The organism is Amycolatopsis rhizosphaerae (assembly GCF_007713715.1).
In the GTDB taxonomy this organism is placed as follows: Bacteria; Actinomycetota; Actinomycetes; order Mycobacteriales; family Pseudonocardiaceae; genus Amycolatopsis_E; species Amycolatopsis_E rhizosphaerae.
Window position 1 is genome coordinate 1 of record NZ_VJWX01000004.1, and the last position, 53,158, is coordinate 53,158.

Annotated in this window: 41 protein-coding genes, 1 tRNA gene and 1 pseudogene; 25 read left to right on the top strand and 18 right to left on the bottom strand. The window is 70.2% G+C overall.

What is annotated here, in order from left to right; genetic code table 11:
- The coding region (locus tag FNH05_RS00865) for a sodium:calcium antiporter (RefSeq protein ID WP_246127400.1) at positions 1-955 on the bottom strand (955 nt) is incomplete at its 3' end.
- Between the two features lie 620 nt (positions 956-1,575).
- Between FNH05_RS00865 and FNH05_RS00870 the strand changes: the two genes are divergently transcribed.
- The 3 genes from FNH05_RS00870 to FNH05_RS37715 all read left to right on the top strand — a co-directional run bounded on the left by FNH05_RS00870 (position 1,576) and on the right by FNH05_RS37715 (position 2,775).
- Complete coding sequence (locus tag FNH05_RS00870; protein WP_144584870.1) at positions 1,576-1,980, top strand: hypothetical protein; 405 nt, start codon at positions 1,576-1,578, stop codon at positions 1,978-1,980.
- Positions 1,948-2,080, top strand: a tRNA-OTHER gene (locus FNH05_RS37710). The genes FNH05_RS00870 and FNH05_RS37710 overlap by 33 nt, the downstream gene beginning before the upstream one ends.
- 188 nt (positions 2,081-2,268) lie before the next feature.
- The gene (locus FNH05_RS37715) at positions 2,269-2,775 is read left to right on the top strand and encodes an MFS transporter (protein WP_186382302.1); all 507 of its coding nucleotides are present in this window, start codon (positions 2,269-2,271) and stop codon (positions 2,773-2,775) included.
- Positions 2,776-2,792: 17 nt separating this feature from the next.
- On the opposite strand, the gene FNH05_RS00880 is transcribed toward FNH05_RS37715, so the two are convergent.
- The 5 genes from FNH05_RS00880 to FNH05_RS00900 all read right to left on the bottom strand — a co-directional run bounded on the left by FNH05_RS00880 (position 2,793) and on the right by FNH05_RS00900 (position 6,440).
- Entirely contained in the window at positions 2,793-3,272 is a 480-nt protein-coding gene (locus tag FNH05_RS00880) for a hypothetical protein (protein WP_144584872.1), read from the bottom strand.
- Between the two features lie 5 nt (positions 3,273-3,277).
- The gene (arsB, locus tag FNH05_RS00885; RefSeq protein WP_281287585.1) at positions 3,278-4,477 is read right to left on the bottom strand and encodes an ACR3 family arsenite efflux transporter; all 1,200 of its coding nucleotides are present in this window, start codon (positions 4,475-4,477) and stop codon (positions 3,278-3,280) included.
- Positions 4,478-4,507: 30 nt separating this feature from the next.
- Positions 4,508-5,161 carry an arsenate reductase ArsC gene (locus FNH05_RS00890; RefSeq protein ID WP_222426472.1) on the bottom strand — a complete coding sequence of 218 codons (654 nt, stop codon included), beginning with the start codon at positions 5,159-5,161 and terminating at the stop codon, positions 4,508-4,510.
- A complete protein-coding gene (locus FNH05_RS00895; protein ID WP_144584874.1) occupies positions 5,158-5,850 on the bottom strand; it encodes an arsenate reductase/protein-tyrosine-phosphatase family protein in 693 nt (230 codons plus the stop codon). The genes FNH05_RS00890 and FNH05_RS00895 overlap by 4 nt, the downstream gene beginning before the upstream one ends.
- 80 nt (positions 5,851-5,930) lie before the next feature.
- Positions 5,931-6,440 (bottom strand): ArsA-related P-loop ATPase, encoded by a 510-nt coding sequence (locus FNH05_RS00900; protein WP_222426473.1) that lies wholly within the window; start codon positions 6,438-6,440, stop codon positions 5,931-5,933.
- On the opposite strand from FNH05_RS00900, the gene FNH05_RS38745 reads away from it, so the two are divergent.
- A complete protein-coding gene (locus tag FNH05_RS38745) occupies positions 6,370-7,008 on the top strand; it encodes a hypothetical protein (RefSeq protein WP_222426476.1) in 639 nt (212 codons plus the stop codon). The genes FNH05_RS00900 and FNH05_RS38745 overlap by 71 nt on opposite strands.
- A 257-nt stretch (positions 7,009-7,265) precedes the next feature.
- Positions 7,266-7,613, top strand: coding sequence for an MFS transporter (locus FNH05_RS00915; RefSeq protein WP_246127402.1), 348 nt, complete (start codon positions 7,266-7,268; stop codon positions 7,611-7,613).
- Between the two features lie 230 nt (positions 7,614-7,843).
- Here FNH05_RS00915 and FNH05_RS00920 read toward each other — a convergent pair whose 3' ends face one another.
- From FNH05_RS00920 to FNH05_RS00930, 3 genes are all read right to left on the bottom strand, one after another.
- Positions 7,844-8,284, bottom strand: coding sequence for a helix-turn-helix domain-containing protein (locus FNH05_RS00920; RefSeq protein WP_144584880.1), 441 nt, complete (start codon positions 8,282-8,284; stop codon positions 7,844-7,846).
- A gap of 254 nt (positions 8,285-8,538) precedes the next feature.
- Positions 8,539-9,402 carry a class I SAM-dependent methyltransferase gene (locus tag FNH05_RS00925; RefSeq protein ID WP_144584882.1) on the bottom strand — a complete coding sequence of 288 codons (864 nt, stop codon included), beginning with the start codon at positions 9,400-9,402 and terminating at the stop codon, positions 8,539-8,541.
- A 97-nt stretch (positions 9,403-9,499) separates the two neighbouring features.
- Entirely contained in the window at positions 9,500-10,081 is a 582-nt protein-coding gene (locus FNH05_RS00930) for an XRE family transcriptional regulator (protein ID WP_144584884.1), read from the bottom strand.
- A gap of 99 nt (positions 10,082-10,180) precedes the next feature.
- On the opposite strand from FNH05_RS00930, the gene FNH05_RS00935 reads away from it, so the two are divergent.
- Together FNH05_RS00935 and FNH05_RS00940 are read left to right on the top strand one after the other, a co-directional pair.
- Complete coding sequence (locus FNH05_RS00935) at positions 10,181-11,182, top strand: NAD(P)/FAD-dependent oxidoreductase (protein ID WP_144584886.1); 1,002 nt, start codon at positions 10,181-10,183, stop codon at positions 11,180-11,182.
- A gap of 78 nt (positions 11,183-11,260) precedes the next feature.
- A complete protein-coding gene (locus FNH05_RS00940; protein WP_144584888.1) occupies positions 11,261-12,850 on the top strand; it encodes an MFS transporter in 1,590 nt (529 codons plus the stop codon).
- A 119-nt stretch (positions 12,851-12,969) separates the two neighbouring features.
- Here the strand turns inward: FNH05_RS00940 and FNH05_RS00945 are convergent, their stop codons facing one another.
- The 3 genes from FNH05_RS00945 to FNH05_RS00955 all read right to left on the bottom strand — a co-directional run bounded on the left by FNH05_RS00945 (position 12,970) and on the right by FNH05_RS00955 (position 16,087).
- Entirely contained in the window at positions 12,970-13,734 is a 765-nt protein-coding gene (locus FNH05_RS00945) for a 2-phosphosulfolactate phosphatase (protein WP_144584890.1), read from the bottom strand.
- A 521-nt stretch (positions 13,735-14,255) separates the two neighbouring features.
- On the bottom strand, positions 14,256-15,065 hold the full coding sequence (locus FNH05_RS39015) for a pentapeptide repeat-containing protein (protein ID WP_186382303.1): 810 nt from the start codon (positions 15,063-15,065) through the stop codon (positions 14,256-14,258).
- A 353-nt stretch (positions 15,066-15,418) separates the two neighbouring features.
- Complete coding sequence (locus FNH05_RS00955; RefSeq protein ID WP_144584894.1) at positions 15,419-16,087, bottom strand: TetR/AcrR family transcriptional regulator; 669 nt, start codon at positions 16,085-16,087, stop codon at positions 15,419-15,421.
- Between the two features lie 71 nt (positions 16,088-16,158).
- Between FNH05_RS00955 and FNH05_RS00960 the strand changes: the two genes are divergently transcribed.
- Positions 16,159-17,019, top strand: a complete 861-nt coding sequence (locus tag FNH05_RS00960) for a haloalkane dehalogenase (protein WP_144584896.1) — start codon at positions 16,159-16,161, stop codon at positions 17,017-17,019.
- Positions 17,020-17,031: 12 nt separating this feature from the next.
- On the opposite strand, the gene FNH05_RS00965 is transcribed toward FNH05_RS00960, so the two are convergent.
- The gene (locus FNH05_RS00965) at positions 17,032-17,406 is read right to left on the bottom strand and encodes a winged helix-turn-helix transcriptional regulator (RefSeq protein ID WP_144584898.1); all 375 of its coding nucleotides are present in this window, start codon (positions 17,404-17,406) and stop codon (positions 17,032-17,034) included.
- Positions 17,407-17,488: 82 nt separating this feature from the next.
- Here FNH05_RS00965 and FNH05_RS00970 point away from each other — a divergent pair, with 82 nt between their 5' ends.
- From FNH05_RS00970 to FNH05_RS00980, 3 genes are all read left to right on the top strand, one after another.
- Complete coding sequence (locus FNH05_RS00970; RefSeq protein WP_144584900.1) at positions 17,489-17,899, top strand: RidA family protein; 411 nt, start codon at positions 17,489-17,491, stop codon at positions 17,897-17,899.
- A 224-nt stretch (positions 17,900-18,123) separates the two neighbouring features.
- Positions 18,124-18,495, top strand: coding sequence for a hypothetical protein (locus tag FNH05_RS00975; RefSeq protein WP_144584902.1), 372 nt, complete (start codon positions 18,124-18,126; stop codon positions 18,493-18,495).
- A 76-nt stretch (positions 18,496-18,571) separates the two neighbouring features.
- Complete coding sequence (locus FNH05_RS00980) at positions 18,572-19,534, top strand: TAXI family TRAP transporter solute-binding subunit (protein WP_144584904.1); 963 nt, start codon at positions 18,572-18,574, stop codon at positions 19,532-19,534.
- On the opposite strand, the gene FNH05_RS00985 is transcribed toward FNH05_RS00980, so the two are convergent.
- From FNH05_RS00985 to FNH05_RS00995, 3 genes are all read right to left on the bottom strand, one after another.
- The gene (locus FNH05_RS00985; RefSeq protein ID WP_144584906.1) at positions 19,519-20,928 is read right to left on the bottom strand and encodes a sensor histidine kinase; all 1,410 of its coding nucleotides are present in this window, start codon (positions 20,926-20,928) and stop codon (positions 19,519-19,521) included. The two genes, FNH05_RS00980 and FNH05_RS00985, sit on opposite strands and share 16 nt — an antisense overlap.
- A gap of 7 nt (positions 20,929-20,935) precedes the next feature.
- Positions 20,936-21,622, bottom strand: a complete 687-nt coding sequence (locus FNH05_RS00990) for a response regulator transcription factor (RefSeq protein ID WP_144584908.1) — start codon at positions 21,620-21,622, stop codon at positions 20,936-20,938.
- Positions 21,623-21,719: 97 nt separating this feature from the next.
- On the bottom strand, positions 21,720-26,474 hold the full coding sequence (locus FNH05_RS00995) for an NAD-glutamate dehydrogenase (RefSeq protein WP_144584910.1): 4,755 nt from the start codon (positions 26,472-26,474) through the stop codon (positions 21,720-21,722).
- Between the two features lie 257 nt (positions 26,475-26,731).
- On the opposite strand from FNH05_RS00995, the gene FNH05_RS01000 reads away from it, so the two are divergent.
- On the top strand, positions 26,732-28,219 hold the full coding sequence (locus FNH05_RS01000; protein ID WP_144584912.1) for an amino acid permease: 1,488 nt from the start codon (positions 26,732-26,734) through the stop codon (positions 28,217-28,219).
- Between the two features lie 166 nt (positions 28,220-28,385).
- Entirely contained in the window at positions 28,386-29,009 is a 624-nt protein-coding gene (locus FNH05_RS01005) for a helix-turn-helix transcriptional regulator (RefSeq protein ID WP_144584914.1), read from the top strand.
- Positions 29,010-29,107: 98 nt separating this feature from the next.
- On the opposite strand, the gene FNH05_RS01010 is transcribed toward FNH05_RS01005, so the two are convergent.
- On the bottom strand, positions 29,108-29,674 hold the full coding sequence (locus FNH05_RS01010; RefSeq protein WP_246127403.1) for a helix-turn-helix transcriptional regulator: 567 nt from the start codon (positions 29,672-29,674) through the stop codon (positions 29,108-29,110).
- 167 nt (positions 29,675-29,841) lie between these two features.
- On the opposite strand from FNH05_RS01010, the gene FNH05_RS01015 reads away from it, so the two are divergent.
- The 5 genes from FNH05_RS01015 to mycP all read left to right on the top strand — a co-directional run bounded on the left by FNH05_RS01015 (position 29,842) and on the right by mycP (position 41,349).
- Positions 29,842-32,118, top strand: a complete 2,277-nt coding sequence (locus FNH05_RS01015; RefSeq protein WP_144584918.1) for an ATP-binding protein — start codon at positions 29,842-29,844, stop codon at positions 32,116-32,118.
- 316 nt (positions 32,119-32,434) lie between these two features.
- Positions 32,435-35,092 (top strand): helix-turn-helix transcriptional regulator, encoded by a 2,658-nt coding sequence (locus FNH05_RS39020; RefSeq protein WP_246127404.1) that lies wholly within the window; start codon positions 32,435-32,437, stop codon positions 35,090-35,092.
- Between the two features lie 40 nt (positions 35,093-35,132).
- Positions 35,133-37,523, top strand: coding sequence for a right-handed parallel beta-helix repeat-containing protein (locus FNH05_RS01025; protein WP_144584920.1), 2,391 nt, complete (start codon positions 35,133-35,135; stop codon positions 37,521-37,523).
- A 47-nt stretch (positions 37,524-37,570) separates the two neighbouring features.
- Positions 37,571-40,105, top strand: a complete 2,535-nt coding sequence (locus tag FNH05_RS01030) for a hypothetical protein (protein WP_144584922.1) — start codon at positions 37,571-37,573, stop codon at positions 40,103-40,105.
- A complete protein-coding gene (gene mycP / locus FNH05_RS01035) occupies positions 40,102-41,349 on the top strand; it encodes a type VII secretion-associated serine protease mycosin (protein WP_144584924.1) in 1,248 nt (415 codons plus the stop codon). The genes FNH05_RS01030 and mycP overlap by 4 nt, the downstream gene beginning before the upstream one ends.
- Positions 41,350-41,525: 176 nt before the next feature.
- Here mycP and eccCa read toward each other — a convergent pair whose 3' ends face one another.
- Complete coding sequence (gene eccCa / locus FNH05_RS01040; protein WP_144584926.1) at positions 41,526-45,518, bottom strand: type VII secretion protein EccCa; 3,993 nt, start codon at positions 45,516-45,518, stop codon at positions 41,526-41,528.
- Positions 45,519-45,702: 184 nt separating this feature from the next.
- Here eccCa and eccD point away from each other — a divergent pair, with 184 nt between their 5' ends.
- From eccD to FNH05_RS01075, 7 genes and pseudogenes are all read left to right on the top strand, one after another.
- Positions 45,703-47,049 carry a type VII secretion integral membrane protein EccD gene (gene eccD, locus FNH05_RS01045; RefSeq protein WP_246127406.1) on the top strand — a complete coding sequence of 449 codons (1,347 nt, stop codon included), beginning with the start codon at positions 45,703-45,705 and terminating at the stop codon, positions 47,047-47,049.
- The gene (eccB, locus tag FNH05_RS01050) at positions 47,049-48,479 is read left to right on the top strand and encodes a type VII secretion protein EccB (RefSeq protein ID WP_144584930.1); all 1,431 of its coding nucleotides are present in this window, start codon (positions 47,049-47,051) and stop codon (positions 48,477-48,479) included. The genes eccD and eccB overlap by 1 nt, the downstream gene beginning before the upstream one ends.
- Positions 48,480-48,644: 165 nt before the next feature.
- Entirely contained in the window at positions 48,645-48,977 is a 333-nt protein-coding gene (locus FNH05_RS01055; RefSeq protein WP_144584932.1) for a hypothetical protein, read from the top strand.
- A gap of 53 nt (positions 48,978-49,030) precedes the next feature.
- Positions 49,031-49,324, top strand: a complete 294-nt coding sequence (locus FNH05_RS01060) for a WXG100 family type VII secretion target (protein WP_144584934.1) — start codon at positions 49,031-49,033, stop codon at positions 49,322-49,324.
- A 91-nt stretch (positions 49,325-49,415) separates the two neighbouring features.
- Positions 49,416-49,844: a hypothetical protein gene (locus tag FNH05_RS01065; protein ID WP_144584936.1), complete on the top strand. Its 429-nt coding sequence runs from the start codon at positions 49,416-49,418 to the stop codon at positions 49,842-49,844.
- Between the two features lie 58 nt (positions 49,845-49,902).
- The gene (locus FNH05_RS37720; RefSeq protein ID WP_186382304.1) at positions 49,903-52,938 is read left to right on the top strand and encodes a hypothetical protein; all 3,036 of its coding nucleotides are present in this window, start codon (positions 49,903-49,905) and stop codon (positions 52,936-52,938) included.
- Between the two features lie 3 nt (positions 52,939-52,941).
- Positions 52,942-53,158: pseudogene (locus FNH05_RS01075) on the top strand (hypothetical protein); the annotation flags it as partial.

A 53,158-nucleotide genomic window follows, 5' to 3' on the forward strand; every position in this document is an offset into this window, starting at 1 on the left:
GTTTGTGGGCGCGCATGGTGGCCAGCAGGTAGGTGATGGCGATCATGGTGACGATCCCGGCCCAGAGCAGGGCGCTGTCGAAGCGCCACGGGGTGAACAGCAGGCCGAGTCCGCTGGGCACGGTGGCCTGGATCATCATGGCGCCGGAGATGTTGGCCAGCGCGAGGCTGGTTTTGCCCTGGCGGACCCAGATGATCGCGTTCATGATCTCGGGCAGTTCGGTGGCGATCGGGGAGAGCAGCAGCGCGGTCACTGCGCCGGCCAGGCCCAGCATCGGGCCGATCGCGTCGAGTTGGTGCACGAACAGTTGCGAGGCCAGGAAGATCACTGCCAGGGTGGCCAGCGTCTGGGCCACCACGGCCCAGGTCGCCGGCGATGTGCGGTGGGGCTGGATCTTCAACGGTGCCAGCCACTCGTTCTCGCTCTGCTCACCGGCGCCGCTGCGGATCTCGCGCCAGAAGTAGACGGCGTAGGTGGCGAAGAACAGCAGCCCCAGCCACGGTTTGATGGTGAACGCGACCAGACCGAGCCCGATCTTGACCGTGAACACCGCGAGAAACCAGCGCTGGTCTTTCACCAGCCTGTGCGTATCTTCGGGCCCGGTTACCTCGGTTTGCCGCGGGGCCTCCGGTTGCGGGTTGCTGCCGCCTGCGGTGATCAGGGCCTGTGCCGCGATCTTGGGGCGTCGGGCCAGCAGCGCGAAACCGGTGATGCCGTAGGCGATCGTGGCCAGCGCGAGGGGGCCGCCGAGGGCGGCGCCTACTCCGATGTCGCGGGACTGCGTTGTGCCGCCGGTGGTGACCGCGACCAGTGTGACCACCGATTCGGGAAGGGCGGTGCCGAACGCGGCCAGCACGGTGCCGACGGCCATCCGGCCGACGTTCAGCCGCTGGCCCAGCCACTCCACTGCGTTGACGAACCACTCACAGGAAAAGTAGATCGCCGCTGCACACACGACCAGTAACACGAAATGCCACACGGCAACCCGTCCTCGTCCCATACCGCAGTCGGCGCGGGACCAAGGAGGGAACCTCGATCCCGCGCGACGGCGACCCTTTGCGTCAACAGAGCCATCGATTCGGGACCGAAGGTCTCGCCCACCCGCCTTCAGGCGGGCCCCGCGACCGGCACCCCCAGCGGGTGTTCAGCATGTCGATCAGCGGGCCGCGTGGGGCTACTCCCCTCCGGAACGTCCCCACTCCAGCACCGCGAAGCGTGTTACCGCAACCGGCGCCCGAGATCACGAAGGCGCGAAAACCCCTGTGCAGCATGGGAAACATCAGACTTGGCCGTCCCGAAACCACGCAACGGCCGGGCCGTAAGAGCGGCCGCGGCCAGCGCGACATCCGTGCGTGAGCTCGTCTTCCGGTACGCCAACAGACGAGTGAGAGCCGGAAATCCGCCCATGCCTGGGGCAACTTGCCATGGTGAGGATCACGAGACCTGGCAGAAGTCGGGAGAGGACCGGGCGCCGGTGATCGATGGTGTCGCGGCGAAGGTCGGTTCCCCAGACATCTCCACTTCCTATGGGGAGTCCTCGTACGGCGACTCCTGCGGGCGTGTTCTCGTTGACGAGTGCGTTTTGGCGGCAGCCTGACCCCGGGCGGGTGTGTCGTACCTGCACGTCGATACCTCGGACTGCGGGTCGGCGACGTCAACAGCCCCGACTACAACACTCATCAACGATGCGCTCGCGGCACGTGCCCGTTTAACGAGCAGGCGTCGGAGAACCTGTGGAATACGGGCGCCGTATATGACTATGCGCTGGTCATTGGCGTGAACACGCGGCGCGTGCCCGGTGCCGGCAGCGTCTTCTTCCTGCATGTCAGCGACGGTGCTTCGACCGCGGGATGTGTGGCCATCCGGGCCAGCACCCTCGTATCAATCCTGCGCTGGGTCCAGGCCGGAACATTGATCGCGGTCTCATCCCGTCAGGAAATGGTCGCTGGGGCTGCACAGTCCCTGAACGGCAACGTTTGACCGGCGGATTCTCTGCCTGCTACCGCTGACCTGGAGACAGAGAGTCACGTTCTCCTCATTGACAGTGAGGGAGTCAGGGGTTCGAGTCCCTTTAGCTCCACCGAGGATTCGATTTTTGTACGCTGACCTGTGTCTTTGTGCGCGTAGTGGCCCCTCGACCTCAATGCGAGTGAGGGGTTTTCGGTTGTCAGAAACGGTTTTCGGATTTTAATCCCGTAAGGTGTTCGGGCTTGTTGACGCTGGTGATGTTCAGGTCGGGAGTGTCGTCGGCCGGAGCCGTGGTCTGCAGTGTCGTCCGTTTTCGGTCTCTGCCTGCCATCAGGACATCTTGCTCGCCGAGCCAGCGAAAGTGGAGGTAAGGGCGACCACGATGCCCGTGATCAAGGTTGGGGTGGTGGTCGCGGCGGTGCGCTGCGGCATGACACGACCGCACCACCCCGCAGCAACGCCCTCGGGCTGGGATTCTTCGCCCTCGGCTACCTCGGCCTCGCCTTCGCGCACACGCTCCCGATCGCAATCACCGTGCTGGTGCTCTACGGCGGCTTCAACGCCTGCACCGAAGGCGTCGGCAAAGCCTGGATCTCCACCCTCGTCCCCGCCGAAAGCCAGGGCAGCGGCCAAGGCATCTACCAAGGCGCCACCGGCGCTGCCATCCTCCTCGCCGGCATCTGGGCCGGTCTGGCCTGGGGCAGCGACGGCACACTCCCGCTGCTCATCTCCGGCAGCATCGCCGCAGTGGTGGCAGCGCTGATGGTCGTGTCCCGGACCAGACCCCTACGACCAGGACGGTCGTAGTCGCGCGCAGGCACAGCTCAGATGACGGTCACGGTCACCTGCCACTGTTGTTGTGCGACCTCGCATGGCGGGGTGGCGTGCCTGCAGGCGATATCCGTGCCGGCCGTCAGAGTGGCGGCGCCGGGCCGGGTGGCCAGGAAAGTCGCTTGCGCGGGACCACCGGCCGGGTAACCGCCCGAGGTACTCACGCGGGTGACCGCGTCGCCGGTCACGGTCGGGAGCTGCCATGACGAGTCACCCGGGCTCCCCAGGCTCACCGTGAATGACTGGCCCACCCGCACTTCGACGACGACGCCCCGGTCGGACACCGTCAGCGCCCGCGGGTTGTGCACGATCTTGGGTGTGGTCGCGGTCGGCGACGGACCGCCGGGGAAGGTGACCACGACGCCGGGTGGCTCCGTGCCGGTCTGTGGAGTCAGCGAACCGGCCGGGGCTGATCGGGTCCCGCAGGCGGCCGTTGCAGCGGTCAACAACAGCCCGACGAAAGCCGCCATCATGGTCTTCACGCTGTACGGACGAGCGGTACGCACTGATGGGTTGCCTGCGGCGGAGTCCTGGTCTGCTTGGGCGGATGCCGATCCACCACGTGCCCGGCCGGCCGTGGATCAGTGATGTGCGCGTCGCTGTGGCTCCATCGTTTACGCAGCCAGAGGCTGACGTAGACCAGGGCGACCAGCACCGGCACTTCGATCAGCGGCCCGACGACGCCGGCCAGTGCCTGGCCGGAGGTCACGCCGAATACGCCGATGGCGACGGCGATGGCGAGTTCGAAGTTGTTGCCTGCCGCGGTGAACGCCAGGGTGGTGGTGCGGGCGTAGCGCAGGCCGATCGCTTTGCCGAGCGCGTACGAGCCTGCCCACATGATCGTGAAGTAGGCCAGCAGCGGCAGGGCGATGCGGGCGACGTCCCAGGGCTTCGCGGTGATCGTGTGGCCCTGCAGGGCGAAGAGCACGACGATGGTGAACAGCAGACCGTACAGCGCGACGGGACCGACCTTGGGCAGGTACTTCGACTCGTACCACTGCCGCCCCTTGGCCTTTTCCCCGAGACGGCGGGACAGGTAGCCGGCGAGCAGCGGGATGCCGAGGAAGACCAGCACGCTCTTGGCGATGCTCCAGACGTTGACGTCCAGCGCGGCGGTGTCCAGACCGAGCCAGCCGGGCAGCACCTGGAGGTAGAACCAGCCCAGCACACCGAACATAACGACCTGGAACACCGAGTTCAGCGCCACGAGCACCGCGGCGGCTTCCCGGTCGCCGCGGGCGAGGTCGTTCCAGATGATCACCATGGCGATGCACCGGGCCAGCCCCACGATGATCAGGCCGGTGCGGTACTCCGGAAGGTCCGGCAGCAGCAGCCAGGCCAGGGCGAACATCAGCGCCGGGCCGATCAGCCAGTTGAGCACGAGCGAGGAGATCACCATCCGCTTGTCGCGGGTGACGGTGTCCAGTTTGTCGTAGCGGACCTTGGCCAGCACCGGGTACATCATCAGCAGCAGGCCCAGTGCGATGGGCAGCGACACGTCGCCCACCTTCACCGCGTCCAGCACTCGCTGCAGGCCCGGCACGAACCGGCCCAGCAGGACCCCGGCGACCATCGCGGCACCGATCCACACCGGCAGGAACCGGTCCAGCGTGGACAGCCGCTTCAGCACGGCGGCGTCGGGGGCTGCCGCGCCCTTGGTGTCGGTCGACTGCTTCAACAGGCTCTCCTTGCGTTGACGTTCGGGTGCTCAGCCGCGGGCCGGAACGCCGAGTTCGGTGAGCAGTGCGCGGACGCGATGTTCGATCTCGTCGCGGATGGGCCGGATGTCGGCGGGGTCCTTGCCTGCCGGGTCTTCGAGTTCCCAGTTGAGGTACCGCTTACCGGGGAAGACGGGGCAGGCGTCGCCGCAGCCCATGGTGATGACCACGTCGGCGGCTCGCACGATTTCCTCGGTCCAGGGCTTGGGGAATTCCTTGGAGATGTCGATGCCGCGTTCTGCCATCACCGCGATCGCGGCCGCGTTGACCTCCCGGCCGGGCTCGGAGCCACCGGACCAGGCCACCGCGTGATCACCGGCGAGGTATTCGAAGAAGCCCATCGCCATCTGGCTGCGTCCGGCGTTGTGCACGCACAGGAACAGCACGGTCGGCCTGCCGTCATGCGCGTTACCTTCCACTTTGGACAATGCGCGCAGGCGCTGCCGGGCGAACCGCTCGGCCAGCAGGGGCAGGAAGTTCGGAACGGTGCTGTGCGCGGCGAACTGGTCGTAGCTGGCGTGCAGGAACCGTTCGATCGTGTCGGTGTTGAACGTCCCGCCGAACTCGCGGCCGAGGTTGGCGGCAGCGGAACTCAAGGCATGCCGTTGGGCGCCGGACAGGTCGTCTCGGTGGGAAGTGGTCACGGTGTTTCTCCTGAAGAGTGGACTGCGGAGGCCAGGCGGGTTACCCGGTCGGTGAGTTCGTGCAGGGTGTGGTCGAAGGCGTCATCGGTATCGGCGCGAACCGGATCCGGCACCGACCAGTGCAGCCGGTCGGGCAGGGTGGCGCCGAGCTGCTCGTGTGCGTTGTCGCACACGGCAACCACCAGATCCCGGGGTCGCATCACGTCGTCGACGTGCTTGGTGCGGGCTCGGGGCAAGGACAGGCCGTGTGAGCGAGCAGCCGCGATGGCGCGCGGGTGCACGTGCGGAGCGGGATCGGTCCCCGCCGAGGTCGCAGGAACACGGCTGTGGCGCTTCCACAATGCCGCGGCCAGCTGTGAACGCGCCGAATTCTGGGTGCACACGAACACCACGCGGGGCGCGGTGCGCACCTCTGCCGGAGCAAGGTCGGCCAGTGCGGCGGGCTTCAACCGCAGGTAGGTGCGCCGGTGATCGCCCTCGGAGCGGGACCGTTCGATCACCCCGGCCTGCTCCAGCAGCTTGAGGTGATGCGCCAGCAGGTTGCTGGACAGCCCCAGCTCACGCCCGAGTTCACCGGGTGAGACGTCCCCGAGCACCAGGCGATCCACGATCGCCAGCCGCGCGGGCTCCCCCAGCGCCGCGTGCACCCGGGCTCGGGCCACCACCGATGAAGACCAGTCAGTGTTCATTGAGTCAATGATGACTGAGCTAATTCAGTGGTGTCAACCCGGGTCCTCCAGCGGCGCCGCCGGGGGTGCGGCTGAGGCGTCTATCCGAGCGGCGCTGCGGTGGCGCTCGCATGGTTCGGCTCGGCGCAGAGCCGCGTGAGTGCGTCCACTCCGGTAGGGGGCTCGGCCTGCCACGGCACGACAGCCAGTGTGTTGTGGTGGTTGCCGACCTCCGCGATCCAGCGAGTCTCCTGCCGCGATCGTCCCGCCAGCACAGGGTCGCGGGTCATGGTGGCTGCGAGGCTCTGATTGACGATCCATGCGGTCGGCTGGATGCCGGCACGCTGGAGGTCGGCTTGCAGTTGAGCCGCTTCGTGTACCGGGGTGGGTTCGGGCAAGGTGACCAACAGCAGGGTGGTGAATGCAGGGTCGCGCAGGCGGTCCAGCAGTTGCGGTACCCCGTCGCTGTCCCCGTCGCTGTGCCGGGCGACGTCGCGTTGGTAGCTCTGGGCGGCGTCGAGCAGCAGCAGGGTGTGTCCGGTGGGCGCGGTGTCGAGCACCACGATTCCTTCGGCCGCCGAGGCGACGGTACCGGCGAAGGCCCGGAACACCGCGATCTCTGATGTGGTCGTAACCCGCGGTCGCTTCCGGATCGCCCAGCAACGCGGTGAATTCGTCGAACGCGGCGATCTCGACCGTGCACGCACCGGAGAGCTGCTCCTCGATACCGGCCACCGTGTTCGCCGGGAGCAGGTCACGGTAGGGGCCGACGACGCGCTCACGGTACGCGGTGCACTGGCTGACGACCCGGCTCGCCGGCGTCGAATCGCGGTGGGCGGTTATGCCGCCACTGCCGGGTTGGCCGCGTCGACCGGTGCGGCGGCGAGCGTCTGGCAGGTCGGGCTGCGTGCCGGGGCTTGGGCCGCGCGGGGCTTGCGTGTCCCGGCGCGCAACGCGCTGCTCGCCGATGTCGTCCCGGCCGGCTCTTATGGTCGCCGAGATGACGGTCGCGGCCAGGTTGTAGCCGGTGTAGAGCAGCAACGCCAGGGTGGTCGCGGTGGCGATGCCGTGAAGGGGGGCCAGCAGGTCGGTGGCGCGCAGGATGAGCAGGGTGGCCGCGACATTCCCGACCTCGAACGCGGCGGTGGCCACCAGCAGCCTGCCGAGCCGTCCGCGTAGCACCGGCCGCACCCGCAGCCGGATCGGCACCCGCTCGCGTCGCTCCACCTTGGGGGCGTGGCGGATGGCGTAGACGATCGCCGCGGCGGCCAGCAGACCAGGGATGACCGACAAACCGATCGCCCACCGAGTGCCCACCGCGGCCACGAGACCGAGTGCCAGAAGCGGGCCGATGATCGCGCCAAGGTTGTCCATCCCCCGCTCGAACCCCCGCCGGGCGGCTGGCCGACCGGCTCGGCACCCGTGGCCCGGTCGCCGTGCTGGCCGCTGGGGTCGGGGCGTTCGCGTTGGCCTACGCCGGGTTCGCGGTCACCACCTCCGCCCTGATCGTGCTGGCGCTGCCGTTCGTGGCCGCGGGCATCGGCATCGGCGCGGCCGAAACCGCCGAACACGCCGCGGTCGCCGCCCTGGCGCCCGCCGACCTCAGGGGCTCGGCGTTCGGGCTGCTGGCCGCCGTCCAAGCTGTCGGCAACCTCGCCGCATCAGCCGCCGCAGGTCTACTGTGGACACTCGCCTCACCTGCCGCCGCGTTCGGCTACCTCACCGGCTGGATGCTCCTGGCCCTCGCCGGGCTGCTCACCCTCACCCGCACGAGCAACGTCTGACAGACACGGCAGTACGAGGAAGACGTGACTTTCAGATGGCCCAGAGTGACTTCAGGCCCTCTTCTGCCCCGCCCTGCCGCAGCGAAGCGGGTCGGTGACGTGTCGATCCTCCGCTCCTGGCACAGCCCGAAACCAAGTGACTGCGCGCACTCTGGCACAACGAGCCCGACTTTCTCGTAGCTGGGGGACTATCGAAATCGTCGCTGGGTTTCGGGAGGCGAATGGCGTACTCACGATCGTGGTCGTCCCTGAGAGTCGCGGGTAGGAACGCCGCGTTCCCGGAGTCTGGTCAGCACGGTGGTGTGGTTGACGCCCAGATGCCGGCCGACCCGGGCGAGGGACCAGCCGAGGTTGTAGAGGTGGATGGCGTCGTCGACCTGCTCAGGTGAGAGGCCGCGGCGGCGCATCGGCACTTCGCGCCGGTGGAGGATGTTGCTGACCGTGCGCCGCTCGATGCCGAACTGCTCGCCCAGGTCGTACACGGTCGCGCCGGACCGGTAGGCGGCGATCAACTGCTGGATCTGTTCGTCGGTGAGTTGGCGGACACGCCGTGGCCGGTCCCGCTTGGTCGAGGGCGGCTCGGGCGCATTGATGCGCGGAAGCTTCTCGCGGAGCTGTTCCAGGGCCCTGACCTGGTCTTTCGGGTTGTAATAAGCTCCCCCAGGGTCCACAGCAGGTCAGAGGCCCGGCTCGCGGATTTCGAGGCTGTTTTCCAGTCGTTTCAGAGCGTTCATTCCTTGTGTGACTTCGCAGGTGCGGATCAAGGAGCTTTTCGAGTTGATCGATGAGTTTCTGGCGTTCCGGGACACGAGTGCCGTGAAGGCTATGGCTGCCGATGGGTATCTCGCAGTGTCAAATGCAACAAGACTGGCAGACGACGAGAGTCGAGTGTTGGCGATGGAGGCTTCACGAGCGGCCTTCCTTCTCAGGCGCGGCGTGCGGCCCAGACGGAACGCTTGGTGCGGACCACGAGGTCGTCACGCCGCAGGAGGCTGTGCGGGCTGTCGGCGTCGAGCAGCCGGTCGAGCGCGACGAGGTCCTCGGTGTCGAGCTCGGCTGCGACCGAGCCGCGAACGCGTTGCAGCGCACCGAGGGCGTACTGGCCGATCGCCGCGTTGCCGGCGCCCCTGACGTCCACATCGACGATGAGTTCGCCCTCCACCGCGAATCCGGCGGCGGTGAGCATCGGTCCCCAGTCGGCGCCGCGGTGGGGGAGGTGCTGGCCGTGGAGCCGGTTGCTCACGGCGTGGACGCGGTCTTCCAGGCCGGGCCGGTCGGCGGGTGCGGTTCTGGGCAGGAAGCGGGGAAGGCCCGCCATCTCGATCACGACGAACAGGCCTCCTGGTGCGAGCAGGTCGTGGACGGAGCGCAGGGCGTGGCCGGGATCAGCCATGTGGTGCAGGGAGCCCGAGGCCCACACGAGGTCCGGGGTGCCGAGGTCGGGCCAGGTGGCATCGTCGAGGTTGGCGAGCACCGTGCGCACGTGCCCGTCCACCCCGCGGGCGCACGCGTTCTCGTTGAGCCGCCGCAGGTGGCCGGGCGAGGTGTCCACGGCTGTGACATGCGCCTCGGGGAACTGGTCGAGAAGGGCGAACGCGCCCGCTCCGGTTCCCGAGCCGAGGTCGACGAGCTGGTGCGGGTCGCCGTGCAGGGGCAGCCACCTGATGATCTCGGTGGTGTGCTCGGCGAGGACTTCCGCGTCCAGCTCGAGGATCTCCGCCTGTGCGCTGTCCGCGTCGTGGTGATGGTGGCCGTCGCCGTGATTGTGCTGGGCATGCGCGTGCGTCATGCTGCCACGATAGAAGCACTATGCCTGTTCTGCATATTGCCTTGCGTATTGCGCAAGGAGATGGGCTCGCGCAATGCCGTCGGCGCAAGTGGTGTCGTTATGAGTCGGTGTCTTCGGTGTCGTCGTTCTCGCGATGCCCGCGGCGGGCGTCCCGGTCGAAGATGAACATGACGTCGCACGGGCGACCTTCCGCGCCGATGGCGTGCGGCATCATGGTCGGGAACTCGGCGGCACGATTGGTCTCGACGCGGAAGCGGCGGTCGCCGAGCAACAGGGTCGCGGTGCCGGACAGCACGACGAGCCACTCCCTGCCCGGATGGGCTCGCATCTTGGCGGGATTGTCCGGCGGTGGCTCGGTAAACCGCCGGCGCATGACGCTCATGGCCGGGTCGCCCTTCATCGGCCAGCTCAGGCCGTTGGCGCCGTGGTTCATCGGATTGATGACAACATCATCCGCCGCGTTCTCGACCAACTGGTCGAGGGTGGTGTCCAAGGCGCGGGCCAGCGCGACGAGCTGGTCCAGCGCCAGGCGGCGCTGGCCGTTCTCGATGCGGCTCAGCGAGGACTGTCCCAGGTGGACTCGCTGGGCCAGTTCCTCCAGGGACAGGCCCTGTGCGACCCGCAGTGCCCGGATCCGTTTGCGCACGAGGCCGTCCAGCGTGCCTTCTTCTTGCGTCATAGGCAAGATGGTATGCCAAGTCTGCAAATCCTGCTTAGCATCGTGGCAGATGGCCCCGGAACGACTCGGGCCACGCACGAGGAGAAAGGGCGCGCAGAGATGTCCGCACAGACTTCCGCGTACGCGAGCGACGCACTGACCGGCGAGACCGTGGACGTTGTGGTGATCGGCGGGGGAGCCGCCGGCCTGAACGGTGCGCTGATGCTCGCCCGCTCTCGCCGCTCCGTCGTCGTGGTCGACAGCGGCAATCCCCGCAACGCACCGGCCGAGGCCATGCACGGCTTCATCGTGCTGGACGGTACGCCGCCCGCCGAGATCCTGGAGCGTGGCCGCGAGCAGGTGCGCCACTACGGCGGCAAGGTCGTCTTCGGCGAGGTGACCGCGGCGGAACCCGCCGAGGCGTCGGACGACGGCGACCTGCGCTTCACCGTCACCCTGTCCGACGACAGGACCATCACGGCACGCCGGGTACTGGTGGCCACCGGTCTGCGGGACGTGCTGCCCGACGTGCCGGGGCTCGCCGAGCACTGGGGCCACGGTGTCGTGCACTGCCCGTACTGCCACGGCTGGGAAGTGCGGGACGAGGCCATCGGCGTCCTCGCCACCGGCCCCGCGTCCGTCCACCACGCCCTGCTGTTCCGGCAGTTGAGCGACGACCTCGTCTACTTCACCCGCGACAGCGAGCTCGACGAGAACACCCGCGAACGCTTTGCCGCCAGGGGTATTCGCATCGTCGACATCCCGGTGGAAGAGGTCTTGGCGGCCGACGACGGCAGCGTCGCCGGCCTGCGCCTGGCCGACGGTTCGGTCATCGCCAGGAGCATTCTCGCGGTCTCCACCCGGATGCAGGCCCGCACCGACGGACTGGACGGGCTGAAGCTGCCGATGGAGGACCTGCCCGACGACATGGGCCGCCGCTTCGTCGCCGGGCCGGCCGGGACGACCGACGTGCCCGGCGTGTGGGTGGCCGGCAACGCCACCGACCCGGCCGCCCAGGTCGGAGCCTCCGGCGCGGCCGGTGCCCTGGCCGCCGCGCATATCAACTCACTGCTCGTCACGGCCGACACCGACGCGGCGCTGAACCGCGTCACCACCGGCTGACCTTCACTTCCCCCAACCACTTCCGGCGCCGGGCACCGCCCGGCGCCGTGATTTCCCATGCCCTTCTGAGAGGAACCGATGAGCACCAACCAGCCCGCACAGGGGACGGCCACACCGGACGCGCGTCAGCTGCGCACCATCCTCATCTCCGTGTCCATCTCGTTGATGGCCGTCGTCGCCTCGGTCTCGGGCCTCAACGTCGCGCAGACCCAGATGGCCGTCGAGTTCGGGGCCTCGCTGGGCACGGTTCTCTGGATCATCAACATCTACACCCTGACCCTGGCCGCGCTGCTGCTGCCGCTCGGCGCGATCGGTGACCGCCTGGGCCGCAAGCCCATGCTGACCGCCGGGCTGACGTTGTTCGGCATCGCGAACGTGGTGGCGGCACTGTCCCCGACCGCCGGGGTCATGATCGCGGCGCGCGCGATCGGCGGTGCCGGCGCCGCGATCATCATGCCGATCACCCTGGCCGTGATCACCTCCACCTTCCCTGAGGAACGGCGCGGCAAAGCCATCGGCGTGTGGACGGGCGTCGCGGGAGGTGGCGGCATCCTGGGCATGTTCCTCTCCGCGGTCCTGGTCGACATCGCCGACTGGCGCTGGCTGTTCGCGCTCCCGACCGCGCTGATCGTCGTGGCGCTCGTGACGACGGTGAAGTCGGTGCCCAACTCCCGCGAGCGCTCGGCTCACCCCTTCGACACCGTCGGCGCGCTGCTCTCCGCCGTTGCCGTCGTCGGCCTCATCTTCGTGCTGCAGGAGGGACCCGAACGCGGCTGGACCGCCCCCGAGACGTTGATCAGCCTCGTCGTCGGCATCGTCGCCGGCATCGGCTTCGTGGTCTGGGAGTTGCGCCGCCGTGACGCCTCCCTGCTGGACGTGCGCCTGTTCCGGGAACGCGGCCTGGCGGGCGGCTCGCTCACGTTGCTCGTGGTCTTCGGCGTCCAGGCGGGCATCGGCGTGGTGCTGTTCCCGTTCTTCCAGGCCGTGCTCGGGTGGTCGGGACTGGTGTCGACGGTGGCCCTGATGCCCATGGCGATCTCGATGATGCTGGCCTCCGGCCTCGCGGCCAAGCTGGCCGAGCGCATCGGCTCCCGCGCGACCATGACCACCGGCGTCGCGCTGGCCGGCGTGGGACTGGTGTTCATGGGACTGTTCGTCTCGGTTGAGGGCGGCTACTTGTCGATCCTGCCGGGGCTGGTCGCCATGGGCCTCGGCATGGGCCTGTCGATGACGCCGTCCACCGAGGCCATCACCGGCTCGTTGCCGCGAGACAAGCAGGGTGTCGCCTCCGCGCTCAACGACATCACCCGCGAGTTCGGCACCGCCCTGGGTGTCGCACTGCTGGGCGCGCTCCTGTCCGGCGGCTACCGCGCCTCGATCGACGGCAAGCTGTCCGGTGCCCCCCAGGAGGCCGCGGACGTCGCCAGGGAAGGCGTCGCCAACGCCGTCGAGGTCGCGGGCAGCACCGGCTCGTACGCGACACAGATCCTCCATGCCGCCCGTGAGTCCTTTGTGGATGGATGGCGGCAGGCCATGTGGGCGGGAGCGGCCGTCATGGTGGTGTTGTCCGTCTACGTCGCGGTGCGAGGCCCGAAGAACCGGGTGCGCTCCGCGGCGGACGACGCCGAGACCGGTCTCGGGTCGAGCCGGGTCGAATCAGCCCTGTGACCGCGGCCTCCACCGCTGCTCTGCGTCCGGTGAACGAGTCCTCGCGGTCAAGCCCCAGCAACATCCCAACAACAAGCCCCGGTCAACCACGGTCGACAGAGGTACCCCGCGCACACCCCTTACACAGCCCCTGGGCGGAAGCTGTGCTCCAACAGCACCGGCACCGCTTCACTCCGGTCCGTCTCGCCAGCGATGTCGACGTCATGGCTGTAGCCAGCCGCAGCGAGTTCCCGGCCACTGGCTGAGGCATGGAGCTGCTGTGGGAGGTCACCGGACACCCGCTCGAAGGCCGCGACCGCCGCCTCTGCCTCGGGCGAGCGGGAGCCGGGCCAGTAGGCACGCAGAGCTGCGAGGTACGCACCAGCACCCCAGAGATCCTCCACCGCAGGACGCAACCCACCGTGCGGCCACTGCTCACCGGCGGCCACAACGGCAACACCACTGCTGCCCTGTCCCAGACGCGCTGCCGTCCACTTCGCAGCTGCCGTCGAGTTCCGTAGCGACACGCCGATCACCTCGCCGCCCAGGCCGGCCATCGACACAGCGATGGTCGATCCATTCGGTGACGGCAGGACCAACCGGCGGATATCGCCGGCCGCGCGCAAGGTCTGCGGGGACAAGCTCACGTCACCAGCGCGAGCCTGGGACCGGCCCACCGCCAGGACTGCCCCATGCCGCTTGGCGAACCCGAGCGCCGACTCGTCGCGCCAACGATAAGGAAAGACCTCGACACCGCGGTCCATCGCGACCGTCAGGGTCGTGGTGAACGACAGGACGTCGACCACAGCGACCACCCACGACTGCTCCGCGATTTCCCGAGCCCCGGACAGGCCCCAATCGAAGCGCAAACGGTAGCCGGCCTGCCTGTACGGACTCTGACTCATGCAACCGATCCTGCACCACGCACCAACCACCGGGGCGCCGCCCTGGACCCCGGCACCCGGACCCGGGTTGCCGAGCCGTTGACGGTTTTGGGGATCCTGACTGGAGCCTCGACGATGATTTCTCTGCCGTGATGGAGCAGATGCCGAAGGTTCTGTCCGCTATCCGAGCCGTACGCAGGGTGGATCTCGACTTTTACAGTCAAGGAGTCGAGCGACTACTGGTGTTCGAGCGTTGAATGGTCCTCGCGTGGAGAGGTGGATCGGATGTTCACGTCTCTGGGTGTGAATGTTGGGCGCCGTTTCCGCCGCTTGTGCGCTAATGGTCGATATTTGACTGGATGTTGCATTAAAGATCAACGCCGCACTTTACCCACGCAAAAGGGCGAGAAATCACCTGGAGCGTTTGGGATGAATCGCGCTTCCGGCCACGGTCAGCTCGATGATCACGAGGTTGAGCGCATCGGCACTCGCCCGGGATGTCCGCCCTCAGCCCATGTAGTTGTTCAGCCGTCGCACTCGATTCAACGGCAGAAGAGCGCGAACTCCACCCCCGTCTCGTCTCGTGCGGGGGTGCAGGTGAGGGAAGTGCCGCTGAGGTCGGCGCCAGTGAAGTCGGCGACGGTGAGGTCGGCGCCAGTGAAATGGGCGCCAGTGAGATTGGCGCCGTTGAAGAAGGCATTACGGAGGTAGGCGCCGCCGAGGTAGGCGCCGGTGAGGTCGGCGCCTCGGAAGCTGGCAGCGAGGAGGTTAGTGGGGGCGACGGCGTATCTGGCGTCCCCGGCGATGTCGGCATAGCCGCCACCTTGGAGGTAGGCGCCGCGGAGGTCGGCGTTGTCGAAGCTGGTGGTCTCGAGGTTGGCCCCCCTGAGGTCGGCGCCGCGGAGGTTGGCGCCGGCGAGGTAGGCGTATCGGAGGTAGGCGCGTTTGAGGTCGACCTGCGCCAAGCAGACGTTACTCAAGTCGATGCGGGGATCGTTGTCTCGCGGGTTTCGGTGGGTGACAACAGTGAGTGCGGCCTGCACATCGACGGTGGGTGGTTGGTTCGGGCACCTGCCCTGTGGGTCACGCTTGGTTGTTTCGCGCACGAAGGCGGTCAGCACGTTGACCATGGCGGGCTGATCGTCGGGGGAATCGCGGGCGATGCGTTCCAGTGCGTAGATGCCGCCGAGGCGGACGTCGAGATTGTCCCGTGTGCCAAGCTGCTCGATGGCTTTACTGAACCGATCGGTGAGCTGCTGCTGCCGAAGGTTCTCGGCCTGTGCCTCGGTGGCCTTCAGCGTGGCTTCCGCGTTTTTGGCCTGCGGAATGGCGAAGACCAAACTGACCAGCACCGCCCCGAGCGTGAGGACCTGAGTGAGGTCAAAACGGCGCCGGGGTGAGGCTGCTGTCCCAGACGTCGAGGAAGCCGCAGCGGCCCGAGGGCGGGTCCTGGTTCGCGTTCGGTGTCGGATGCGGCCGAGCCCGGCAGGCACCCTTCGGCGAGCGGTGGGACCAGCCGGGCGGCGGATTCCCCGCATGTTCGGTCGCGAATACTGTCCAACGCGTCGGCGCCCACCGTTATGACGACCACCAGTCATGATTCTCACCGTGCCATAATCGGCACCTCTCGTGGCCAGTTTCCGAACAGTTCAACCGATAGCGGACTGGGCCGCGGGAAATCTTGGGCGAGGCTGACACCGGGCACTCAGGATCCGGGGTGACCAGGGCGCCGCCGCGGATGCGTTGGTGAGGAGGGGCGAGGAGGGCTGCTCTGGCGTAGCGAGGTGCCGTGTAGGTAGGCGGCGAGAATGGTTTCCAGCGAAATGGTCTCGTCGATGGCCGTTCGGTGGAACACCAGGGAGTCCGTGAGGGCGATCAGTTCCTCGACCCGGTCGTCCGAGTTGGGGAGACCTGCGCTGGCGAGGGCTGACGCCGTCACTTGCCGGGCTATGGCGTGGAGCTCGGATTGCGTGGTCAGCTTGTGCCGAAGAAGGGGCGCGTCGTCGAGTTCGAGGATGAGTGCGTAGCGGGCCCTCATGTCGTCGCGCCGTGCCGCGAGGGTCTCAACCAGTCCTGCGATCATTGCGGCAAGATCCGCGATGTCGAGCCGGTGTCCGCTCTCGAACGCCGTGTTCAGGGAGTCCGCGAGCTTTCTGGCGTCGGCCGTCGAACGTTCGGCGAGTGCGTTGACGATAAGTTCGAGTAGCGCGAGGCGCGTCTTCGCATGATAAGAGGTCGAGCCTTGGGGGATCCCCGCCTCATTGTCGACGGCTCGGTGCGTCAGGGCGCGAACGCCGTCACGGGCGATGATGCGGATGCCGCTCTCGGCGATCGCCTCCCGCCGCTCACTGCCACTCGCCGCATTCGTAGACATGACCCGATGCTACAGGTGTAGAGTTCTGGTCGCGGAAGCTCTACATCTGTAGTGAACGGCGGGAGAGTGCCATGATGATCGACTTCGTTCCCGACGGGAACCTGTACCCCTTCGAGTCGCGCTGGTTCGACTCGTCGGTCGGTCGCCTTCACTACATCGATGAAGGGACCGGGCCTGCGTTGCTGTTCTGCCACGGCTCTCCGACCTGGAGTTTCCTCTACCGCCACCTGGTGAAGGGCCTGCGTGACCGGTACCGGTGCATCGCCGTGGACTACCTGGGCTTCGGGTTGTCCGAACGGCCCCGGAACTTCGGCTACACGATTGCCGAGCACACGACGGTCCTCGGCGAACTGATCGACCATCTGCAGCTGGACGGATTCATCGTCATGGGGCAGGACTGGGGTGGCCCGATCGGGCTGGGTGCGGCAAGCGCGCGGGCCGATCGAGTCGGCGGAATCGTGCTGGGCAACACCGTCTTCTGGCCGATCGAACCGTGGGCGAACCGGGCATTCAGTGTGATCATGAGCAGCCGCCCCGCGCAGCGGCGCATACTCGACCGGAACCTTCTCGTGGAGCAGTTCCTGCTGGGGAGATCCGGTCCCACACTGACCGCGGCGGAGGCCGACCACTACCGCATGGTGCAGCCCACGCGAGACGCGCGGCGCGGCCTCGCGGTCATGCCCAGGGAGATCCGTGCGGCCCGCCCCCTGCTGGACCGGCTCGCCGAGGACGTGCCCGCCCTCCTCGGTGACAAACCGACCCTGGCGGTGTGGGGAATGCGGGACATGGTGTTCCGGCCGAAGGCGTGCCTCCCGCGGATTCGCGCCTCGTTCACCGATCTCGAGGTCGTCGAACTCCCGCAGGCGCGGCACTTCATCCAGGAAGAAGCGCCAGAGCAGATCATGTCGGCGATCGCCCACCGGTTCTCCTGAACCCTCGTCTGGTCACGTCTCCGTGAGGTCGAACGTTCGGCGCGCGCGTTGGATCTCGGGCATGTGAGTCGCGGCCCAGTCCAGCAGTACGTCGACGGGGTGCCGCAGGGTCTTGCCCAGTGGAGTGATCCGGTACTCGACGGCGACGGGGCGGGAACTGAGCAGCACGCGCTCGACGATGCCGTTGCGCTCGAGCCGCCGGAGAGTCGCGGTGAGCGATTTCTGCGTTACTGCGGGGATGCAGCGGCGGAGGTCGTTGAAACGGCAGGGCCGTTCACAGAGTTCGTTGAGGATGCTCAGCGACCATTTGTCCAGCACCTGGTCCAGGAGTTCTCGATGCGGCGCTGACACTTTGAGCTCGCCCTCGGGGGCGTCCGCGGTATCCATGGCGAAACCTGGTCTCCTTGAAGTGTCCTTTGTGTACCAGGTATCAAACATATACCCCTGTAGTCGAAAATGAGGAGACCCGATGTCCGTCCGCGGTTTCACCCCCAGCGGCATGACGCAGCCCACCCCGTACCACCACGTCGCCGTCGGCGCCGGTACGCGTCACGTACACGTCAGCGGCCAGATCGCCCGCACCGCGGACGGGACCCCGGTGGCTCCGGGCGACCTCGCCGGGCAGGTCGCGCAGGCACTGCGCAATACCGCGACAGGTCTTGCGGGTGCGGGTGCGACCTTCGACGACGTGCTGCGGCTGACGTTCTACGTCACGCAGTGGGCACCCGAGAAGATCGACGCATTCATGGCGGGTGTCGAACAGGTCGCCGGGGAGATCGGCCTGAGCCTGCCGCTTCCCCCCGCATCGCTGATCGGGGTCGACTACCTCTTCGAGCCCGACGTGCTCGTCGAAGTCGAGGCGACCGCCATCGTCGACTGAGCCGGTTTCATCCCCGCCGACGCCGCGCCGGTGCACCGGCGCGGCGTCGGCCGTTCGGCCAGTGCGCCATCACAGGTTTCGTCGCCCGTCGTCCACCGGGTGAACACCGGTAATCTGGGGCAGGATCTGCCGCGCGAAAAGGCGATATCGGTGGCGATGGCCCGCGGCACCGGGACGTAGCGGCTATCCGTGGGAGGCGGTAGCCGCGCGAAAGGGGATCACCGGTGGACGGGGTGCCGGCCGAAGAACTGCAAAAGGCGTTGGAGCTCGAGGGGAATGTCGTCGGCAACATGCTGATGTCGAATCTCGACGACAGTTCCGCACTCGAGATGGCGGCGCGCCTGGACCGCTGCGTGGACAACCTGCTCTACGGCGTGCGCACCCAGCGCACACCGCACTCGCGCAGCGTCTACGTCGACCTGCTGACGGGCCTGGCGCTGACGGCCGAAACCCTGCGCACGAGATCCAGGGGCGACCAGGCGGCCGCGGACCGGCACGCGGCGATGGCCTCCCAGTGCCTGGCCAGAGTCAGCATGAACGAGATCCTCCCCGGCAGGCACACCGGCCGGACCGGGGACGGCGGCCCGTTCGTCTGAAGCCCGCGGCGTGGCTTCCCCTTCGGACGCCGAGATCCCACTTCCGGGCGGCGTGTCCAACCGGGATGATGGTTCGATGACGCGCACACCGGGCCGGTCGAAGCCGCAGGTGGGCAGACGGACGGTGCTGACGGCGGCCGGTGCGTTCCTGCTCGCCGCCTGTGGTGCCCGGTTCGACGGGCAGCGGCTCACCATCACCACCGGCAGCGCCGGGGCCGTCTACAACCAGCTCGGCCAGGCGCTCGCCGCTTCCTGGGCCGCCGAACTCGGTTTCCAACCGCAGGTGCTGACCAGCGCGGGTTCCGGGCAGAACCTGGACCGGCTGCTGGCCGGCGCCGCGGACGTGGGGATCTCCGCCGCCGACGCGGCCGCCACCCGGGCGGCGGAGTCCGGTGGCGGGCGCCTGCGGGCACTGGCCCGCATGCACGACGACTACGTGCAGCTGGTCGTGCCGGCCGCGTCGACCATCGTCCGGCCCGCCGACCTGCGGGGCAGGCGGGTTTCGGTGGGGCCGCCGGACTCCGGCGTCCGGCTCATCGCCGACCGGACGCTGTCCGTGCTCCGGCTGTCCGGCGGAGCCGATCTCGAACGCCACGAGCTCGCCATCGACGCCGCCGCCGACGCACTGTCGCGCGGCGAGATCGACGCGTTCTTCTGGTCGGGCGGCCTGCCCACCGAACAGGTCGGCGCGCTGGCGCGGCGGCTGCCGATCCGCGTCGTCGACCTGGCCGAGGTGCTGCCGGTCCTGTTCCAGGAGTACGAGGTCTACCAGTCGGCGACGCTGCCCGCGTCGCCGTACCGGCTGCCGAACGCCGTGACGACGCTGCTGGTGCCCAACCTCCTGCTGGTCACCGACCGGATGAGCGACACGATCGCCGAGGCCCTCACCGGCGGCGTGTTCGAGGCCCAGTCCGCGCTCGCCGCGGCCAACCGCGCGGCTCGTTCCATCGATGTGCGGTCGGGCATCGAAACGGTGCCGATCCTGCTGCACCCCGGCGCGCAGGCGTACTACCGGTCGGCGCACTACACGAGCGGCTGAGCGGGCAGTTCCACCGTGATCCGCAGACCGCCGCCCTCGGGCAGATCCAGCCGGAGCCGCCCGGCGGACCGCTCGGCGATCTGCGCGACGATCGCCATCCCCAGCCCGGAGCCCGCCACGTTCTGCTGGCGCGGGCTGCGCCAGAACCGGTCGGTGATCCGGTCGAGTTCCTCCGGTTCGACCCCGGGGCCGTGGTCGCGGACCGCGATGGCCACCATCGCCCCGGTCCGGTACGCGCTCACCTCCACGCCGGCGTCACCGTCCGCGGGCACGTGCCCCTCGCTGAACTTCAGCGCGTTGTCCAGCAAGGCGTCCAGAATGCCGTCGACAGCGTGTGGCACGGCGTGCACGGACAGACCGTCCGGGATGTCGGCGCGCAACTCGACGTCCCGCGATGCCGCCACCGGGCGCCACGCCGCGACCCGTTCGCTGAGCGCCGCGCTGGCGTCGATCGTCACCGGGGCGCCGGACATCGCCTCCCGTCTGGCGAGCGTCAGCAGGGCGTCCAGCACATCGTTGAGCCGCCGCGCCTCGGTGCGGGCGGCTTCGTAGTCGGACAACGCCTCCTCGGCGACCATCTCGTCGAGGTTCTGCAGCCGGAGGTTGAGTGCGGTCAACGGGTTCCGCAGCTGGTGCGAGGCGTCGGCGACGAAGGCGCGTTGCGCGGCGAGCAACTCGGTCACGCTGGTGGCCATGGAGTCGAACGACTCCGCCAGCTTGCGCAGTTCCGGCGGACCCGAGCGCAGGGCCGCCTGCGGCGGGGTACCGCCCCGGACGGCCGCCTCGGCGACCCGCCCGGCCGCCTCGTCGAGCCTGCGGATGGGACGCAGGATCCACTGCACGACCGGCAACGCGAGCAGGGTCGCCAGCACCAATGCCACCACGCCGCCCGCCAGGACGAACGCCCACTGCACGAGGACCTTCTCGCCCAGCGCGTCCGTGGGCGAGACGGTGAGGACCGCACCCCGAACCTCGCCGTCGGCCATCACCGGTTCGGCCAGCAGCATCGGGCGTGAGTCCCAGGGCAGGAACAGGCTCGGGGGCTCCGGCTGCCGCCCGGCCAGTGCCTCGCCGAGGCGGGCCGCGATCGAGGCGTCGGTCACCGCCGGGGCGGTGGGACTCGACACCAGCGGGGTGCCGTCCCGGTCGACCATGGTGGACGAGAGGCCGTAAACCTCCTGGTAGCGCTGCAGCACCTTCCTCATGTGCGGCTCGTCCTGCCCGTTCAGCACGAGGTTCTGCGCCAGGGAGGCGAGCCGCTCGGTGATCGTGAGCCGGTCGAGGAACATGCGCTGCTGCTCGCCGCTCGCCAGGCTCAGCGCCAGCGGGATACCCAGGCCCAGCAGTACCAGCACCACCAGCGACAGCACGACCGGCAACAATCGGGATCGCACGGCGGCCTCAGCGGGCCGGCGAGGCGCCGGAGGCGGGCTGCGCCAGGCGGTAGCCCACGCCCCGGACCGTCACGATCAGCCCGGGCCGGTCCAGTTTCGTCCGCAACGTGGCCACGTGCACGTCGAGCGTGCGGTTCGCGCCCGCCCACGTCTTGCCCCAGACCTCGGCGATCAACTGGTCGCGCGGGCACACCGCGCCGTCGGCGCCCGCGATGATGGCCAGCAGCTCGAACTCCTTGCGGGCCAAGGACACCGGACGGCCGCCCACCGACACCTGGTGCCCGGGCAGGTCGATCTCCACGTCGGCGAACCGGATCCGCTCCGGTGGCCCCGGCCGCACGGTGTTGCGCCGCCGCAGCACGGCGTGGATCCGCGCGACGAGCTCGTCGACGTCGAACGGCTTGACCAGGTAGTCGTCGGCACCCGAGCGCAGCCCGAGGATCCGGTCGTCCACCTGCCCCTTCGCGGACACCACCAGGATGGCGACGTCGCCGCTGTTCCTGATGGACCGGCACAGGTCGAAGCCGTTCACGTCCGGCAGCCCGAGGTCGAGCAGGACGACGTCCGCCGCCCCGACCTTGGTCATCGCCGCCCGGCCGGTGGGTGCCCAGTCGGCCGCGATCCCGCGGCGCGCGAGCGCCGACCGGATCGCCGCCGCCACCCGGGCGTCGTCCTCTACCAGCAGCACTCGCACCTACGATCCTTCCGACACCGCAGATCTTTGCGGTACGGGCGGGCCGGGGCAACCCATCCGGCCTGGTCTGCCCAAGCAATCGGCGTTCGCTGTCCGTTCACCCGGCCAGTGCCCGGATCTGGTTGACGGCCGCGGTCACCGCGGGCAGGTCGGCCCGCCCCGATTCGCCGACCTCGGCGAGCGCTCGCCGGACCCGGGCCAGGCGCGCCGCCTCGGCGTGCTCCCACGCGGCGATGTGCTGGTCGGCGGTACGACCGGGCGTGGCGCCTGCGGCGATCGCGAACGTGATCGCGCGGAGGGAGTCGTACAGGTCGTCCCGCAGGGACAGCCGGGCCAGCGCATGCCAGCGATCCCCGTGCGGCAGCGCGCCGACGGCCTCGAGCAGGCGGTCCACGCCGAGGTGGTCGGACAGCGCGTAGTACAGCTCCGCCGTCGCCTCCGCCGAGCCGCCTTCGATCCGTTCGGTGACCTCGGCGATGTCCAGCAGCGGGTAGGCGGCCAGCAGACCGGGGATCCGGCCGGCCAGCGCCTCCGGGACGCCGTCGGCCAGCAGGCGCTGCGCCCCCTGCTCCAGTTCCGCGCGCACCCGGCCCCGGACCAGGGTGTTCAGCCGGGCGGCGAGCCTGCCGACGACGGGGCGGAACCGCTCGATCTCGGTGCCGACGTCCAGCGGCTGCGACCGGCGGCGCAGCATCCAGCGTGACGCGCGGTCCAGCAGGCGGCGGGATTCCAGCAGCAGCCTGTCGGTGGTCTTCGTGGGCAGTCCGGCGCCCTCGGCACCCTCGGTGTCGATCTGCTGCCACAGCGCGCCCAGGTCGTACACCGCGGAGACGACGGTGAAGGCGCGAACCGCGTCGGCGGGTTCGACGGCCATCTCCTCGGCGAGGCGGAAGGTGTAGGACAGGCCCGCGTTGTCGACTACCTCGTTCACCAGCAGTGTCGCCTCAATCTCCCGCCGCAGCGGGTGCCGCCGGATCGAGCCGCCGAAGCGCTGCCGCAGCGGCTGGGGGAAGTAGGCGGGTACCCGCCGGGTGAAGACCTCCTCGTCGAGCAGGTCGCTCGCCAGGATGTCCTTCTTGAGCCCGAGTTTGACGTGCGCCAGCAGCGTCGCCAGCTCCGGCGAGCTGAGTCCCTGCCCCTCCCGCTCCATCGCGGCCAACTGCCCGGGAGCGGGCAGGACCTCGAGGCGCCGGTCGAGGCCGTGGCGCCGCTCCAGATCCGCGATCAGCCGCGCGTGCACCGGGAGCATCGCCGTCGCGTGCGAGCGGCTGACGCCCAGCACCCGGTTCTGCCGCCGGTTGTTGGCCAGCACCAGTTCCGCGACGTCGCCGGTCAGTGCGGCCAGCCGGGCGTTGCGGTCCGTCCCGGACAGGGCGGCCTTCGCCACCGCCAGGTCCAGCATGATCTTGATGTTCACCTCGTGGTCGGAGCAGTCGACCCCGGCCGAGTTGTCCAGCGCGTCGGTGTTGACCTTGCCGCCCGCCCGGGCGAACTCGATACGCCCCTGCTGGGTCAGTCCGAGGTTGCCGCCTTCGGCCACCACGCGGGCGCGCACCTCGTTGCCGTCCACGCGCACCGCGTCGTTGGCCTTGTCGCGCACCTCGGCGTGGGACTCCGCCGTGCCCTTGACGTAGGTGCCGATCCCGCCGTTCCACAGCAGGTCCACGGGGGCCAGCAGGATCGCCTTGACGAGTTCGGCGGGGGAGAGCGGCCCGGGCAGGTCGCCGAGACCGAGCGCCGCGCGGACGTGGTCGTTGAGCGGGATCGCCTTGACATCCCGCGGCCACACCCCGCCGCCCGCGCTGAGCAGGCTCCGGTCGTAGTCGGCCCACGACGAGCGGGGCAGCCGGAAGAGGCGCTGCCGTTCGGCGAAGGACCGCTCCGCGTCGGGCTCCGGGTCGAGGAACACGTGCCGGTGGTCGAACGCCGCCACGAGGCGGATGTGCCGGGACAGCAGCATCCCGTTGCCGAACACGTCACCCGACATGTCGCCGATCCCGACGACCGTGAAGTCGTCGTGGTCCGGATCGAGGCCCAGCTCGCGGAAGTTCCGCCGCACGCTTTCCCAGGCACCACGGGCGGTGATCCCCATCGCCTTGTGGTCGTAGCCGACCGAACCGCCGGAGGCGAACGCGTCGCCCAGCCAGAACCCGTGGGCGGCGGCCACCTCGTTCGCCGCGTCCGAGAACGTCGCCGTGCCCTTGTCGGCGGCGACCACGAGGTAGGTGTCGTCCCCGTCGTGCCGCACCACGCGCGCGGGCGGGACGGTCCGCCCGCGCACCACGTTGTCCGTGACGTCGAGCAGACCGGACACGAACATCCGGTAGCAGGCAAGGGCTTCGGCCGCCAGCGCCTCCCGGTTGCCCGACGGCGGCCGCTTGAGCACGAACCCGCCCTTGGCGCCCACCGGGACGATCACCGCGTTCTTCGCCGCCTGCGCCTTGACCAGGCCCAGGATCTCGGTGCGGTAGTCCTCGCGCCGGTCGGACCAGCGCAGGCCGCCCCGGGCCACCGGGCCGTATCGCAGGTGCACGCCCTCGACCCGGGGCGAGTACACGAAGGTCTCCCGGTGCGGCCGCGGCTGGGGAAGCCCGGGCACCGCCTGGGGATCGAGCTTCAGCGTCAGCACGGGGTCAGCCGCGCCCGGCACCGGGGACCGGAAGTAGCTGGTCCGCACCGTGGCGTTGATCAGTGCGAGATACCCGCGCAGGATCCGGTCGGCGTCCAGTGTGGACACCTCGTCGATCAGCCGCCCGACCTCGGCGGTGAGTTCACCGGTCCGTTGTGGACGCTCCGGTTCGGGTAGCTCCGGGTCGAACCGCGCTTCGAACAACCGGACCAGCGCGACGACCGTGCCGGGGTGCGCGATCAACGTTTCCTGCAGGTAACTCTGGCTGTACCTGGTGCCGGCCTGCCGCAGGTACGCGGCATAGGCACGCAGGAGGGCGGCCTGGCGCCAGGTCAGGCCCGCGTACGGCACGAGCGCGTTGAACCGGTCCGATTCCGCGTCACCGCGCCACACCGCGGTGAAGGCGTCCTCGAACCGCTCGCGCGCCCCCGGGTCCTGCCACCCGCCCGCGCGGTCGATCGTGAGGCCGAAATCGAACACCCGCCGTTCGGCGCCGTCCCAACCGATCTCGTACGGCCGTTCGTCGACGACTTCGACGCCAAGGTGTTGCAGCATCGGCAGCACGGCCGACAGCGTGATCCGCCGCCCCGACAGGTAGAGCTTGAAACCCGCTTCGCCCGCGGCCGCCCCGGGCGGCAGGTAGAGCGACACCGCGAGATCGCCCTCACCGGACAGGTCACGCAACCGGCGCAGGTCCGCCAGGCCCACCCGGGCGTCGAAATCCTCCTTGTAAGCCGGGGGAAACGCGTCGGCGTAGCGGCGGGCGAGCTCTGCCGTCACCTCTCCCGCCGCCGGATCGTCCGCTCCGGCGAGTACGGCTTCGATGAGTTGGTCGTCCCAGCCGCGCACGGTGGCCGACAACCGCTCCTGGATCCGGGCGGTGTCGATGTCGGTGTCGGTGTCGGCCGCGGCCGCCGGATCGGTGTGCACGACGAACCGGATCGTGGTCATCGTCGCCGTGGCCGAGCAGGGCTGTTGCTCCACCGACGTGCCCCCCAGCTCGTCGAGCAGCGCGTCCCCCATCGCCGCCCGCGTCGCGGTCGTGCAGTGATCAGTGCCGAGGTGGACCAGGCAGGAGAAGAACCGCCGGTACGGGTCTCGCCGGACGAACAGCCGGAGCCGGTGCCGTTCGGTGGGGACGAGCAGCCCGGTCGCGGCGGCGTGCAGGAACCGCCAGTCCGCGGAGAACAGTTCGCCTCGCGGGAGGTCCTGCAGGATGTTCAGCATCCGACGGCCGGAACGGGAGTCGAGCGGCACCCCGGCGTGGGAGATCGCCCGCCGGACGCGGCCGGCGATCACCGGGATCGCCGACACGTCCTCGTGCCGGGCGGAGCCGGTGAACGCGCCGACGAAACGGTGCCGTCCCCTCGCCTGGCCGTCCGCCGCGAAAGCGGCTACGCCAATGTGGAACGGGGTGTCCGGGCCGTGCACTGTGGACGATCCCGACGCCGCGGCCAGTTCGAGGGGCGGAAGCACCGCCCCGGGTTCGGTGGGGTCCAGGCGGGCGAGCAGGGAATCCTCGCGGCGAAGCAGGCCCAGCCCTGCCCGCGACTCGGGCACCGGACCGGAAACCTCGTCGAAGCGGTAGCCGAGGAACATGAAGTTCCCGTCGGCGAGCCAGCGCAGCAGCGCGGCCGTCTCGGCGTCGGCCGTCTCGGTGGCCACCGCCACCGCGATTTCCCGCATCCGCTCGCCCGATTCGAAGACCTCGCGCACGTCGGCGAGAACCGTGTGCAGGCGCCGGCGCAGCTCCTCGATCTCGGTGGGACCGGCGATCCGGTCGACCTCGACGCTGATCCACGATTCGGTGATCGCGCCCGCGGGCGGCTCCTCCGGATCGGCGTCGGGCAGCACCTCGATCAACTCGCCCGTCCCGTCCCGGCGGGCCACCACGATGGGGTGCACGACGCGGCGGACCCGGGCACCGCCGCGGGCCAGTTCGTCGAGCACCGAGTCGACCAGGCAGGGCATGTCATCGGTCACCACCTGGATCGCGGTGACCGCCTGGGTGCGGCCGTCGCGGGACAGCGACCTGGTGAAAATCCTGAGCACGGGTTCGGCCGGAGTCCGTTGTCGCGCCAGAGCGCGATGCGAGCCCAGCAACGCGGCCAGCTCGTCCTCGCCGGCGGCCGCGCGCTCCTCGGCCGGTAGCCCACGGGAGTAGACCCCCGCCAGCCGGTCGCCCTCAGTATCCGGAATGGACAGTCCCTGGGTCAGGGTCATGACGTCATCGCCTCATCCCACAAGCTTTTCCCGCAAGATGCCAGCTCGGGGCGCCCGGCGACCAGCCTTGTTGGGGGAGACTTGACGTTCGCGGGAACGCGTGCCTAAGCCTCGATCAAGCCAATCTCAAGTCTGCCTCAAGCGGCATTGCCGGGGAGTAACGCCCGCCACACCATGATCGTCCATGGCGCACCGGTCGTCTGCGTCCCGCTTTCCAGTGCGGACGAAAAATCCCTGAATCGCAGAGGAAAGACCGCATGTCCCAAGTTTCCATTCCGGTCGGCGAGACCGCTGCCTCGCAGCGGGCCGCGAAGGACTTCACGCAAGAGGATTCCGGCTACCACAAGGGGCTGAAGAACCGCCAGGTGCAGATGATCGCCATCGGTGGCGCGATCGGCACCGGCCTGTTCCTGGGAGCGGGATCCCGGCTCCACAATGCAGGACCGGCACTGGCCGTGGTGTACGCCGTGGCCGGTGTGTTCGCGTTCATCGTCGTGCGCGCCATGGGCGAACTGGTCATGTACCGCCCGTCCTCGGGATCGTTCGTTTCCTACTCCCGGGAGTTCCTCGGGGAGAAGGCCGCCTACTTCGCCGGCTGGATGTACTTCCTCAACTGGGCCACCAGCGGCATCGCCGACGTGACCGCCGTGGCCAAGTACACCCAGTTCTTCTGGCCCGACCTGCAGCAGTGGATTCCCGCGCTGATCGCGCTGTTCGTGATCCTCGCCGTGAACCTGGTCTCGGTCAAGCTGTTCGGGGAGCTGGAGTTCTGGTTCGCCGCGGTCAAGGTGCTCGCGCTCGTCGGCTTCATGATCTTCGGCATCGTGCTGCTGCTCACCCGGCATCCGGTGGACGGCCACGGCACGGGGCCAAGCCTCGTCTTCGACCACGGCGGCCTCTTCCCGGCCGGTGTGCTGCCCGCGCTGCTCATCCTGCAGGGCGTGGTCTTCGCCTACGCCGGGATCGAGATGGTCGGCGTGACCGCGGGCGAGACCAGCAACCCGCGCAAGGTGATCCCCAAGGCGGTCAACTCGGTCGCGTGGCGGATCGGGATCTTCTACATCGGCTCGGTGCTGCTGCTCGTCATGCTGCTGCCCTGGACTTCCTACCGGAGCGGGGAAAGCCCCTTCGTCACCGTGCTGTCGAAGCTCGGCATGCCCGCGGCGGGCGGCATCATGGACCTGATCGTGCTGACCGCGGCCCTGTCCAGCGTCAACTCCGGGCTCTACTCCACCGGCCGCATCCTCCGTTCGCTGTCGATGGCCGGTTCCGCGCCCAGGTTCACCGCCCGGATGAGCAGGCGCGGTGTGCCCTACGGCGGCGTGCTGCTGACCGCGGGCGTCTACGCGCTGGGAGTCGTGTTGAACCTGGTCATGCCCGGCGAAGCCTTCGAGATCGCGCTGGAGTTCTCCGCCGTCGGTATCATCAGCATGTGGTCGATGATCGTGGTCTGCCACCTGGCGTTGCACCGCAAGGCAAAACGAGGCGAGCTCACCCGCCCGTCCTACCGCCTGCCCGGCGCTCCCTACACCAACTATGTGACGCTCGTGTTTCTGGTGCTGGTGCTGGGAATGAGCTATTTCAACGGTGAGGCGGGCCGGATCCTCATCTACGGCCTGCCCGGCATCGCGGCCCTGCTGGTCGCGGGCTGGTTCCTGGTGCGTGGCAGGGTCCGCCGGATCGCCGCGGCACGCGGGGTGCCTGCCGAAACCCCGGGAACCGCGGGCCTGGAGGGCGCCGGATGAAGGTGATCGGAGAGCATGCGGTGCGGGGAACGGGCGTGAGAAACCCCATCCGGCGGAAAAGAACCGGTCCGGCTCGGGCCTCGGCAGCGTATCATGTGGACAGTCCGTCGCCGGTTCGGCGAACGCCCGTACTCTGTTTCGTCGGCAGGCGGAGAGGGAGGAACTCGTGGAAACGATTCGAGTGACCGTCTGCGCCCTGGACCCGATCACTCGGGCGGGACTCGTCAACTGTCTGCGGCCACGAGCCGACGTGGTCGTCGACGAGTACTCCGACGGCGAGGGCGTCGATGTCTTCGTCGCGGCCTTCGACGAGCTCGGTCCGGCCGCCATCGCCGAACTGCGGGCGGTCACGGCCGAGTCGGGCAAGCCCGTCGTCCTGCTGATGGACGGGGTGGAGGAGGCAGACCTGCTGCCCGCGGTCGACTGCCGGGTGGTCGCGATCCTGCCCAGGGCCGCGGTGACCGACGACCGTCTGCCCCGCGAGATCAGGGCCGCCGCTTCGGGGGAGGCGGGTCTGCGGGCCAGCCTGTTGGGCCGGTTGCTGGCCCACACCGAGCGGCTGCAACGCGAGGTACTCGCGCCGGCCGATGCGGACGAGAACAAGCTCTCGCCGCGGGAGATCGATGTGCTCCGGCTGATGGCCGAGGGAATGGACACCAGCGACATCGCCAGGGAACTGCGGTATTCCGACCGCACCGTGAAGAACATCATCTACACCCTGACCAGCAGGCTGCGGTTGCGGAACCGCTCGCACGCGGTGGCGTACGCCATGCGGGCGGGGCTCATCTGAGTACCGGTCCGGCCGGCCCCGGGATTTCCCGTGGCCGGCGGAACCGGTTTTCCATGACGCGCGAAATCCCTCCGGCCGGAGAGACCACCGGCGCTGATTCAGATCAGGCCATTGCGAATTCCGTGGGCGACGGCGTGCACGCGGTTGTTCAGTCCGAGCCGGGTGAGCATTCCGTGGAGGATGTTCTTCACGGTGCGTTCGGAATACGCCAGAGTCGCGGCGATCTCGCCGGTGTCCAGTCCTTCCGCCAGCAGGCGGAGGACGTCGGTCTCCCGATGGGACAGGCCGCTGAGCGTGAGATCGCGCGGGGCGAGAACCTGTTCGTTCAGCTGGGACAGCGCCCTGAGCAGGCGGCCCAGTTGCTCCGGCGGCAGCGCCGCGTGACCGCGGTACGCGTCGTTGACCGCCCGCAGCAACCGGGCGGTGGTCGCTTCGGCCCGGGGCAGGAGGATGGTCAACCCGCGTTCGATCGCGGTCCACAGCTCCGCCTGGCGGAGCTGGTCGGCGACCAGCACGAGCCTGGTCGACGACGTCAGCAGCTCGCGCAGACCGGTCTCGGCGACGGCGATGACGACGTCTGCCCCGTCCTCGCGCAGCTCGATGCCGGGCTTGTTCCGCAACTCGCCGAGCAGGCCGGCCCGGATGATCGGGTCGATGGCCCGCACAGTCACTCCAATGGGCGAACGGCGCCGTCGAGTCGGGCCGGGACACCCCGGCGCCCATGCGGTTCGGGAGGACATGGCACAAGAAAAGCGGTACAGATCGGCAGGAGACAAGATCGGAAGGGAGGCAGGTTTTCGATGACCGAGTTCTGCCGGTTCAATGGGGCATAGTGGACGAGTCAGACGAGCAGTCTTCGGTGTTCGGTCAGCTCCTGCTGAGCCACCGGCGTGCGGCCGGGCTGAGCCAGTCGGCGCTGGCCCGGCGGTCCGGGGTCAGCATCCGGGCCCTGCGGGACCTCGAACGCGGGCGTGCGCAGGCGGCCCAGCAGCGTTCCGCGGAGGTGCTGGCGGACGCGCTGAACCTGGCAGGCGCCCAGCGTGAACTCTTCCTGAGGGCCGCGAAGGAAGGCCGCCGCCGGGTCCCGAAGGTCTCCGGGGCGGCGGCACCGTGCGTGCTTCCCCCGCGGGTGCCGTCCCTGGTCGGGCGCGAGGATGAGCTGGACCGCCTGCGCTCGGAAGCGGCGGCAGGTGGGGTCGTCGCCATCGTCGGGCACCCCGGCGTCGGCAAGACGGCGCTGGCGATCGCGGCGGCCCACGAGCTGAGCGGCCGGTTCCCGGACGGCTGCTTCGCCATCGACCTGCGTGGTATGGACGACCAGCCGCTCGCCGCCCGCAACGCGCTCGGCCGGCTGCTCCGGGCGCTCGGCGTGGCGCCGACGGAGATCCCGGTGCCCGAATCGGAGCAGGCGAGCCTGCTGCGCATGCTGCTGCACAACCGCCGCGTACTGCTGGTGCTGGACAACGCCTCCGACGAGGCGCACGTCCGCCCGCTGCTGGCGACCGGCCCCGGCTGCCTGACCCTGGTCACCTGCCGCCGTGCGCTCGCCGGACTGGAGTACGCCCGGTGGCTGTGGCTGGACCTGCTGACCCCCGAACACGCCGTCGAGTTGCTGTCGGCGGCCATCGGCGCCGACCGTGTCGAAGCCGAGCGGGCCGCGGCGGCTGAGCTCGTCGAGCTGTGCGGCTGCCTGCCGCTGGCGGTCCGCATCGCGGGCAACCGGCTGGCGAACCGGCCGCACTGGTCGCTCGCCCACCTCGTCGACGAGCTGCGCGACGCCCGGACCAGGCTGAACTCGCTGTCCACCGGTGACCTGCAGCTCCGCTCCGCGTTCGGTATGTCCTACCGCCGCCTTTCGCCCGCGGCGCGGCTGCTGTTCCGCAGGCTGGCCGTCGTTCCCGGGCCGGACTTCGGCCTCGGACTGGCACAGGTCGTAACGGGGAAGAGCGAACCGGAGGTGCGGCTCCAGCTGGAGGAACTCGCCGAGGCAAACCTGGTGCAGGCCACGCAGCGGACCGGACGATTCCAGTTCCACGACCTGATCCGCATCTTCGCCGCCGAGCGCATGGAGGCGGAGGAGGAACCCGCCGAACGGGACCGGCTGATCAACGCCGTGCTCGACCACCTGCTCGGCACGGCGATCTCGGCGGGCCTGATGTTCTTCCCGGACGCCCAGCCGGGCGAGCGGTTCGCCACGCAGGACGACGCGGCCGAGTGGCTGGACCTGGAGGCGGGGAACTGGCTGGCCGCGCAGCACGTGGCGACGCGGCTGGGCCGGGATCGGGACGTGCTGGAGCTGGCCAGGGCGATGCACTGGTACTCGGACAGCCGCTGGCTGCACGGCCCGTGGGACCGCATCTTCGCCCTCGGCGTGGCCGCCGCGCGGGCACTCGGCAGCCGGCAGGAACTGGCGATGATGCTCAACTTCCTCGGCTGGGCGCAGCACGTGTGCCTCGGGGACAACGAGGCGGGCCTCGTGACGCACCAGGAGGCGCTGGCGGTCGCGACCGAAGCGGGGGACCGGCAGGAGCGGGCCTGGGCCCACGCCTACCTCGGCTCCGTGCTGATGCGGCTGGGCAGGCTCGACGAGGCGAGGGAGCACGCGCAGCAGTCCTGCCTGCTGGCCGGGGAGTTCGGGTTCTGGACCATGCAGATCTCGGTGCGGAACCGGCTGGGCCGCGTGCTGCGGGCGATGGGCCGCTACGAGGAGGCCATCGCGGTGCACCGGCGGCTGATCGAGGACGCCGAGCGGCACCAGGACGAGGCGCCGCAGGGGACGCGGCTGTGGATGACCGGGGTCGTCGTCGAGGAGATCGGGCACTCCTTGAAGGGCCTGAAGGAGTGGCGTCAGGCGGCCGAGACCTTCCGGGACGTGCGCTGGGTGTACACCAAGGGCGGTATGCCGAGCCTCGCGGCCGATGCCGCGCTGTACGAGGGATCGGCGTGGCGCGAGGCGGGGGAGTACGCGCGGGCGCGGGAATGCCTGCAACTGGCCCTGGACGCGCTGACCGACTCGATGGTGTGGACCCGCCGGGACGAGGTGCTGGCCGAACTGCGGCGGCTGCCCCCTGCCGACGGTGGCGCCGAAGCGGGCCGGAAGGGCCCATGAGCGAGATCACCCGGGCCGAGCACACGGATGAGTGCCCGAAAGCGCGGTTCCGGCGGGTGGGAATACGATAAGCGGCCGAACCGCCTCGGCCATTGTGACGGCACGCGCCGTGGGAAATGCAGGAATCGTTCCTCCGGGATGCGCTCGGGAATTGCCCGCACGGATTTCCCGGCCATCGGGTTCCGTCGCCGCCGGGGGATGGAGTCTTTCGTGCAGACAAACCGGTTCGTTCGCCTGGACCGCCCTTTCCGCTGTCCGTTCCGCTGTTAGCGTGCACGGCGCAGCCAGCATGATCCGAGCTGGAAGGACAGTCGGAATGGCACGTCAGCGCGCGGAGCTCGCAGGTCGGCAGGACGTGTTCGACGTTCTGCGCTGGGACGGCACGCGCCCGGCGTTCACGCTCGTCCGCGGTGTTTCGGGCAGCGGCAGGACGGCGGTACTCGCCCGCGCCTGCCGGGAACTGCGCGACAGCGGGTTCGTGGTGCTCGAGGTGGCCGGTGCCGGGGAACGTGCCGACTGGGACCTGTTCGGCGTCCGTCCGGTGCTCGGCTCGGTCCGGGAGCAGTTCGAGCAGATCGGTGCCGACCCCCGGCTGGTGGGCGCCATCGACCTCGTCAGCCGCCTGTGCACCGCCGAGGTCTACGCCTCCCCCTGGCAGCGTTCCTCCCTGCTGAGCGCACTGGTCACCCTGTTCGCCCGCATCCGCGCCACCCGGCCGGTCGCGCTGGTCGTCGACGACGCCTGCCGGATCCCGCAGCCCTTGTTCGTGCTCGCCGCGGCGCACCGCGCCGGGTACTTCGTCGTCGCCTCGGCCGAAGCGGACGCGCGCGGCGAGCCGGCGGAACTGGCCGCACTCGCCGACCGCGTGATCGACCTGAGCCCGCTGACCGACGAGGACGTGGACAGCCTGCTCAGGCAGGTCGCCAACGGTCCCGTCGACGAGGCGGCCCGGCGCGCGCTGCGGGACGGCCTCGGCCCCCTGTACGGCAATCCCGGCACGCTGGTGTCCACCGTGGCCGAACTGCGCCGCCGGGACCGGCTGATCGTGGCGGGTGGCAGGCTCTGCCTGCGCGACCCTTCGCGGCCCGTCGGGCTCCCCGCAGGGCACGCGCTGCTCGCCTCCGTCGAGGGCGACGTCGGGCGGAACGTGGTGGTGCTCGCGGCGAGTGAGACCGGCTTCGGCATCGACGACGTCCCGGTGCTCGCCGAAGCCACCGGGCACCCGGTCGCGGACTACGGACGCGCCATCGACCGGCTCGTCGCCGACGGGATCCTGGAGGGCGGGGCCACCGGACGGCTCCGCTGCCGCTGCCCCGCACTGGCCGTCACCGCGGTCGAGGAGATCGGCGAGGACGCGGTGCGGCGGTTGCACCGGGAGATCGCCGTCCGGCTGCTCGACGCGCCCGCTCCGGACGGCCGGGCCAGGTCCTTGCTCGCCGGTCACGTCGCGGCCGCGGGCCGTGCCCTGCCTTCCCGGCCCGGTCTGGTCGCCGTGCTGCGCGACGAGGAGAACCGGATGGGCCCGCTCGACCCGGCCCGGCTCGCCCGGTACCGGTACGCGGCCTGGTGGCATGCGACCGGCACGGACGAGCGAGCGCGGTTGCGGTCCGAAGTGGTGCGCGCGCTGGTGCACGCCGCCGAGTACGCGCGGCTGGCCGAGTTCATCGCCGAGGTGGTCGAGTGCGGCGGTCCGGCCTTCGATTCCGGTGCGCGGGCCGAGCTGTCGGCCGCGGCCGCGCTCGCCGCCATCCATTGTGGACGGCCCGTTCGCCCCTCGGTCCGGCGGGCGCTTTCCGGACCGGGGGACACCGGCGGACCCTTCGCCTTCGCCGACCGCTGGTTCGCGGGAGAGGCGGTGCTCCCGGAGCAGGTGGCGGCCTCGTTCGCGCCGGTATGGCTGCGGCACTGGTCCGCCACGCCGACCATCGACGGCCGGACCCGGCACCGGAAGCAGTCCGGGGCGTCGGTCGAGACCGCGTGCGCACACCGGGATCTCGTGCCGGTCTTCCGGGCCGTGCTCGGCTCCGACTACCGCTCGCCCACCGCGGGACCGGTCGCCGTCCACCACCGGGTCTTCACCGGGTACACCGACGGCGAGTGGGCCTCGGCGCTCAGCGCCGCGCGGGAGCTGGAGCTCACCGGACAGGCCGACGAGCGCGCCCTGTGGTGCGCCCGCATCCTCGCGGCGGAGATGTGCTGGTGGCGCGGCGAGGACCGGCAGGCCAAGGCGTGGCTCGACGCGGTACCTGAGGACTCGCCGTTCCCGGCGATGCGCGCCTGGGTGGCGCTCGGCATGAGGCACCACGCCGGGGACGACGGAGCCTTCGACGAGGGCTGGCGCCAGTACCGCGCGCACGCCGAGGGCGCGGACGAACCCGGCGCGGCCCGGCTGCTGGTGCGCCTCGCCTCGGTCGCGGTCGAGTCCGGCCGGAGCTACCTGGCCCGGACCGTGCTCGGCGAGGTCGAATCCCGGTACGCGGGGCGCGACCGCGGCGACCTGCCCGCCGAGCCGGTACTGCTGGTCCGCGGGCTGGTCGAGGTGGACCCGGTGGCGATCCGGTCCGCCGAGCGGCTCGTGCGCCGCCGCGGCAACCGGCTGGACCTCGCGCTGGCCTGCCAGCTGGTCGGCCGGATCGCCGGGGAGCCCCGGCCCTGGCTGGAGGAGGCCTACCACCTCGCCCGGTCCATCGGCGCCACCCGGCTCGTCGCCAGGACGCGGACCTCACTGAAGTGCACCCAGGCGCCGGCCCCGCCGACCGCCGGACGAGGCCCCGAACTGTCCGATGTGGAGCTGCGGATCATCGAGCTGATCCGGCAGGGCAAGACGAACCGGCAGATCGCGCTGACGCTGCGGGTGAGCGCGAAGACCGTGGAGAAGCACCTCACCAGGCTGTTCGCGAAGGCGGGCTGCCGCACCAGGCACGGGCTGGCCATGTCCGGACTTGGCGGAGGGCTGGAAACGATCGGCGCATGAGGGACGCGTGCACACGAGGCAGTACGGAGGACCCGGGAACGTGAGTCAGAATTCGATCGTGGTCTCCCAGGCGCCCGGCCCGGGATACCGGACCATCGGCGACGCACTCGCCGCCGCGTCCGACGGTGCCGTGATCCTCGTCGGTCCCGGCCGCTACAGCGAGAACCTGATCGTCACCAAGGCGGTCACGATCACCGCCGAGGACGGGCCGGGCACCGTCCAGCTCATCGCCGAGGACGGCATCGCGGTCGTGGTCGACGCGCGGTCGGCCGCCCTGTCGGGGCTCACCGTCGTCTCGTCCGATGAGGACAGTCCGGCCGTCCTCGTGGTACGCGGGCAGTTCAGCGCCACCGAGTGCCTCGTGCGGGCCTCCGCCTGGGCCACGGTGTTCGTCCGCGACCAGGGCACCGTGCTGATGCGCGAGTGCGAGGTCCGCAACGCGGTCGGCGCGGGCGTGGTGGTCACCTCGGCGACGGGCGGGGTGCTCGACTCCTGCCGCGTCGAGGAGGTCGGCACGTCGGGCATCGTGGTCGCCGACGACGGGGTGCTGCTGGCCCGCTCGTGTTCGGTGCGCACGGCGGGCGGCAACGGGATCTGCCTCAACGGCCGGGGCAGGCTCACGGTCGAGGACACCACACTCTCGGCCACCGCGAAACCCGCGGTGGCGGTGGAGCAGGAGGCGGCGCTCACCGCGACCAGGGTCACCGTGAGCGCGGCCGACACGATCGGCATGTACCTCGCCACCAGCGGACCGGTGCTGCTGGAGGACTGCTCGGTGCGTGGCGCCGGTGCCGAAGGGGTGTTCGTGGCCGAGGGCTGCGCCCCGGTCCTGCGGGCCTGCTCGGTGACCGGCACCCGCGGCCGCGGGATGCACTTCGCCGGGCGGTCGGCGGGTACCGTCTCCGGCTGCGACGTGTCCGATGTGGACGGTATCGGGGTGGCGGTGACCGAGCGCGGGGTCACCGAGTTCGACGGGATGACCGTCTCGGGCTGCACCACCGGCGTACGCGTCGAGGAGGGCGCCGACCCGCTGTTCCGCCGCCTGCGGGTGCTCGGCTGCGACGGCGCCGCGATCGAGGTCGACGGGGCCAGGGGCACGCTGGAGAACATCGAGATCGACGGTGGCGGCACCGGGCTGTCCGTGACGGGTTCCGCGCGCGGATCGGTCACCGGCCTCAGCTTGCGCAAGACCGCCGGGGCGGGGGTCAGCGTGACGGGAGCGGCGCTGGCGCTCGCGGACGGTGCGATCGACCGGGCGGGTGCGGACGGCGTGCACGCGGGGGCGGGCGCCGACGTGTCACTGGTGCGCTGCAGGGTGCAGGGCAGTGCGGGCGTCGGCTGCCTGTTCGCCGAGGGCGCGTCGGGATCGGTCACCGACTCCGAGTTCTCCGGCGGCTCGGCGGACGGCATCCGGCTGGACACCGAGGAGTCCGTGCGGGTGTCCGGCTGCACGGTGCGCGACAACCACGGCAGCGGCGTGCGGCAGACCCGGCCGGGCGGCGCGATCGAGGTGCTGGACCTGGTGACCAGCGGCAATCTCGCCCCCGACGCCTACGGCACCGCGGCCACCGCCCCGGCGCCCGCGCCTCAGCGGTCCGAGGCGGCGCAGATCCGGCTCCCGGCCTCCGACCCGCTCGCCGAACTGCAGGCCCTGGTCGGGCTGGCCGGGGTGAAGGCCGAGGTCACCTCCCTGATCAACCTCAACAAGATGGCCAAGCGCAGGCTGGACGCCGGGCTGTCCGCCCCGCCCATGGCCCGGCACCTGGTCTTCGCCGGGGCGCCCGGCACCGGCAAGACGACGGTCGCCCGCCTCTACGGGCAGATCCTGGCCCAGCTCGGGGTGCTGCGGCAGGGGCACCTGGTCGAGGTGGCCAGGGCGGATCTGGTCGCCCAGATCATCGGTGGCACGGCCATCAAGACCACCGAGGCGTTCAACACCGCGCTCGGCGGCGTGCTGTTCATCGACGAGGCGTACACCCTCAGCACCGGGGGTGGCGGCACCGGGCCGGACTTCGGGCGGGAAGCGATCGACACGCTCGTGAAGCTGATGGAGGACCACCGCGACGACGTGGTGGTGATCGCGGCCGGTTACTCGGCGGAGATGAAGGAGTTCCTGGAATCCAACCCGGGCATGGAATCCCGCTTCAGCCGCACGATCGAGTTCGCCAACTACACCGCCGAGGAACTGGTGACCATCGTGCGCGCGCAGTGCGCCAAACACGACTACCGGCTCGACGACGCCGCCGGTGAAGTTCTGCTGCGGTACTTCGAAGAGATCCCCAAGGACGGGACGTTCGGCAACGGGCGAACCGCCAGGCGGGTGTTCGAGCGGATGACGGACCGGCAGGCGTCGAGGCTGGCGGCGGCGACCGCCGTGGCTCCCGCCGACCTCACGCTGCTCACGGTGGATGACGTCCAGGTCAATGTCTGACGAGGAATCGGTGCTGGTCGCCGACGTGCTCGACGGCGGGAGTGAAGATGGATCGCAATGCCGACCGGCAGTCGCTCGACGAGTTGGTCGCCGAGCCCCAGGGCGGGCACCTGCTGGTCCGCCACCGCACCGAGCCCGCCGCTGACGCCGGTCCGCGGCATCCCGCTCCCGCCCAGCTGATCGTGCTGATCTCTCCGCGGGCGCGGCAGGTGCCCTCGCTCGTCGCGGCCCTGCCCGCCCTGCTGCGCCCGCTGCCGGAGGGTGTGCGGTCGCTGTGCGTCGCCCTGCCCGGGCTGGCCGCCGATCCCGCACCGGTCCAGGTGCTGGCGAAGGAACTCGACATCGAGGTCCTCGCCCCGGACGGCGAATTCGTGCCGGAGCCCGCCGCAGCCTGGTACGCGGGGCACGGCAGCGGGGGCACCGGCTGGTGGCGTTTCCGGCCCGACGCACCCCCCGCCTTCGCCGGGGCCCGCCTCCCGGCGCCCCGGTGGGAAGGCGCCGTCCCCGTCACCGCCGTCCCGCTGGACGCCGCGACGGTCGCCGAGCCGGTGGCGGCCGGGATCCTCCTCCGTTCCGTGGACGCACCGGCTGCGGGCGTGGGGCATCCCGCGTTCACCGTGCCCGTCGACGAGCACTTCCCCAAGGTTCTGGTCGGTGGCGCGGGTCCGGTGCCGACCCCGGCCGCGGTGGCGGCCGTGCTCGACCGGCTCGCCCCGGTGGGGCCGGTTCTCGTTCCGGTAGACCCCGGGGCCTCGTCGCACGTGTGGCAGGCCGAACTCGCGTTGCGCACCGGACGGGAGGTGCTGTTCACCCCGGGAGTGCCGCTCGGTCCCGCACTGGCCACGGCACTGACACCGGAAGGCGAACCGCTGTTCCAGCCCTTCCCGGCCCTGCTCCGGCAGACCGCGCGCGGCGGAGATCAGCAGGTACTGGAGGTCGGCCCGCCGCCCACCGGCTGGACGCGCAGCGGACCGCGCACCTACCGCCTGGGTGCGGGCGAGACGGCGGTGTACGCGGATGTCGTTCCGTCGGGGCTGGTGCTGAGACCGGCGTCGCCGGAGTGCGCCGCGGAGATCGCGCCGTTCGACCCGACGGGGTGGACACTGACGCTCGGCACCCCTGGGGACGTGGTCGGGCTGCGGCTCCTCGTCGCGGCGGAACGCCTGGTGGCGGGGCTGGATCCGGGCCGCCGCGCGGTGGTCCGGGTGCGCGTCGGCGGGGAGCTCGACGAACAGGCCGGGGCCATCCTCCACCGCATGGCGGAGGCCTTGCCGTCGCCGCGGGTCCCGCCGACGGGACCGGCACCCGCCGTGCCGCCGGTCGAACCTGCCGTACCGGTGGCTGAACCGGCCGTGCCGCTGGCTGAACCTGCCCCGCTGCCGCGGCCACCGGTCTCGTACGCGGCGCCGCCCATCGCGACGATGTCGAGCGTCCCGGTGTCCACCGTCTCCGAGCCGCGTCGTCCCGCCGAACAGCCGGTCCCGGAGCCCGAAGCCCCGGCCGCGGGAACCACCCCCGAAACCGGGCAGGTACCCGCCGAGCCCGTGGTCCAGGCCCCGGTGCCCCTCGAGAACACCGAGGACGTCCCGATCGCCGAGGTTCCCGAGGCAGAGGCGCCGGAGGAGCCGCACCCGGTCCAGCAGGCCGAGGACGAGTCTCCGGCCGCGCCGGTCGAACCCGCGCCGGTCGAACCGGCGGAAGCCGCCGCGGCAGGCGGTCCCGCGAAACCGCTGGTGCCCAAGGACCGCCCGAGCACCACGGCCGAACAGAACCGGTTCGCCGTGGCGGCCGGAGAGGCGTTCACCGAGGCGCTGGCCACGGTGAACGCGGCGCTGGCGGCGTGGCCGTCGATGCGGCAGGGTGACGCGAACGAGGCCAAGGCCGACTACGTCGCGGTCTGCCTTTACCTCGGCCGCGGCGAGACCGGTGCGACGCAGGTCAACGGCGCCGTCCGCGCCGGGCGGAAGGGACCGGTGGACGCGCAGCTGCCGTGCCTGGTCTCCGGTATCCGGCGGCTGCCCACGCACCGCCGGGCCGTGCTGCGCCAGGGCAGGGTGGGCGAGTCGCTGGAGCATCAAAGCAGCCCCGGAACCGTGCTCACGGAGCCGGGTTTCCTCACTGGCAGCATGGATCTCGACGTGACCGTGCCCGGGGCCGACCTCGACGTGCTGATCTGGCCCGCTTCCGCCCGGCGCACCTCCGAGCTGATGATCAGCCGCCCCATGAACGAGGTCGTGTTCGCCGCCGGAGCCCGGTTCAAGGCGCTCGCCGTGCGCACCGCGGAGGACGGCGATGACGACGGGGAAGGCGGCGACGAACGCGGTGAGGGCGTGTCCGCGCCGCGCGTGGCCGTGTTGTTCCGGGAACTGACCCCCGGCGAGTCGCCGGGCACCGAACTCGACGAACGCGACCTCATCGTGCTCGCCAAACTCGACCGCGTGCTGGCCTCGCGGCAGCAGGGCGGGGTCCGGGTCGTGGAGGATCCGGAGGTGGCCGCGCGCCTCACCACCTCGCTGCTCGAATGGCAGCCGGAGGCGGCCGAGCCGGAACTGGCCGGGCACGCCGCGGCGGCGACCCGATGAGGGCCCGCCGGTTCTCCGCCGCGACGGGCAGCGCGCTGCTGCTCGCGCTCGTGGCGGCGCCGCAACCGGCCCTGGCGCAGCAGGCCGCGACACCGTTGCCGAACAACCAGCAGACCTGCCTTCCCGCACCGCAGGGCATGGCGACGGCTGTGCCGTGGGCACAGCAACAGCTTGCGCCGCAACGGGTCTGGCCCCTGACGAAGGGCGCGGGCGTGATCGTCGGCGTCGTCGACACCGGGGTCGACGCGAGCACCCCGCAACTCGCGGGCAAGGTCCAGCGCGGGGTCGACGTGACGACCACGGACCGCGGGCCTGCCGACAGCGACTGCTACGGGCACGGCACCTTTCTCGCCGGGATCATCGCCGCGTCGAGCGTGCCGGGTACCGGCTTCGCCGGCGTGGCCCCCGACGCGACCATCATGCCGATCCGGTGCGCCACCTCGGCGGCGGGCAGTACCCCCGGCGCGCTGACGCCGGAGGGGATGGCGCGGGGGATACGCCAGGCCGTGGACTCCGGTGCGCAGGTCATCAACGTCTCCGCCAGCACGACGCTGCCGAACGCGGAACTGGCCGCGGCGGTGCGGTACGCGGCGGACCACGACGTGGTGGTGGTGGCGTCCGCGGCGAACAGCGCCCAGCAGGGCGACCCGGTGACCTATCCGGCGTCGTACCCCACCGTGATCGCGGTCGGCGCCGTGGATGCCAACGGCCAGCGCGCGGACTTCTCGCAGACCGGGCCGTTCCTGGCGCTGATGGCACCCGGGGTGGACGTGGTCAGCGTGGGCCCGGGCGGCCCCGGGCACTGGCAGGGCAGCGGTACCAGCTACGCCGCGCCGTTCGTGACGGGCGCCGCCGCGCTGGTCCGGTCCTACCGGCCGTCGCTGACCGCGGCCCAGGTGAAGCACCGGCTGGAGGTCACGGCGAACCACCCGGCCGCCACCCTGCCGGACCCGAGACTGGGCTGGGGCACGGTGAACCTGATGGCGGCGGTGACCGCCGTGCTGCCCGAGGAGTCGGCCTCCGGCCCGGCGAAGGTCGTCGCCCCGCCGCCCGCGAAGCTGCCGCGGGCCGAGCCGCGGGACGAACTCGGCCCGGTGCTGGCCGCCGTCGGTGTCATACTGGCCGGGATCTTCGCGTTCGGTCTGGTGCGGATCACCCGCCTGTCGCGGGCCGGGCGCCGTCGCGGCTGGCGGCGCGCGCGGGTCGTGGAGGTCGTGTCGTCCCCGGCGGACCCTCTGCCCTGAGGGGCCCCCTCACGGCAAGAGCCTCAGTTTGTGTCCCACGCTCCTGCGGTTGTGTCCCACCTTCGTGCGCGTGAGTCCCACGCTCCTGCGCACGAAGGTGGGACACAAGCGCCGGAAGGTGGGACACAAGCGCACGAAGGTGGGACACAAGCGCACGCGCAACGCCTGGCCCCGGTTCACTGTGCGGGTTCCCGCGGCACCAGCGGGGTCTGGACCAGCCGGACCGACCGGCGGCGGTTGACGAACTGACCCCGCCCGGGCGGCAGGGTGCGCGGCTTGAGGTTGCCCAGGAACGCCCCCTCCGACTTGGGGCAGGACAGCAGCAGCGCGGGCGTGCCCAGCTCCCACATCCGGCGGATGGCCGGGTTCATCATCGACCGGCCCGCGCCCGCCGTGCTGCGCGCGACGATCACGTGCACACCCACGTCCGCGGCGTGCGGCAGGACCGGGAGCAGCGGCTGGAGCGGGTTCACCCCGCCGCCGGTGCCCTCCGCGAGCTCGAAGTCGTCGATGATGATGTACAGGCGCCCGCCCTTCCACCAGTCGCGCTTCGGCAGCCGGCTCGGGCTGATCTCCGGGCCGGGGATGCGCTGTTCGATCGCCGAGGCCGCGCCCGCGATGGACTTGGCCAGTGCCTCCACCCCCACCGCGTACTCCAGTTGGTGCGTGGCGGGAATCGAGTCGTGCAGTTCGCGGCGGAAGTCGCCGAACATCACGCGCGCCTCGTCCGAGCTGTGGTGCGCCGCGACCGAACGCGCGATGTGCCGCAACAGGTTCGTCTTGCCGGTTTCGGCGTCGCCGTAGATCAGCAGGTGCGGGCTCGCGTCGAAGTCGTGCCACAGCGGGCCGAGTTCGACGTCGTCGATGCCCAGCGCCATCCGCATCTCCGCCGTCGGGGACGGCGCGTTCGGCGGGGGCAGCTCGGAGACCTCGAGCTTGTGCGGCAGCATGCGCACCTGCGGCGCCCTCGGCGCTTGGCGCAGGTCCAGCGCTTCGGCCAGTTCCACCGTGGCGTCGGCGAGGTCGTCCGTTGTGGACTGACCGTCGATGCGGGGCAGGGCGGCGAGGAAGTGCAGCCGGTCCGGCGTGATGCCGCGGCCCGGGATCGCGGGCACGGTGGCCGCGAAACGGCTGTTGATCTCCGAGTCGACCGGGTCGCCGAGCTTGAGCTCGAACCGGGTGCCCATCACGTCCCGCAGCCACGGCCGCATCTCCGACCACCGGTTGCTCGCGATGACGAGGTGAATGCCGAAGCTGAGCCCGCGGGCCGCGAGCTCGGTGAACCGCTCCTCGATGTCCTCGAAGTCCTGCCGGACCGTGTACCAGCCGTCGACCACCAGGAACACGTCGCCGTAGGGGTCGATGTCCTTGTGGCGTCCCTGTTTGCGCGCCCGCCGGTAGGAGGCCATCGAGTCGATGTTGTGTTCGGCGAAGATCGCCTCCCGCCGGGTCATCAGGTTGGTGACCTCCAGCACCGTCCGCGTGACCCGGTCGCGGTCGAGCCGGTTGGCGATGCTGCCGACGTGCGGCAGCTTGGCCAGCGCGGTGAGAGTGCCACCGAAGTCCAGGCAGTAGAACTGCACCTCCTCGGCGGTGTGGGTGAGCGCGAGCCCGCACATCAGCGTGCGCAGCAGCGTGCTCTTGCCGCTCTGCGGACCACCGACCACCGCGACGTTGCCCTTGGCGCCGGCCAGGTCCGCGGTGAGCAGCTCGCGCTTCTGCTGGGCGGGCAGGTCGATCAGGCCGACGGGCACCGTCAGGTCGGCGGTGTCCAGGTCGCCGACCGGGCGCGGGCCGAGTTGCGGGTGGTCCACCAGCGGCGGCAGGAGCTGGTCCAGCGTGGCCGACTCCTTCAGCGGCGGCAGCCAGACCTGGTGGGCCCGGGGGCCGACCCCCTTCAGACGTTCGATCAGCACGTCCAGCATGGTCAGCTGGCTTTCCTGCCCGTCGTTCTCCGGCTCCGGTTCCGGCTCCGGCTCGACGGTCGCGGGTGGTTCGATGTAGCGGGTGCCGAAGGGCACGATGTGCTGCTCGACCGAGGTGAGCGCGCGCTGTTGCCGCTTGGGGCGGTAGGGCGCAGAGGAGAAGGCGCCCTTGAACCGGACGAGCGTCTGGGTGTCCGGGCGCAGGTAGCCGTTGCCGGGGCTGTTCGGCAGCTCGTAGGCGTCCGGCACGCCGATGACGCTGCGGCTTTCCATCGCCGAGAACGTGCGCAGGCCGATCCGGTACGACAGGTGGGTCTCGACCTTGTGGATCCGGCCCTCGTCGAGCCGCTGGGAAGCCAGCAGCAGATGCACGCCGAGGCTGCGGCCGAGCCTGCCGATCATCGCGAACACGTCGATGAACTCCGGTTTGCTCGACAGCATCTCGCTGAACTCGTCGACCACGATGAACAGCGCGGGCATCGGCTCCAGCGGCACGCCCTGCGCCCGCGCGGCCTCGTAGTCCCGCCGGGACGCGTAGTTGCCCGCCGCGCGCAGGTACTCCTGCCGCCGGTTGAGCTCGCCGGTGAGCGCGTCCTGCATCCGGTCGACCAGTTCGAGCTCGTCGACCAGGTTCGTGATCACCGCCGAGGTGTGCGGTAACTGGTCGAAACCGAGGAACGCCGCACCGCCCTTGAAGTCGACCAGCACGAAGTTGAGGTCCTCGGAGGAGTGCGTGGTCGCCAGCGCCAGCACGAGCGTGCGCAGCAGCTCGCTCTTGCCGGAACCGGTGGCGCCGATGCACAGCCCGTGCGGGCCCATACCGTCCTCGGCGGCCTCCTTGATGTCCAGCTCCAGCGGCGTGCCCGAGCCGGAGATGCCGATCGGCACGCGCAGCCGCCGCTTGCTGGTCATCCGTTCCCGGCGGTACTTGGTGGGTTCGAAGTTCGCGACGTCACCGAGGCCGAGCAGGCCCGCCAGGTCGTAGTCCGCCGCCATCGGCTCCTGGTCCTCCTCGGTCACCTCGCCGACGCGGAACCGGGCCATGGTCCTGGCCAGCGCCCCGGCCGAGATCTCGCTCAGCCGGTCGGGCCTGCACAGCGGCTTGGCCTTCGGCTTGCCGAGCCGGTCGAAGGTGACCGTCCTGACCTCCTCGGCGTCCACTTCGAGGAAGAGCACGCCCGGTCGCGCCTGCCACGGCAGGGAACCGGACACGTCGAGCACCACGGCGTTGCGGTAGCCCTCGTCCGCGACGCGGTGGTCCTCCGGCACCCGCACCCCGTCCACCACGAGGATCACGAACGGTTCCGACGCGGTGATCGGGGTGTCGGCCTCGAACCTTGGCCTGCCGGTGAACGCCGGGCCGCCCAGCAGCAGTTCGAGCTCGGCGATGCCGTCGGCGACCAGGCGGCGGGCACCCGCCGCGTCGCGGCTTTCGGGATCCTGGTTGTGGGGCAGCCACTTCAGCCAGTCCCAGCGGTCCATCCGCTCTTCACTGGCCCAGACCGCGATCCGCGCGTCGCCGGGCGCGTGGGCGGTGGCGAACTGGCCGATCATGGCCCGGACCATGCCCAGCACGGCCTCGTCGTCGCCGCTGAACTGGATCTGCCCGAAGCCGCGCAGGTACACCGCGATCGGGGCGTTCGGCAGGGTCGAGTAGGCCCGCAGGAACCGCCGCAGCGCGTGCGCGGCCAGCGGTTCGAGGTCCTCGATCGGCTTGGTGTCGGGCGGCAGCAGCTTGAGCGTGGCACGCTGGACGCCCTGTCCGATGCGGACCTCGCCGAAGTCGTCGTGCGCGGGTCTGCGTTCCCACAGCCGGTAGCCCAGCGCGAGCGACCAGAGCGCGTGCGGGTCCGGGTGGATCCAGCGGGCGGCGCGCTGCTGCGCGGTCAGCGCCTCCCGCACCCGGCCGCGCAGCTGGGTGAGGTAGCGGATGTAGTCGCGCCGGTGCCCGTGCAGCTTCTGCTTGTGGGTCACCGAACTGCGCAGCAGCTGCGCGACCAGCATGCCGATCACCGAGAGCACCATCATGCCCCCGCCGATGTAGGACATCGTGCCGGAGCCGGGCCGGACGAACATCATCACCATGGCCATCGAGCCCAGGCCCATCGGCGCGTACAGCAGCACGTTGCTGATGCCGCCGCCGGTGTCCTCCGGCACGGCGGGCGGCTCCTGTATCTCGATCTCCGAGGCCGGGGCCGACGGCTTCGGTCGCCGAGACCGCCGGGCGAACAGGATCGTGCTCAAGGCTCTCCTCCGGTGAGTGGACTTCCCCTATTTCGCGCCGGCAGCCTTCGGCACACGGATGTTCGTGTTACGCGGAGCTACCTTTGCGCCGGGTCACGGTCTCTAGCCCTGGCAGGAAGGACCTGGACACCTGATGGAAGAGCAGACACAGCATCGCACAACTACCTCGGCGAGGCTACGGTTCGTGCTGGGGAAAAAGGCGACGGATGTGGCGCTCCCGGCCGAGGTTCCCCTCGCCGAACTGCTGCCCGCCATCCTGCCCCAGTTCGGGGCCGAGTGGATCGAGCAGGGTGCGGATCACGAGGGCTGGGTCGTGCAGCGGCTCGGCGAGGAGCCGCTCGACGAGGATCTCTCGCCCGCCGAGCTGAACCTGCTCGACGGTGAGACCGTCTACTTGCGACCCCGGGCCGACCGGCTCGCCGCGATCGACTACGACGACCTCGTCGACGGTGTCGGCCAGCAGGTCCGCGAGCATCCGGGCGTGTGGACGCCCGCGCACAGCCGGTGGATGTTCCGGATCGGCGCGGGGGTGGCCCTGCTGCTCGGCCTGTTCCTCGTCCCCGGTGCGGGTCCGGTTTGGATCCAGGCCCTGTTGACCGCGGTGACGGCGTTGCTGCTGCTGACCAGCAGCGCGCTGGTCGCCCGCGGGGCGGGAAGACCGCAGGTCGCGACGATCCTGGCGGGCGCCGGTGCCTTTTACGCCGCGGTTTCCGGTGCGCTGTGGGTGGACGCGCTAGATCCCGCCGCCACGTCGATGGTCCGCCTGACCGGCGGTGCCGTGGGCGCGCTGGTGGCGCTCGCGGCCGGGCTGGTCGCGGTCGCCGACGCGGCACTGCTGTTCACCGGTGCCACCCTGTTCGCGCTGGTGCTCGCCCTGACCGGTTTGCTCGGCGCGGTCACCCCGGTCACCCCGACCCAGGCGGCGGCGATCGTGCTGGTGGTCACCCTGATCGTCGGGGTTTTCCTGCCCGCCACGGCGTTCCGGCTGTCCGGGCTGACGCTGCCGATGCTGCCGACCGGGGCGGAGGAACTCGGCGAGGACATCGAGCCGGTGCCGCACAGGCTGGTCGTCGAGCGGGGCGCCGCCACCGTCGGCTACTCCACCGCGCTGCACATCGGGCTCGGGCTCGCCCAGACGGTGTTGCTGCCCATGCTGGTCTTCGACGGCTGGATCTGGATGCTGGTGCTGTCGCTGGTGATGGCCTTCCTGCTGTTCCTGCGCGCCCGGCACCCGGGCGCGACGGTGCAGCGGTGGTCGATCCTGGTGCCCGCGATCGTCACGGTGGTGGGAGCCCTCGTGCACGTCGGTGCGGGACAGGACCCGTTCGGCAGGCTGCTGGTCGTGTTCCTGCCGGTGTTCGCCGCCGGGATCGTGCTCCTGCTGCTCGGTGAGCGCCTGCCGGGCCGTCGCCTGCGGCCGTACTGGGGCCGGGCGGTGGAGATCCTCGAATCGGTGACCGCCGTGGCCATCCTGCCGATCCTGCTGCAGGTTCTGCACGTCTACGCGTTCATGCGGGGGTTGGCAGGCTGATGCAGTCCCGCAAGGATCAGGTCCAGGCCTATTTCTTCGTCGTCGGCAGGCTCGCGGCCGCCGTGACCCACGGCCGTCCGGACGTCCTGCAGCCGCCGAACAGGAGGCTGAACAGCGGGATGGTGCTGGGCGTCCTGCTGGCCTGTGTGCTGGCGGGGGTCTTCGGCATCTACGGTGTGTTCAAGCCCGGCGGCGACACGTCGTGGCGTCAGCCCGGGGCCATCGTGATGGACAAGAACAGCGGCGCCCGTTACGTCTACCTCGACGGACAGCTCCGCCCGGTGCTCAACTACTCCTCGGCCCGGCTCGTGTCCGGGCAGTCCGGCGGCGGGCAGGTCATCTCGGTCTCGCAGAGTTCGCTTACCGGTACCCCGGTCGGCCAGCCGATCGGCATTCCGGGCGCGCCCGACGCACTGCCGTCGGCGAACCGGCTCGACACCGGGCCGTGGACGGTCTGCACGGAGCCTGCGGGCAGCGCCCCCGGCTCGGCCGGGCCCGCCGTGACGCTGTTGCTCGGCCGGTCCGAAGGCGCGGTCCTGCAGCCGGACCAAGCCCTTGTCGTGTCCACATCGGACAGTACGAACTGGTTGGTCTGGCAGGGCAAGCGGCACCGGCTGGGCGACCGCACGGTGCTGGAGACGCTGGGCTACGGCGACGCCCGGCCGGTGCTCGTGGCGCCGAGCTGGCTCAACCCCATCCCACAGGGCCAGGACATCTCGGTGCCGGTCACGCCCGGCGCCGGGCTGCCCGGTCCGCTGATCGACGGCGTGGAGAGCGTGGTCGGCCAGGTCTACGAGGTCCGCAACCCGGCGATCGGCACGGATCAGCTCTACCTCGTGCGCCAGGACGGGATCGCGCCACTGAGCCGGACGAGCGCGGCATTGCTGCTGGCGGCACCCTTCACCAAACAGTCCTATCCGGACTCGCCGGTCCGGCCGATCGAGGTCGGACCGGCGGCGATGGCGGGAGTTCCCGCATCGGCCGGCGCGGATCTCGTCGGCGGCCTCCCGCAGGTACCTCCCCGAGCGGTCACCCCCACGGCGGACTCCTACCCCTGCGTGCTGTTCGGCCCCTCGGTGGGCGGCGAACTGAAAGCGACAGCGGAGTTGTTGCCCGCCAAGCAGGTGCGGGCGGAAGCGGTGCCGGTGGGGGCGCATGTGGCCGGCACGACCGCGGACGAGGTCGTCATCCCGGCGGGTGGCGGGGTGCTGGCGCGGGACCAGCCCGCGCCGGGGGCGACCCCCGGTCCGGCGTACCTCATCACCGAGGTCGGTACGAGGTTCCCACTGGCCGACGTGAACGTGATGGCCGCATTGGGTTATTCGGAATCCTCCGTCGTGAGGGTGCCCGCCGAACTGCTGCAATTGCTGCCCACCGGTCCGCTGCTGATTGTCCAGTGCGCACTGCAGGTATCGGCGCCGCGGTCGTGAAATGCGGTTTCCCTCATGAGGGGAGTTCCTCCCCTCCGCGGCAGGTGCGCCGGAAAGCAATTTCCGGCGCGAGGAAAAACCTATCGTCTTCAGTTGTAGCCAACCTGTGGCTCGGCACCGCTAGAGCCCGCCGAGCACACGCCACCGACAGCAGGAGGCCCACCAGTGTCCCACTCAACCCAGCTGAGCGTTGAGCAGATCAACCAGCAGGCGACGCGTCACGAAGACACCGCCAACAACATCAGCCAGCAGCTCGACCAGCTCAAGGCCCAGGTCGACGCCACGCTCCAGGCCAGCCCGAGCGCGGCGACCCGTGCACTGAGCACCACCTGCGACAACTGGATCGAGTCGGTCCGCAAGTCGGTGCTGGCGCACCTGCAGACGATGGCCGAGAACATCCGCCGTGAGGCCCACAACCAGGACGGCACCGACCAGACGAGCATGCAGACGATCATGAACCTGCCGATGGAGACCGGAAACTTCCTCGGCGTCTCCTGACCGGCCTGTTCCCGCGCGGCATCCGGACTCCCATTCCCGAAAGGACCACGATCATGTCCAGCGATCTGATCAAGTACGACTACCCGGTCATCGAAGAGTGCATCTCGATGATGAGCAAGAAGGCCCAGGAGATCCAGCAGCAGACGGACGAGCTCGAAAACGACGTCAAGCGGATCATGCAGGACTGGCAGGGTTCGACGGCCGAGTCCTACAACGCGCTCGCCAACGACATGAAGAACGACCTGGAGCAGAACCGGGCCAACCTGGACAACCTCAACTCCGCACTGCACCGGGCAGCGGACGACATGCAGCAGCAGGACAAGCGCGGCGCGGGCAACCTGCTCTAGCAGCCGCCACCGCCTGGTGTGCCGGACCGGGATCCGGTCCGGCACACCAGGTTTCGGATCCCTCGGGGCGAGACCTAAGGAGCTGCCAGTCATGTCCACCAATTTCGATGCCAACGGAATCAAGAACTCGGCGAAGAGCATCGGCGCGCTGCTCGACGACATGTCCGCCTTCACCGCACTCAAGCCGCAGTGGCCCAACGCCGGACACTTCGCGCTCGCGGAGTGGCTGGAACGGATCGTCGACGACCGCCGCAACGCCATCGTCGCGCACGCCGAGCACCTCAAGCTCGCGTTCGAGCAGATGGAAACGACGCTGACGAAGATCGCGGACGACTTCCAGAACGCCGATGGCGACAACGCCGCCAAGATCAAGACCAGTATCACCGAGCTGCAGACGCACATCATCGACGACGTGTCCAAGATGGACAAGAACACCGAGAACGACCAGCACAACTTCACCGGCGACAAGAAGTCCGGTGACGGTGACGGTTACAGCGACAACCTGACCACCCCCGTCTGACGTTCCGCCGCTCGGCCCCAGCTCGTACCGAACATTCGCCCGGTGAGGATTAGTTGCCATGCCCGATTCGTCTTACGACGGCCAGCTCGTCGGCGAGTACAACGCATCCGCGCCGGCGTTCCTGCCCGACCAGTACAAGTCGTACGGTGACCTCGAGGCGGCCGTCGGGGACCTCCTTTACACCGCTGCCAAGAACAACGGTGTAGAGGGGAGCCTGAGCAGCAACGTCACCGCGGAGGCATGGTACAAGCTCGAGTTCACGATCAAGGACGCGACGAAGAAGCTCGGTGACGTCAACACCAAGTTCGCCGCCGAGATCAAGTCGATGAAGGACCACCTGCAGGGTGACGCGGGCGACGCCTTCAACAAGTACGCCACGGATCTGCTCAACGAGAGCGAGGAGCTGTACACAACGCTCGACGGCAAGCAGTACGGCACCACCGTCGGCAACATCGGCCACACCATCCAGTGGTTCGCCAACGAGTGGTGGCGGCTCGTGCAGCAGTACGACAAGGATCGCAAGAGCCAGGAAGAGCGGATCAAACAGGCGGGCATCGACGGCATCAACTCCCTGGCCGATCTCGCCAACGACCTGTATGACTCCGATATCCAGGCCCTGATCAAGAAGATCGAGCAGGCCACGATCGACGAGATCGACAAGCTGGACAAGACGACCCAGGAGAACCTGCTCCGCGATCTGCGGAACCTCAGCACCAGCCTGGCCAACCAGTACAACGACCGCGGTGCGGAACTCGTCCCGCTGCGCATCGTCAACGGCAAGCCCAAGTCGGATGACGCGCGGTACAAGGGCAGCGGCAACAACGACGGTAAGGGCGGTAACAACGACGGCAAGGGTGGCAACAACGACGGTAAGGGCGGTAACAACGACGGCAAGGGTGGCAACAACGACGGCAAGGGCGGCAACAACGACGGCAAGGGCGGCACCGACAGCGGCAGCGGCAGCGGCAGTGGCAGTGGCAGCGGCAACGACAGTGGCAGCGGCGGCAGCGGCAGCGGTAACAGCGGCGGGAGCGGGAACTCCGACTCCGGCTACTCGAAGGGCAAGGCCGACGCCAAGAAGGCCGCGGACGACGCGATCGACAAGCTGGCAGGCCAGACGTCCGACCCGAAGACGAAGGATGCGCTGAACAAGGCCAAGGGCGCGGTCGACGACGCGATCGACAAACTCGGTGACGGTTCGAGCGGCAACGCGGGCAACCAGGCGACCGACTCGAAGGGCCAGGGCTCGCAGGGAGGACAGGGTTCGTCGAGCGGCCTGCCGAAAACGGAGAGCGGCGGTTCGCCGGGCAGTTCCGGTTCCGGTTCCGGTTCCGGTGGCGGGGCGGGCGATTCGCAGCGTCAGCAGGCGCTGGAGGACGCGAAGAAGGCGGCGAACGGCGCCATCGACGGCCTGAAGTCCCAGGGCGGCGACCCGAACACGCAGGCAGCGCTCGACCAGGCCAAGCAGGCCGCGAACAAGGCCATCGACGGCCTGACGGGTTCGGGCTCCTCCGGCGGCAGCGGCGGTTCACCCAGCGGCGGCAGTTCGCCCACCGACGCCGGCGGGGCGCCCACGCCCACGGCGTCGACGGGGGGCACCACCGGCGGCGGGAGCGGCGGAACCAGCGGAAGCGGCGGGGGTAGCGGCAACGCCGCCCGGCAGAAGGCACTGCAGGACGCGAAGGACGCCGCCAACAAGGCGATCGACGGCCTCACCGGCGCCGGAGGCTCCTCCCCGGGCACGGGCGGCGATCCGGGCGGCACCGGAAGCGGCGGCAGCGGCGGGCAGGACCCGGCACTGTCCACTCCGGAGGGTCGGAAGGCACTGCATGACGCCAAGGACGCCGCGGGCAAGGCCATCGACGGCATCGCGGGCCAGTCCGGCGATCCGGGTACCAACGCCGCGCTGCAGAAGGCCAAGGACGCCGCGCAGAAGGCGATCGACGGTCTCAGCGGTTCGGGTACCGCGGGCGGCGGCGGCAATCCGGCGACCAGTTCCAGCGGTCCCGGCGACTCCACGTCCGGCCAGACCGATCCCGGTCGGCAGCAGGCGTTGCAGGACGCGAAGAACGCGGCGGACAAGGCGATCGACGGTCTCACCGGCACCGGCACCGGCACCGGCACCGGCACCGGCACCGGCACCGGCGACGGCACGACGGATCCGGCCCACCGGCAGGCGCTGCAGGACGCCAAGCACGCGGCGGACAAGGCGATCGACGACCTGCTGAAGCAGACGTCCGACCCGAACCGGCAGAAGGCGCTGGAGGCGGCGAAGGGCGCGCTCGACAACTCGATCGACAACATGATCGACCCCAAGCACCACCAGGCCGTCGAGGACGCGAAGAACGCCGCCGCCAAGGCGATCGGCGACATCAACGCCCCGAGCGACGCGCTGGCGAAGGCCAGGGACGCGGCGGGCAAGGCGATCGACGGCCTCAACGACCAACTCGACCCGAACGCGCCCGGCCACACGCAGGCCGTTCAGGCCGCGAAGGACGCCGCGGACAAGGCCATCGACGCGCTCGCCACGCCGAACGACTCACCCGAGCAGAGGCAGGCCCTCGAAGCGGCGAAGCAGGCCGCGCACAAGGCCATCGACGGCATCGACCGGGTCGGCGCCAACGACCCGCTCGGGAGCTCGGCGCTGCGAAGCTTCCTCAGCCCGACCGATGCCACGGCCAAGGCGGCCGACGCCGCGGCCCTGAGCGGCCACGCCGGCGGCGGTGGTGGCAGCGCCGGTGGCGTCGGTGGGCTCGGTGGGCTCGGTCACCTGAGCTCGAAGCTCGACGCCGGCTTCTCGCCCGCCAACCCGGCGCAGTTCGACACGGAAGTGGCCCAGCAGCGCGGGTTCGCGGTGCCCGGCACCACTCCCGCGGTCCCGGCGACCACCGCGGCCCTGCCGCTGTCCAACGCCCAGGCGCTGGCCCAGCAGAGCCCCGGCATGCCGATGGGTGGCATGGGAGGCATGGGCGGGATGGGGGCCAATCAGCAGAACAAGGAACGGGAGCCGCAGATCTGGCTGCAGGCCGACCGGCGGGACTGGGACGACGACGACGCCGACTCGCCGCCTTCGCCGGTGCTGGGCAGGAGCTGATCCATGGCCGCCACCGACCCGGCTCCGCCGATCTTCGACCCCGAGCTGGAAAAGCTGACCTCCGACCAGATCGCCCAACTGATCAACGAGCTCCCGCCCGAGCTCTTCTACCAGCAGGCGCGGCTGTTCGATGCCGCGGCCGCGCGGATGGAGACCGTGCTCGGCGATTTCCGCCGCGAGAGCAGGCAGATGCACGAGTACTGGGGCGGCCAGGTTTCGG

What these genes read in the sequence shown, in the direction of transcription:
- FNH05_RS00880 (WP_144584872.1), bottom strand. Translation starts at nt 3,272, where the DNA reads ATGATGGCGGCTTTCGTCGGGCTGTTGTTGACCGCTGCAACGGCCGCC.
- FNH05_RS00895 (WP_144584874.1), bottom strand. Translation starts at nt 5,850, where the DNA reads ATGAACACTGACTGGTCTTCATCGGTGGTGGCCCGAGCCCGGGTGCAC.
- FNH05_RS00925 (WP_144584882.1), bottom strand. Translation starts at nt 9,402, where the DNA reads ATGACGCACGCGCATGCCCAGCACAATCACGGCGACGGCCACCATCAC.
- FNH05_RS00930 (WP_144584884.1), bottom strand. Translation starts at nt 10,081, where the DNA reads ATGACGCAAGAAGAAGGCACGCTGGACGGCCTCGTGCGCAAACGGATC.
- FNH05_RS00935 (WP_144584886.1), top strand. Translation starts at nt 10,181, where the DNA reads ATGTCCGCACAGACTTCCGCGTACGCGAGCGACGCACTGACCGGCGAG.
- FNH05_RS00940 (WP_144584888.1), top strand. Translation starts at nt 11,261, where the DNA reads ATGAGCACCAACCAGCCCGCACAGGGGACGGCCACACCGGACGCGCGT.
- FNH05_RS00945 (WP_144584890.1), bottom strand. Translation starts at nt 13,734, where the DNA reads ATGAGTCAGAGTCCGTACAGGCAGGCCGGCTACCGTTTGCGCTTCGAT.
- FNH05_RS00955 (WP_144584894.1), bottom strand. Translation starts at nt 16,087, where the DNA reads ATGTCTACGAATGCGGCGAGTGGCAGTGAGCGGCGGGAGGCGATCGCC.
- FNH05_RS00960 (WP_144584896.1), top strand. Translation starts at nt 16,159, where the DNA reads ATGATGATCGACTTCGTTCCCGACGGGAACCTGTACCCCTTCGAGTCG.
- FNH05_RS00965 (WP_144584898.1), bottom strand. Translation starts at nt 17,406, where the DNA reads ATGGATACCGCGGACGCCCCCGAGGGCGAGCTCAAAGTGTCAGCGCCG.
- FNH05_RS00970 (WP_144584900.1), top strand. Translation starts at nt 17,489, where the DNA reads ATGTCCGTCCGCGGTTTCACCCCCAGCGGCATGACGCAGCCCACCCCG.
- FNH05_RS00980 (WP_144584904.1), top strand. Translation starts at nt 18,572, where the DNA reads ATGACGCGCACACCGGGCCGGTCGAAGCCGCAGGTGGGCAGACGGACG.
- FNH05_RS00995 (WP_144584910.1), bottom strand. Translation starts at nt 26,474, where the DNA reads ATGACCCTGACCCAGGGACTGTCCATTCCGGATACTGAGGGCGACCGG.
- FNH05_RS01000 (WP_144584912.1), top strand. Translation starts at nt 26,732, where the DNA reads ATGTCCCAAGTTTCCATTCCGGTCGGCGAGACCGCTGCCTCGCAGCGG.
- FNH05_RS39020 (WP_246127404.1), top strand. Translation starts at nt 32,435, where the DNA reads ATGGCACGTCAGCGCGCGGAGCTCGCAGGTCGGCAGGACGTGTTCGAC.
- FNH05_RS01030 (WP_144584922.1), top strand. Translation starts at nt 37,571, where the DNA reads ATGGATCGCAATGCCGACCGGCAGTCGCTCGACGAGTTGGTCGCCGAG.
- mycP (WP_144584924.1), top strand. Translation starts at nt 40,102, where the DNA reads ATGAGGGCCCGCCGGTTCTCCGCCGCGACGGGCAGCGCGCTGCTGCTC.
- eccB (WP_144584930.1), top strand. Translation starts at nt 47,049, where the DNA reads ATGCAGTCCCGCAAGGATCAGGTCCAGGCCTATTTCTTCGTCGTCGGC.
- FNH05_RS01060 (WP_144584934.1), top strand. Translation starts at nt 49,031, where the DNA reads ATGTCCAGCGATCTGATCAAGTACGACTACCCGGTCATCGAAGAGTGC.
- FNH05_RS01065 (WP_144584936.1), top strand. Translation starts at nt 49,416, where the DNA reads ATGTCCACCAATTTCGATGCCAACGGAATCAAGAACTCGGCGAAGAGC.
- FNH05_RS37720 (WP_186382304.1), top strand. Translation starts at nt 49,903, where the DNA reads ATGCCCGATTCGTCTTACGACGGCCAGCTCGTCGGCGAGTACAACGCA.